Below are 54634 nucleotides of genomic sequence, written 5' to 3'. Positions count from 1 at the left end.
TGAGCGCGGCGAGTCCGTCGGAGGCACGGGGGTCGGCGAGGTGGACCAGGGTCTGGCGGCGTTCCTGCTGAAGGACCCGGACGGTGTCCTCGGTCGGGTAGCCGATCTTCTCGACGACGGACGACGCGCTGAACAACTGGGCTGCCTCGCGTCCCGTGAGGGCCGTGGCGAAGGCCCAGATCGCGCTCAGGGACAGCAACGGCACGAGAAGCAGCGCCACGATCTTCCGGCGGATGGACTTCCCGCGAAAGCGCATGGCCTCCCCCAGCTCGACCCCCCACCGGCAGGGGGTACACATGTGCGTCAACAAACGGCGCGAGCCTACTACCGACGCACCCGTAACTCGAAGGAAGTTCCGGAACATGAGCTTCCACACGCCTGGCGATCGTGGGGAGTTGTCCGGTCATTGCGGGAGATTACCGCCTCGAATCCGGCGGCGCTCGTGAAGCCGGATCCGGTCAGCAAGTCTGGGTGTTTGGCCGGAATTTTGCGCCAGTTGGGAATCTTCGAGGCGTCCCGTTCGTCCTTCTCTACAGGAAATGGGGGCGGAATCGGCCACAGGAGCCGCATCCTGCACCCCGGGGCGTAAATCAGCGCAAGCCGGGCAGCCACTGGGGAGTCAGGTCTTCGGACTGGGGCGGATCGGTCTGCTGGCGGTGGGGAGTGACACGGTGATGGGCACGGCGGAGCGGCATGAGGCGCCCGGCACGGGTGCGGTCGCGCACATGACGGCGCGGCGGGGCGTCAAGGTGCCGGATCGCGACATTCGGGCGGTCGGACTGACGGTGGCGGACGAGGAGCTGGCGACGCGGAAGAGCGAAGGGGCGGCTGAAGCAGGTACCGGAGGGGTGGCGGCATCCGAGGGCGCCGCGCGGCCCGCTGAGCCGGCTGCGTCCCAAGAGCGGCCGTATTACCGGCCGTTGTGGATCGAGGAGCCCGCGAAGCGGCGGCGGTTGCCGGATCCGGTGCGCACTTCGGCGGTGCGGGCGGTGCTCATCATCGCCGTGACGTTGATACAGGCGATGGTGGCGTTCCTGTGCACCCTGGCCGGGTCCTGGCTCGCGTTCCCCATGGTGCTCAGCAGTATCGCCAGCACCGTGGTGGCCACATGGAGTGTGCTCGACGTGTGGGTGACACGTCAGGTGTGGAACCAGCGCAACGGCGTGGTGTCGGTACCGAGCAGCACCGCGCGGGCGCTGCGCCGCGAACGGCGCCGGGCCCGACGGCAGGCACGGGCCGCCGAGCGAGCACAGGAGCGGATACGCGGGCGGGGCGGGGCTGGGCAGTTGTCGCATTCCTGAGCCGGTTGGGCTCGGCCGGTCGCGTTGGGTCGGCCCGCACAGGCGGTACGGGGCATGCGCTCAATCGCTATGCGATGCAGCCCCCCACCCTCCCCTCCCCGCCCCGCGCACGAGTTCGCGTCGTACGCGCATGAACGGCCGTGGACGGTCCACCGCGAGTACGGCGGTCGTGTGCCCCTCCCACTCGTACCGCGCCGCGCGAGGAAGCCGCCCCCGTCCGGTGTGGTGGCGTCCCCCGTTTCTGCTGAGCCATGAGGCGGCGGGCACGATCGAGGCGGTCGGTGAGGGTGTCACCGATCTGCGCCCCGGCGACTGTGTGGTGCTGGCATGGTGGGCGCCGTGCGGTTCCTGTCGTTCCTGTCGGCGGGCCGGCTGGGATGCGCGGCAGCCGATGCCCACCAGGTCCAGCCAGTGGTGGGAGGCGGGCATCTCCTACGACACCGAACCGGGCCTGACCGGACGGATCTGATACTCCAACTACGGGTCGGTGCCGTTCGAAAGACCCACAACACCGTCTACCACCCGTCCTGCACGGTGCGGATGGGCGCCGACGACGACCCCTCGGCCCCGCTCGACGCGCGGCTGCGGGTCAAGGGGGTCAAGGGGGTCGAGGGGCTGCGGGTGGCGGACGGGTCGGTGATGCCGGATCTCGTCACCGTCAATCCGTGCATCACGACGATGACGATCGGCGAGAAGTGCGCCGATCTGATCAAGGCGGACTACTGAGCAGGCCTCTTGAACATCCGGGTCGCCGTGATCTCGCTGTGCACCACCTCACCGGCCTGGGGCTGCTGCGGCAACCCCGGTCGGAGGTGCTCCTCCACGCTGATGTACTTCAGGCCCGCCCGCAGGTCGGCGTCGTTGCGCAGGCGGATGACCAGGGGGAACTCGGCCAGAGCGGTCGTGTCGAACAGGCCTGTGGTGTACAGGAGCTGTACGCCCAGCGCGTCCGACACCGCCCGCTGGAGTTCCAGCAGGTACGTCGCGTTGGCGCGGCCGATGGGGTTGTCGAGGAAGAGGGTGCCGGCGTGCCGGTGCTTGGCGCGGCCCCGGTCGTTGGAGCGGAGCGCGGCCATCGTGCAGTACAGGGCGATGGCCGCGGTGAGCAGCTGGCCGCCGGAGAACACGTCGCCCATCTGCCCGACGGGGACGCGCTCGGCGCGCAGCACGGCGTCCGGCTTGAGGATCTCGACGGCGACGCCCTTGGGCTGGAGGGCGGCGGCCACGCCCCGCAGCAGCAGGGACATACCGTCGCGGCGCAGGTCGGAGTTCTTCTTGACGGCGGCCCGGGTCGCCTCGTCGATGACCTCGCCGAGGCGTTCGGTGAGGGTGGCCTGGTCGGGTTCCTCGAAGCGAATCCGCAGGAACTCCTGCCCGGACCACTCCCCGAGGCCTTCCGGCAGACGGGAGAGCCGCTGGGCGGACCGCAGGGTGGCCAGGGCCGATTCGACGAGCCCTCGGAGCCGGTCCACGATCGAGTCCCGGTTGCGCTCCAGCTGCTCCAACTCGTCGGTGAGGACCCGCAGCCGGGGCGCGAAGGCGTCGGCCCACTTCTGCGCGTGTTCGGGCAGCGCCGACGCGGGCAGTTCGCGGATCTGCTGGCGGGCGGGGGTGCGTACCTGCTCGTAGCGGCTGGAGTTGGCGTGCCGTACGAGGATGTCGCTCGCCTCGCGCACGGCGGCCTCGGCGGCGGACAGGTCGGCGGCGCAGCCGCGCAGCGACCGGCGGGCCTCGGCGGCGGACTGCCGGGCGTCCTCCAGGCTGCCCGGGTACGGCTCCGGGGCCTCCTGCTCCTCCTCCCCGGCGTGCTCGCGCAGCAGGTCGCGCAGCAGCGCGGCGATCTCGTCGAAGCCGCTCGCCGCGTCCTCGGCGGCGCGGTGCGCGTCGAGCAGTTCGGCGTGCGCCTCGCGGGCCTGGGCCAACGCCTCGGTGCGGGAGGCGAGTTCGGCGGTCGCCGTGCGCAGCAGGGCCTGCGCGTGTTCGGCGTCGCGCGGCTGGAGCTCCTCGGGCAGCTCGGTGTGCGCGTCGCCCTCCTCGGGCGCGTGCCGTTCGGCCTCGCCGCGCAGCCGGCCGAGCTGCTCGCTCGCGCTGGACATCCGGGTCTCCAGCAGCTGCACCAGCTCCTCCGCGCGCGCGGCGGCGGCCTGCCGGGACGGCCCGTCGGACCCGTCGGGGGACTGCAACAGCTGCTCCGCGCGCGTACGGACCTTGTTGCTCAGCCGGTCCAGTTCCGCGCGCGCCGCGCTCTCGTCGCTCTCCGCCCGCGCCTGCTCGGCCCGCAGATCGGCACCGACGCCGACCTTCTCGTACACCTGGGAGGCCGCCCGGTACGCCTCCCGCAGGGCGGGCAGGGACGCCTTGGGCGCGTCCGTGTCGTCTTCGGGTACGTCGTCGGGGGCGCCGGCGATCTCGGAGCGCTCGGCGCGCAGCGCACGCGCGGTGCGGCGGGCGTCGTCGGCGGCGCGCTGGGCTGCGCGCCGGTCCTCGTCGGCGGCGCGTGCGCGCTCCAGGCAGGTCTGGGCGCGGGCCTCGGACTCGGTGGCCTCGTCGGCGAGTTCACGCAGCTTGACCTGCCAGCCGGCCCGTTCGCGCAGCCGGAAGGCGAGCCCGGCGAGGGCGTCGGCGGAGCGGCGGGCCTTCTGGGCGGCCTCCTGCCGCTCCTCACGTACCTGCGCGGCCTCGGCGGCGGCCTCCTCGGCCTCGGCTCGCACGGCCCGCGCCTCGGCCAGCTCGGCCTCGGCCTCCTCGGCGAACGCGCGCGCGTCCCGTGCGGCCTGCGCCAGCTCCACCAGGCGCCCGGCCGGACAGCCCGTACGCCACGAGGCGAGTCGCGCGGCCAGCTCACGGTCCTTGCCGAGCCGGGCCGCGAGCGTGCGGATCTCCTCGTCCCGCTCGGTCGCCCGCGCGCGCAGCGCCTGCCGTTCCTCGTCGGCGGCGTGCTCGTCGTGCATGGCGGGGTTCGGCGGTACGAGGAAGACGTCCCCATCGCTTCCGGCGTCCGGAGCCGGGGTGGGTGCGAGCAGGGCGGCGGCCGTACCGACGGCCACGGCGGACCGGGGCAGCAGCGCGGCGTCGCCGAGCGTCTCCCGCGCGCGTGCGTGAGAGGCCGGGTCGGTGATGATGACGCCGTCCACCAGCTCGGGCCGGGCGGCCAGCACGCGCGCGTGGTCGGCGGGGTCGACGGCCTGCGCGAGGTAGCGCCAGCCGGGCAGGGCCGGGATGCCGTGCTCGCCGAGGAACTCCACGGTCGCCAGCACATCCGGGCCGGGCGGCAGCAGGCCACCGTCACCGAGCGCGCCCAGGATCCGGGCGTCGTCGGCGGCGGCGGTGCGCAGGTCGAACAGCTGCCGCTCGGCCGAGGAGACGGCGCCGTCGAGCAGCTCACGCAACTCGTCGGCGAAACGGTCGAGTTCCTCGGGGGTGAGGGGGCCTTCGGCGTGGGGCCGGGGTGCACGTGCGCGGCGCGTGGCACGCGCGCGGGCGTCGGCTGCGCCGTCGGCGGGGGTCGCGTGGTCCGCGGGGGTCGCGTGGTCCGCGGCGCCGTGCTGCTCGGCCCGGCCGTCGGCGGGGGCCGTGAGATTCTCCGCGCCGTGCTGCCCGGCCCGGCCGTCAGCAGACACCGCGAAGCTCTCCACGCCCTGCCGCCCGCCCCGACCGTCAGCGGACACCGCAAAGCTCTCCACGCCCTGCCGCCCGGCCCGGCCGTCGTCGGCAGCGGCCATGAGGTTCTCCACGCCCCGCCGCCCGCTCCGACCGTCGGCGGACGCCGCGAAGTCCTCCACAACCTGCCGCCCAGCCCGGCCGTCGGCGGGGGCCATGACCTGCTCCGTGCCTCGCCGCCCGGCCGTGCCCTTGCTCGCGGCGTCGGCGCCCGCGCGGGGCGCCGGTACACCGGCGGCCGCCCTGCCGCCCGAGCCGGGCAGGCTGAGCAGCTCCGCCAGCCGTTCCTCCGCCGCGAGCGACTCGGCGGTCCGCCGCTCGGCGTCGTACGCCCGTTCCGCCGCGGTCGCCGCGTCCGCCGCGCGGGCCGCCGTCAGCTCGGCCCGGGACTCGGCGGACGCCGCCTCGCGCGCATGCTCGCCCGCCCGGCGGGACGCCTCACGGGCCGTGTCCCAGGCCGCCACCGCCGACTTCTCCGCGTCGCTGGCGGCGAGGGCGGCGCGGGCGGGGTCGGCGTCGGGGGCGCTGTCGTCGAGCCAGCCCGCGCGCACCGCCTCAGCGGTCTCCTGCTCGACCTCGGTGAGGCGCTGCCGCAGGTGCCCGGCCTCGCTGCGGGCCCGCTGCGCCTCGGTGGCGGCGGTGGTGGAGTCCCGGTACGCGGAGTCGCTGACCTCCTGGAGTGCGGCTGACCGCGCCTCCTCCTCGTTGGCGAGCGTCTCGGCGCTCGCCGCGGCCGCGTGCAGGGCCCGTACGAGATCCACGGCGGCCTTGGTCCGCGCGGCGAGCGCGGGAGCAGCGTCCCGTTCGGCCTCCTGGATCGCGGCGGCCACGCGCGTGACCCGGTCGGCGGCGGCGCGGTGGCGCAGTACCGCCTCGGCGGCCTGCCAGGCCGAGTGCAGGGTGCGTGCGTCGGCCAGCTCACGCTTCTGCGCGGCCGCTGACTTCTCGGCCGCCGCGAGGGCCAACGAAGCGTGCCGGTAGGCGAGTTCGGCGGCGATCAGGGCGCTGCGCTCACGCGCGGACTCGGCGTGAGTCACGGCGTAGGCGGCGGCCGTGACCCGCTGGGCGAGGTCGGCGGCCCGCACCCGCTCCTGGGCGCCGCGCGCGGACAGCCGCCGGGCCAGCGTCCGCGTCCGCCGCTCGGCCCCGGCGTGGATGTCACGCGCGCGTGCCCGTGCCTCGGCGGCCTCGACGATCCGCCCGAGCAGGTCGACCGACCCGGCGGTGAAGTCGCGTTCGGCGATCAGCTCGGCGCGCCGCCCCAGCTTGTTCCCGAAGCCGCTGACGAGGTCGGCGAGTCCGTCGGTGTCCCGGGTGTCGGTGACCGCGCGCAGCAGCAGGTCGGTGAAGTCGGAGTCCTTCTTCACCGCGAAGAGTCCGGCCGCCTCACCCTCGTCGGCGTTCATCTCCCGCTGGTAGCGGAACAGTTCGGGGTCGAGGCCGAGGTCGCCGAGGTGCTCGGTCCAGCGCTCGTGAATCTCCTCCCAGTGCACTTCGAGGTGCGGATACGCCTTGCCCGCCTCGGTGAGCGCGTCCCGGAAGCCCTTCATGGTGCGGCGCCGCCCCTGCGCGCCCGACTGGCCCTCCACGGGCGGCCGTACGGCGGTGGACTCGGCGACGGGCAGGTTGTCCAGGGTCAGCCCGGGGCCGGGCCGGAAGGAGTACCAGGCCTCGGCGAACTTCCGCGGGTCGTTGGAGACCTGGCGCCCGCGCCACTCGCTCACCTTGCCGACGACGACACACTCGCCGGTCAGCACGTGCTGCCACTCCAGTGCGACATGCCCGCAGTCGTCCGCGAGCAGGAACTTCCGCAGCACACCGGAGCTGGCGCCGCCGAGCGTGTTCCGGTGTCCCGGCAGCATCACCGAGAAGATCAGCTTGAGCAGCACGGACTTGCCGCCGCCGTTCTCCAGGAAGAGCACCCCGGCCGGCGCGGGCCGGCGCGGCGGGCCGACCGGCTCCTCCTCGAAGAACTCCGCCTGCGTCGGCGCGGGATCGGGCACGGGCTCGCCCACACCGCGCAGGTCAAGCACGGTGTCGGCGTAGCGCGCACCGGCGGGCCCGATGGAGTAGAGGCGGACCCGGGACAGCTCGTACATGGCGGACTCTCGTAAGTCTTCAGCAGATCGGGGAAGTTCAGGCGCGGGGTGGGGCTTCAGGCGGAGTGGAACGGCAGTCCGGCGTCGGCCACCAGCTCCAGGTCGTCGCCGTCCTCCGGGGGCAGCAGCGTCGGCGTGCCGTCGGTCACCGGGACGACCCCCAGCTCCAGCAGTTCGGCCATGGCCGCGCTGCCGGCCATGTCACGCACCTGGAGCTGATAGCGGGCGGTCGTCCGATAGGTGCCGCCGTTGTCGTCCCCCGTCCGCTGCAGGAACCCGGAGTCGGTGAGGAAGGCCACGGCCTTGCCGACGATCCCGGTCGTGGACCCGGCGAGCCGGCGCGCGTCCTTGGTGGCACCGGTGGCGCTGCGTCTGACCCAGATCCGCCAGGCGGCCTCCAGCCCGGGCGCGTCGGTCGCGGGGTCGGTGTTCTCCCCCTGCTCGGCCGCCCGTTCCTCCAGCCGCCGGCAGGCCTGCCGGACGAAGGCGTCGACGCCGTTGACCGTCACACGGCCGATGTACCCGTCGTCGGCGAGGTCCTCGGGGCGCGGGAAGGCCATGGCGGCGACGGCGAGATGCGCGAGCCCGTGCAGGAACCGGTCGCCGGAGTCGGCGGCCGTACGGCGTGCGTAGTCGCCCATCCGCACGGCGAACACGGAGTCCTCGGCGGCGGTCACGGCCATGCCCGCGCGCGGGGACACCTCCAGCACGATCAGGCCCAGCCCGGCGGCCACGGCGTCCGCGAGCCGCGCGAACGCGGGGTCCTCCCGGTAGCGCCGCAGCAGATCGGCGTACTCCTGATCGCGCGCGGGCAGCAGCTTCGGCTGCAACCCGAACGCGACGAGCCGAGCCGCGTCGGCGGCGTCGGCCGGGGTGACGGCGGCGCTCCCCGACGTCCCGGCGCCCTCCGGCTCAACGTGCTCGCTCACGACTGCAACTCCTCAGACATCATCACGCGGTCTCCGTCCGGTCCGCTGTCATTCCCGCCGCGTCCAGCAGGGCCGTGCCGACGATCAGGTCGGCCCCGCCGAACTCGGGATCGTCCAGCTCCGTCCCGTCGTCCACGGAGAACAACAGCTTCTCCTCCCCCTGCCGATAGGCCGTCCCCACCGGTGGACTGGCCGCGTGGACCGCCATCAACGCCACCAGATACGGCAGGTCGGGATCCATCCGGCGCGCATCGGCCAGCAGCCCCGACAATCGCCGCGGCGCGTCCGCCGGCAGGTCCAGCAGGGCGTTCGCCGCGGCCAACTGCTCCTCGCTGAACCGGCTGTCGTCCGGCGTGGCGATCAGATCCGGCTCCGGCATCTCCGCCCCGAGGTGCTCCCGCTCCACCGGTGGGGTCAGCAGTATGTCGACCAGGTCCCCGACCCGGACGGACACCGGCGTGCGCAGTCCGGTCCCCCGGGCGAAGAACGCGTCCGTGACGCGGATCGCCTGATCCAGCGGCAACGGCAGCACCGGCGCGACCAGATGCCCGTACAGGTCTATCCCCGCCGTGGACATCGGCGCCGCGAAGGCCTGCCGGTCCTGCTCGGCGCGGAACAGCGGCCCGGCTTCCAGCAGTCGCGACTGCAACTGTGTGTGCCGCCGGATGCAGTCCTTGACGATGTCGACCAGCTCGGCGGCCCGCCGCTTGTGCTCGGGGTCCTCGGACTCGTCCCGGGCCTTGCGGATGTTGGTGAGGATGGCGTTCTCGTGCCGGTACCGGTCGGCGACGTGGTCGAGCGCCTCGGCGATCATGTCGGGAACGGTGCTGAGCCAGTCCACCGCGCGGACGTTGCGCCGGGTCGCCTCCAGGGCCCTGCGAAGCACTTCCGAGTACTGCACGGTGCGGTAGCGCGCCTGCTCGGCCGCCAGCTGTGCGTCCGCGAGCCGGCCGCGGTTGATCAGCACCTCCAGCTTGACCTCGGCCGCGATCTGGGCGCTGGTGACATCGGTGTCGAGGGCGCCGACGAGGACGTTCACCGCCTCGTCGGTCGTGCGGAGGTAGACGCTGCCGCCGGGTCCCGGCACCTCCTCGATCAGCTTGAAGTCGTAGTCCCGCCGGACATATGTCCCATCCGGTGCGAAGGTGCCGTAAACCGCGCGGAATCCGCGGTCCACGCTGCCGACGTTGATGAGGTTCTCCAGCACCCAGCGCGCGACGCGCTCGTGCTCGGCGGTCGGCCGCTGCGGGGCCTGAGCGGCGATGCGCGGGACGAGCCGGGTCACCACCTGGTCGTGGTCGGCGCCGGTATCGAAGTCCATGTTCAGCGTGACGAGGTCGATGGCCGCGAGGGCGACCTCCGCCATGCCGTAGACCGAGTACTCACCCGCGAGGTTGGCCTTGCGCGCGTCGAGGTCGTGCAGCGGCGCGGTGCAGGCGAGCGCGCGCAGCCGCCGCGCCAGTCCCTCGTCGGCGGCCGGACCCAGGGCGGGGCGCGGCCCCGCGCTGAACTGGGGCGGAACACTGTCCGTCGATGCAGGCGAAGTCACGGTGCACAGATTAGGTCCTCGGTCTGACAACGACCCAAACGACGCAGATGCCGCCCGGCGTCAGGCCGGTCACACCGATCCCGAGGAGGTTCTACGCGTTGTCGCCGACCCGCCGCCGGTAGACCTCCACGACCCGCTTGAGCGAGTCGTCGAGGTACACCTCCAGCAGCCGCTCCGCCTCGCCCCTGTCCCCCGCCTGAAGGGCCTGGAGGATCTGGCGGTTGCGCGTGAGGTACGGCTCGTGCAGCCGCCGCGGGTCGTCCACGACATGGAAGGCGAGCCGCAGTTCGGCGAAGACGCTGCGCATCAGCTCGTCGGTGCGTTCGCTGCCGGCGAGGGCGACCAGCTCGCGGTGGAAGTGGATGTTGGCCGTGCCCAGGCCCTTCCAGTCGTGTTCGACCGCCGCCCGCTGCCCCGCCGTCACGGCCGACGCCAGAGCGTCGAGCGCGTACGGCGGCTCGCCGAGCCCTCGGACGACCGCGCACTCGACCAGGCGCCGGGTGCGGTAGATGTCCTCGACGTCCTCCACGGCCAGGACCCGGACGAAGACACCCCGGTTCAGCTCATGCACCAGCAGACGTTCATGGGTGAGCAGCCGGAACGCCTCGCGCAGGGTGTTGCGGGAGACGCCGAGCGCCCCGCCGATGCTGTCCTCCGACAGCCGGGTGCCGGGCGGGAAGTACCCCTCGGCGATCCGGCTCCTGAGGATGTCCGAGACCCGCTCGGCGGTGCTGGTGCGCCCCAGCAGGGCCCGATCGTCGGCCAGCCCCGTCAGCTGCTCTGCCATGCCCGGAATTCAACCGCAGATACAAGAACGAAACAACATGAGTATTGAGGGATCGTTCAACGATCCTCTACCTTGCTACGAACGGCGCTGCCCTTCCCTCACCGCGGCGCCGCCAAGCTTCCGCACGGCACGGCTCAGTCCCCAGCACCCTCCGTCCTCCCACTGCGAGGTGCACATGAGCACGACCCCTCCACCGCAGGCCCTGACCGCCGACACCCGTCCGGGAAAGGGTGAACAGACCGACGGCGACGGCGCGTTCGGCTGGCTGCGCGCCCTCGGCCCGCGCGGCCGCCGCGCGTTCGCGGGCGCGTTCGGCGGCTATGCGCTGGACTCGTACGACTACTTCACGCTCCCGCTGAGCATGGTTGCGCTGGCCGCCTACTTCGGCCTGGACAGCGGCCAGACCGGCCTGTTCACCACCGTCACGCTCGTCGTGTCCGCGATCGGCGGCGCCCTCGCGGGCGTACTCGCGGACCGGATCGGCCGGGTCAAGGCGCTGATGATCACGGTCATCACGTACGCCGTCTTCACCGTGGCCTGCGGCTTCGCGCCCAACTACGAGACGCTGCTGGTCTTCCGGGCCCTGCAGGGCCTGGGCTTCGGCGGCGAGTGGGCGGTCGGCGCCATCCTGGTCGCCGAGTACGCGAGCGCCAAGCACCGGGGCCGCACTCTCGGGGTGATCCAGAGTTCGTGGGCCGTCGGCTGGGCGCTCGCCGCGATCGTGTACACGCTGGTCTTCTCGTTCCTCGACGAGGATCTGGCCTGGCGTGTGATGTTCTGGACCGGCGCGCTGCCCGCGCTGCTGGTCATCTGGATGCGGCGCCGCGTGCACGACGCCCCCGAGGCGGTCGCGGCACGGGAGAAGAGCCCGCAAAAGGGGTCGTTTGCCGCCATTTTCCAGCCGGGTACGGCGGACACGCCGGGCCTGCTGCGCACCACGTTCTTCGCCGTGCTGCTCTCGACCGGCGTCCAGGGCGGCTACTACACCCTGGCGACCTGGGTCCCGACGTACCTGAAGACGGAGCGTGACCTGTCCGTCGTCGGCACCGGCGGCTATCTGACGTTCCTGATCTCCGGCGCCTTCATCGGCTACCTGACGGGCGGTTACCTCACCGACCGGCTGGGCCGGCGGCGCAACATCTGGCTGTTCGCCCTGCTGTCGGCGGTCTGCATCCTGGCGTACGCGAACATCCCCAGCGGCGCCAACACCCTCGTGCTGGTGCTGGGTTTCCCGCTCGGGTTCTGCATGTCGGCCATCTTCAGCGGCTTCGGGTCGTTCCTGAGCGAGCTGTACCCGACCGCCGTGCGCGGTACGGGGCAGGGCTTCACGTACAACACCGGCCGTGCCGTCGGCGCGGTCTTCCCCACCACCGTCGGCTTCCTGGCGGACAGTTGGGGTGTGGGCGGCGCGCTGGTCTTCGGCGCGATCGGCTACGGTCTCGCGGCGCTGGCGCTGCTGGGGCTGCCCGAGACGCGCGGGAAGGAGCTGGTGTGAACCGCATCGACGACCGCGCCCTGCCCCTTGTCGACCAGCACGCGCACGCGTGGACCCCGGAGACAGCCCGGGCCCGCTTCCGCGCGGGACTGACCGGCCCCACCGCCGGGGTCGCGGCGGGCCACACCCAGGTCAACCTGATCGCGGTGCCCGCCGACTGGGCCTACGAGATGCTGCTGTTCTGCCAGCGCAACCCCAAGCCCTGCCCGGTGCTGGACGTCACGGACGCCGGTTCCTGGACGACCGTGCTCGCCGCCGGGGCGGATCTGCGCACCGATCTGCCGCGCTACCGGGTCTGGCGCGACGGCGAGTTGGTGGACGAGCCGACGGACGTGCTCGGGCACTGGCGGGACGACCTGGTGTCGTTCCTGATCGGCTGCAGCTTCACCTTCGAGTGGGCGCTGGCCGGGGCGGGTGTACCGCTGCGCCATATCGAGCAGGGACGGAACGTGCCGATGTATGTCACGAGCCGTCAGTGCCGTCCGGCGGGGCGGCTGCACGGGCCGATGGTGGTGTCCATGCGCCCGGTGCCGCCCACGCATCTGGCGGCGGCGATCCGGGAGAGCAGTCTGCTCCCGGCAGTGCACGGCAGCCCCGTGCACTGCGGTGATCCGTCCGCGCTCGGCATCGGCGACCTCGCCCGGCCCGACTTCGGCGATCCGGTGGCCACCGAACCGGACGACATCCCGGTGTTCTGGGCCTGCGGAGTGACCCCGCAGGCGGCGGTGATGGCCTCCCGCCCGCCGTTCGCCATCACGCACGCACCGGGCCAGATGTTCCTCACCGACGCCCGCGACGATCAGTACCGCGTGGCCTGAGCAGCGAAGGGGACCCATGACCGCGATCGATCTGAACGCCGACCTCGGCGAGGGCTTCGGCCGCTGGCGGCTGACCGACGACGAGCAGTTGCTGTCCGTCGTCACCAGCGCCAACGTGGCCTGCGGCTTCCACGCCGGGGACGCGGCCACCATGCGGCGGGTGTGCGAGCTGGCCGCCGCGCGCGGGGTGACGATCGGCGCACAGGTCTCCTACCGCGACCTGGCCGGGTTCGGGCGGCGCGCGATGGACGTGCCGCCCGCCGAGCTGGCGGCCGAGGTGGCCTACCAGATCGGCGCCCTGGAGGTCTTCGCCCGCGCGGCCGGCGCCCGGGTGGCGTACGTCAAGCCGCACGGTGCCCTCTACAACCGCGTGGTGCACGACGAGGAGCAGGCCGGTGCGGTCGTCGACGGCGTGCTCCTCGCCGACGGCTCGCTGCCCGTGCTGGGGCTGCCCGGCTCACGGCTGCTGGAGCTGGCCGCCAAGGCGGGGCTGCCGGCCGTGCCGGAGGCGTTCGCGGACCGCGCGTACACCGACGAGGGCACCCTCGTGCCGCGCGGCCGGGGGGGCGCCATCGTGACCGACCCCGAGGCGGTGGTGGAACGGTCGGTGAGCCTGGCCCGCTCCGGGACGGTGGCCTCCCACTCCGGGGCCCGTATCGACGTACGCGCGCGTTCCCTGTGTCTGCACGGGGACACGCCCGGCGCGGTGGAACTGGCCCGGCGGGTCCGGCGGCGGCTCGAAGAGGCCGGTGTCCGGGTGGAGGCCTTCGCATGAGGGTGCTGCCGGTCGGCGACAGCGCCCTGCTCGTCGAGGTGTCGTCCGGCGACGAGGCCCAGGCGCTGCACGCGGAGTTGCTGCGCCGCCGCGCGGAGGGCTCGCTCGCGGTCCGCGAGATCGTGCCCGCGGCCCGTACGGTCCTCCTCGACGGCCTGACCGACCCGGTCCGTCTGGCTTCCGAACTGACCGCCGCCGACGTGCCAACCGCTCCGCCGCGCGCGGGTGAGGTCGTCGAGCTCCCGGTGCGCTACGACGGCCCGGACCTGGCGGACGTCGCCGCCCTGTGGGGCGTGACCGAGCGGGAGGTGGCCCGCATCCACGCGGGCACCGAGTTCCGGGTCGCCTTCTGCGGGTTCGCCCCCGGCTTCGGCTACCTCACCGGTCTGCCGCCGCACTACGACGTCCCGCGCCGCGCCACTCCGCGCACCTCGGTCCCGGCCGGTTCGGTGGCGCTGGCCGGGCCGTACACGGGGGTGTACCCGCACGCGTCTCCGGGCGGCTGGCAGCTGATCGGCAGCACGGACGCGGTGCTGTGGGACCACGCGCGCGTACCGGCCGCTCTGCTGTCACCGGGCACGCGCGTGCGGTTCGTTCCGGCGGGCACCGACGGACCGGGGCTGGTGGACGGCGATGGCCGGGGCCCGGTGGGCGGCGATGGCCGGGGCCCGGTGGGCACCGACCGCCCGGACACCGGGGGCACCGACGGCCGGGACCCGGTAGGCACCGACCGCCCGGACACCGGGGGCACCGACGGCCGGGACCCGGTAGGCACCGACCGCCCGGACACCGGGGGCACCGACGGCCGGGACCCGGTAGGCACCGACCGCCCGGACACCGGGGGCACCGACGGCCGGGACCCGGTAGGCACCGACCGCCCGGACCCGGCAGGCACCGACCGCCCGGACAGCGAGGGCACCGACGGCCGGGACCCGGCAGGCACCGACCACCCGGACACGGCAGGCACCGACGGCCCCAGCCCGGTAGGCACCGACGGCCAAGGCCCGGTGGGGCTCACATGACGGACCGTGCGCTCGCCGTCGTTCGCGCCGGGGCGCTGACCACTGTGCAGGACCAGGGGCGTCCCGGGCACGCACACCTCGGCGTGCCGCGCTCCGGGGCGCTCGACGCGCCCGCGGCGGCGCTCGCCAACCGGCTGGTCGGCAATCCGCCCGAGGCGGCCGTCCTGGAGACCACCCTCAACGGGTGCGCGGTGCGGCCCCGTTCCACCGTCACTGTGGCGGTCACGGGCGCGCCCTGCCAGGTCACGGTCGACGGCCGCCCGGTCGCCTGGAGCGCGTCGGTGCGGGTGCCCGCGGGAGCGGTCCTGGACGTCGGCGCGGCGGTCCGCGGGGTACGAGGCTATGTGGCCGTCTGCGGCGGCATCGCCGTCGAGCCGGTGCTCGGCAGCCGCTCCACCGACCTGCTGTCGGGACTCGGCCCGCCGCAGCTCACGGACGGCGCGGTGCTTCCCTTGGGGCGTGTCGTCGGCCCCCACGCGCGCGTGGACGTCGCCCCGCAGCCGGCGCCGCCGGCCGAGCTGGTCCTGAGGGTGACGCTCGGGCCCCGCGACGACTGGTTCACGCGGGAGGCCGTACGGACGTTCACCTCCCGCACCTATCGCGTGTCCGCCGCCAGCAACCGCATCGGGCTGCGCACGGAGGGACCCGCCCTGGAGCGGGCCCGCCCGGGCGAACTCCCCAGCGAGGGCGTGGTCCTGGGCGCGGTCCAGGTCCCGCCCGACGGCCGGCCGGTCGTCTTCCTCGCCGACCACCCGACCACCGGCGGCTACCCGGTCCTCGCGGTCGTCCGCGCGGCGGACCTCCCGGCGGCCGCTCAGGCGGTACCGGGGACACCGGTCCGCTTCGTGGCGGTACGCCGTCGTTGACACCCGTGGTGGAAACCCCGTCGGTCCGCTCGGCCCTACGCTGCCTCCGGCTCCGGCTGCTGCTCCGCCACCGGGCGCTGCTCCACCACCGAACGGTGCTCCGGCGCCGAGCGCCGGACCGGCACCGACAGCCCGTCCGGCAGGACCAGCCCCTCCGGCAGGACCAGCTTCCCCGCCTCCGGGCGCTGCCCGGGCTTCGGCTCCGAGACCGACAGCGCCGCCAGCGCCGTCGACACGGCGTTCGCCGACCGCAGGTCGAGCCGGGCGCTGGTGCCGCGCGCGCGGTGCCGTATCTCGACGGCGGCGAGGCGCAGCAGCTGGGGCAGCAGGTCGTTGCACCGGCGCAGCACCCAGGCGGTGCCCGCGGTGGCCAGCCACAGCAGGCTCGCCGACCTGGTGGGCGGCGGGAACTCGGGCTCGGCGGCGGGCGCGGTCCCCGTCGCGATCCCGGCGTTCGCCAGCAGCTCGTGGAACCGGATGGCCAGCTGCCGGTGCCCCCGCTCCCCGGGGTGCAGGCGGTCCGCGCTCCACATGGCCCGGTCGTCGACCCAGTCGCCCTCGGCGGCGTGCAGGTGCACCGCCCCGTACCGCTCGGACAGGGCGTGGACCACGGTGTTCACCGCGCGCTGCCGCCGGGCCAGCGGGTTGGCCAGCACGCCGGGCAGCCCGAGCATCGCGCCCGGGTCGGGCAGGCAGGCGGTGAGGACGGCCGTGCCCTGCCGGGTGAAGGCCGCGTAGACCTTGTCGAGGCGTTCGGCGATGTGGTGGATGTCGAACGTGCAGCGCAGCGTGTCGTTGACGCCGACGAGGACGGAGGCGACGTCCGGCCGCAGGGCCAGCGCGGCGGGCAGCTGGGTCTCCAGCACATCGCGGGTCTGGGCCCCGCTGACCGCGAGGTTGGTGAATGCGGCGGGCGGTTCGGACAGGCCGCCGGCGAGCAGCGCGGCCCAGCCGCGCCACCCATTCCCCACGGGATCGCCCACCCCCTCCGTCAGCGAGTCCCCGAGAGCGACGTAACGGACGGCTCTCATGCCGCGCCCTCCGCACGGACGAAGGGCCGCTCGGGCACCGCCGCGTCGTGCGCGGCGAGGAAGGCGTCCACCGCCGTACCCCAGCCGAAGCACTCCGCACGCGCGCGTGCGGTCTCCCGGCGCTCGCGCTCGGGACGGTCGAGGAGCATCTCCACGGCGTCCGCGAAGGCGTCCCCGTTGTCCGCCGCCGTGGCCCCGGCGGATCCGATCACCTCGGGCAGCGCGGAGGACGCGCTCGCCACGACGGGCGTGCCGCAGGCCATGGCCTCCAGCGCGGCGAGCCCGAACGTCTCGGCCGGCCCGGGGGCCAGGCACACGTCGGCGGTGGCCTGGAGCGCGCCGAGCAGGCTGCGGTCGGCGACATGCCCGAGGAAGGTCACCGGCAGGTCGCGCTCCTGCGCCCGCTTCTCCAGGCCCGGGCGCAGCGGCCCGTTTCCGGCCACCACGAGCACCGCTCGCACGCCGCGCTGGCGCAGCGACTCCAGGGCGTCCAGCGCGGTGCCGGGCCGCTTCTCCACGGACAGGCGGGAGCACATCACCAGCAGCTTCTCGTCCGCACGCGCGTGTACGTCGCGCAGCGCCGCGTCGCGCAGGGTGGGCCGCCGGTTCATCAGGTCGACGCCCAGGGGCGCCCGTACGACGTTGCGGGCGCCGATCCGGACGAACTCCCGCTCGGCGAACTCGGTGGTGCACACGACCTTGGAGTAGGTGTGGGCCGTGCGGACGTTGAGGGCGTCGGCGGCGCGCCGGGAGAGGTTCTCGGACAGGCCCCAGGTGCGCAGCACACCGTCGGCGGTCTCGTGGGAGACCATCACGGCGGGCACCCGGGCGCGCCGCGCCCACTTGCCGGTCCACCTGAGGGTCGTACGGTCGGAGACCTCCAGGCGGTCCGGGCCGAGCTCCTCCAGCAGGGCGGCGACGCGGCGTTTGTCGATGAGCACGCGGTAGCCGCCGGTGCCGGGCAGCACCGGTCCGGGCAGGGTGATCACCCGGCCCTGCTCGGTGTCCCGGTCGCTGTACTTCTCGCCCGGCACGATCAGGACGGGGTCGTGGCCCGCGAGCTTGAAGCCCTTGCCCAGCTCGCGCAGCGCGGTGCGCAGGCCGCCGGAGGCAGGGGCGACGAAGTTCGCCAGCCGGACGATGCGCAGGGAGGAGTTCATGCCGCCACCGCCGGCCTGCGCGCGTCGAGGACGGCCTCGTAGTGCGCGATGAGCTGGTCGCCGACGGCGGCCCAGGTGCGGCCCTCGACGGTGGCGCGGGCGGTGGTCCCGAAGGCGGCGCGCAGCGCGGGGTCGGCGGCCAGGGCGGCGACGGCGTCCCGGACGGCGTCCGCGTCGCGCGGCGGTACGAGGAACCCGGTCCGGCCGTGGTCGACCAGGTCCCTGGGGCCGCCGGCGGCGGGCGCGACCACGGGGACACCGCTGGCCATGGCCTCCTGCACGGTCTGGCAGAAGGTCTCGAAGGGGCCGGTGTGCGCGAAGACGTCCAGCGAGGCGAAGATCCGGGCGAGTTCGTCGCCGGTGCGGCGGCCCAGGAAGACCGCGCCGGGCAGCGCCTCGACCAGGCCGGGCTGGCTCGGCCCGTCACCGACGACGACCACGCGCACGCCGGGCAGAGCGCAGACGCCGGAGAGCAGCTCGACGTGCTTCTCGGGCGCGAGCCGCCCGACATAGCCGACGATCAGCTCGCCGTTCGGGGCGAGTTCCCGGCGCAGTGCGTCGTCCCGCAGGTCGGGGCGGAAGCGCACGGTGTCGACACCGCGCCGCCACAGGTGCACCCGGGGCACGCCGTGGGCCTCCAGGTCGCCCTGGGAGGCGCTGGAGGGGGCGAGGGTGCGGTCGGCGGCGGCGTGCACGGAGCGGATGCGCCGCCAGGCCGCGGCTTCACCGGCGCCCACGTAGGTGCGGGCGTATCCGGCCAGGTCGGTCTGGTAGACGGCGACGGCGGGGATGCGGAGCCGGGCGGCGGCGGCCATGCCGCGGACGCCGAGGATGAAGGGGCTGGCCAGGTGCACGATGTCCGGCTGGTGTGTCAGCAGCGCGGCGGCGAGGCGTCGGCTGGGCAGGGCGACACGGACCTGGGGATAGCCCGGGAGCGGAAGGGACGGGATGTGGATCACAGGGCACGGCGCAAGACCGCCTGCCTTGTGGCCGGGAGCGGGAGCCGGTGCGACGACGAGGGGAGCATGACCGCGATCGACGAGGTGTCGGGCGGTCTGGAGCGCGCAGTGGGCCACGCCGTTCACATCGGGGGGAAAGGATTCGGTCACGATGACGACACGCATAGGGCTGTTGTCGCCACGCTGGACGTGGCCGCGTCAACGTCGATCTTTCCGAACGGGGAACGATCCATGAGCGTTGCGCTGCGCACCCGAGCACGTCGGTCCGCGGCCATGTACCGCTGACCACCGGGTCACCCGCTGTTCACCCAACGGGTACTCCGGTCCGCTGCCACCCGGCGGGTGGGTCAGGGCGGCGTTCACATGGCGTCGGGCCCGATCCGGCTGCGGACCGCCGTCTGTACCTCCGCCTCCTCGGCGGGGTCGGAGGCGAGCCGGCGCAGTTGCTCGACGACGCGGGTGTCTCCGGTCTCGGCGTGCCGGGCGGCGAGTTCCCGGGTGGTCTCCTCGCAGTCCCAGAGACACTCGACGGCGAAACCGGACGGGAAGGAGGGGTCGGTGGCGGCGAGGGCACGGGCGGCCCGGCCGCGCAGATGGGACGAGGCGGTCTCGCGGTAGACGTGGCGCAAAACCGGTGCGGCACAGCCGATGCCGAGCCGTCCGGCGCCGTCGGCGAGGGTCCACAGGGTCGGCGCGTCGGGCCCTTCGCCCCGCACCGCCTCCCGTAGCGCGGCGAGGACCAGGTCGCTGTCCTTGGCACCGCCCCGGCAGGCGAGCACGCGCCCGGCGGCGGCGCCGAGCGGATCGGGGCGGCGGGCCCAGCCGCGCGCCCGGTTCACGGCGGCCACACTGCGCATCCGTTCGAAGGCGTCGACGGCGGCCTCCGCGACCGGCGCCGGGCCGGTGACGACGGCCGCCTCGATCAGGTCGAGGGCGACGGGATCGTCGCTGTCGGCGAGATAGCGCAGCGCGGTGCTGCGAGCGCCCTCGGTGCCGTCCTGGGCGGCCCGGACGATCTCGGGCCGGTCCTCGGGTCCGGCGACGGCCGTCAGGCAGCGGGCGGCGGGGATGTGCAGCGCCACACCGCGTTCGACGCCCTGCTGGGCCCACTCGAACACGGCCTGCACGCTCCACCCCGGACGGGGCCCGGTGGGGCGCATCTGCCGCTGCCAGCGGTCGAAGCAGCCGGTTTCCCGGGCGGCACGCACACGCGTGCCGATCGATTCGCGCGGATCCTCGGCCCACAGCCGCCAGGGCCTCGGTTCGAAGGCGTCCCGCACGGCGGCGGCCAGCTCGGCCTCGCCCTCGGCGTCGGCCGGGAAGCGGGCCAGCACGGGCGCGGCCAGGGCGCGCAGCCCGGCGTCGTCGTCGCGCAGGGCGAGTTCGTCCAGGGCCCAGGCCCAGTTGGAGCCGTGGGCGGCGTACCTGCGCAGCAGGGCGAGCGCGTCGCGCCTGCCGTAGGAGGCGAGGTGGCCGAGGACGGCGAGGGCGAGCCCGGTGCGGGACTCGTCGGTGTCGACAATGTCCTCGGGGTCGAAGAGATGCGCCTCGATCGCGTCCAGCTCGCCGTTCAGGTCGAGGTAGAGGCGGGCGTAGTACAGGGAGCGGTTCTCCACCTGCCAGTCGTGGCGGGGGTCGCGCAGCACACAGTGGTTCAGGGCCGCGAGCGCCTCGGCGCGGGGGGCGGTGAGCGCGTGCAGCGTACCGTCGCCGCGGCCCCGCTGAAGCAGGCCGAGCAGCGTACCGCTGGGCGCTATGACCGGATCGAACATGGGAAACAGCCTCACATCAAGCGTCGACGCAACCGGGGAACGTGCTCTACCTGGCCGCGTGACAACACGTCGGTGCGCCCGCCGTCTTCTGCTTGCTGTAGACCATCTTCCTCTGCCTCTCGTCAGTGGCCCATGCGGCCCGCATCACGGCCCGCGCGGTGCGGCAACACCTGCCCAGCCATCGCGTCCGTAAAGCACGACGTCATGATGACCCGGCACTTCTCGATGCCGCGACCGAAATTTCCGGCGGCCCCTCACCGCCTCCCCCGTTTTCCGTGTCGTACCTGATCAGCAAGCCTTTTCTGCCTGATCAGGGCGTTCGGATCAGTGTGCGCCGAACAGTTCCAGCAGTTCGGTCCTGCCGAACATCCGGGCGGTGTCGACGGCCGACGGGGTGCCCGCGGCCGGGTCGGCGCCGCCCTCCAGCAGGGCCTTGATCACTTCTTCCTCCCCCTTGAAGACCGCCCCGGCGAGTGGGGTCTGGCCTCGATCGTTGACCCGGTCGGCCGCGGCGCCGCGGGCGAGCAGCGCCCGCACCGTCCCGGCGTGTCCGTGGTAGGCGGCGAGCATCACGAGGGAGTCGCCGCGGTCGTTGGTGAGGTTGGCCGGAACGCCCGCGTCGACGTACGCCACGAGCGCCTCGGTCTGCCCCTGCCGGGCCAGGTCGAAGATCTTGGTCGCGAGCTCCACGACCTCGGGGTCGGGGGCTTCGGTCATCGGCCGGACCGCCTCTCACTGCGTACGAGTACGAACAACAGCCAACCGCACGGCTGGGCTCTACGGGTGAATCGCCAGCGTACTGGCTGTGCGAGCACATGACGGGCCACGCCCGAGGCAAAGATCACCAATGCGCCCGCCGGACGCAAGCTCCCTGCGCCCCGGCACCGCCACGGCTCGGCCGCCCGGAGGAAAACCACCAGATTTCACCCAGTTGCACCTTTTATCGTATGGATACATCCTGTGATCCTGGAAGTACTCATGGTGACTGTCCCCCTCGACACCAGGAGACCTCATGATTCTGTCCATCTCAGGCGTCGTCCTGCTCGGCGTCGTCCTCTTCATCTTCTGCCGCAAGGACGGACTCAAGTCGTCCCACGCGCTGATCGCAGCCCTGTTCGGCTTCTATCTCGCGAGCACAGCCGTCGCGCCCAGCATCAAGGCGGGCGGCGAAAGCCTGGCGAGCCTGCTGGGCGGTCTCAAGTTCTGACGCCCCGCCCGCCCGGACCCAGCACCCCGCCCACACGCACGTTCAGGAGACACCCGTGGCCCGGCGCCCCCTCCCCCGCATTCTGAGCAACGGCGGCGCGCAACTCGCCCGGAGCCGGGATCTGGCCCGGACGGCGGCCGACAGCGCCACCGACGTCCTCCACCCGCTGATCACGATCTTCCGGGGTCTGCGCCGGCTGGCGGCGGCGGGAGTGCGCAAGTGGAAGGACACGCCCAAGGACAAGCGTGGCCCCCTTCTGTTCCTGGTGGCCCTGGTGATCCTCGGGGTGGCGCTCGCACCGTACGGCCCGCTGCTCGCCGTCATCACGCTCATGGCGGCGGCGGCTTGGCAGGGCCGCGACCGCACCCCGCGGGCCCCCGAGGGGCCCGACGAGATCCAGACGCAGCGCCTGCAGGCACTGTACGAGGCGCTCATCCCGTTCTTCTCCGTCGCCGAGGACCCGGCGCCCCTGTACGCCCACGGCGGGGAGTGGGAGAAGGCCTTCCCGGAGTACGAGTTCGATGCCACGGGGCGGTTCGCGCACCTGGTGATCAAGTACCCGGCGTACTTCCCGGACGGCGAAACGGAGGCACGCGCGCGTGTCGAGCATCTGCTGACGGCCAAGTCGGGCCGCGGCCGCGAGTACCGCTTCGGGTGGGACGAGGAGGGCAACCGGCTCACGGTCTCGGTGCTCGCACCGCTGCCCACCGACATCGCCGCCCAGCGCTTCGTGACGGCACCCGGTGAGACGGTCCTCGGTTTCACCGACGCGAGCGAGGTCCAGCGCACGCTGCCCGTCACCCATGGCGAGGAGCAGCGTGACGTGCCGCCCGTCGTGTGGCGCACCGGCATCCGCTCCACCGAGCCCCACCTGCTGGTCGTCGGCCAGCCGGGCAGCGGCACGTCGACCCTGCTGCGCTGCGTGGCGCTCCAGGCCCTGGAGTACGGCGACGTCCTCATCGTCGAGGGCGGCGGCACCGGTGAGTACGCCTGCCTGACCGGCCGGGACGGTGTCCTGGCCGTCGAGTGCGCGCTGGCCGGGGCGCTGGCGAGCCTGGAGTGGGCCGCGACCGAGACGGAACGACGGCTGATCGCCGTCAACCGCGCACGTCAGGCGGGCCATCCGCCGCCGGACGACACCAAGCGGCCGCTGTGGATCCTGCTGGACCGCCCGACCGCGCTGGCCCACGTGGCCGCCGCCGACGGCCGCACGGACCCGCAGTCCCTGCTCCAGGTACCGCTGCGGCACGGCCGCGCCGCGAACGTCACGGTGGTGGTGGCCGAACAGTTCGACAGCCTGGACGCCCTGAGTGAGCCCGTACGGCAGCACACCCGCGCGCGGGTGGTTCTCGGCCCCGCCACCAGGGAACAGCTCACGACGCTTCTGGGCGCGCCCCCGCACACCGCGCCGGTCGCCCAGGTCCCACCCGGCCGCGGCTACGCCCGCCTGGGCACCGGCCCCGTCCTCCGCCTCCAGGTCCCGGCGACCCCGGACCCGTACGACGATGCCACGAGCGAGGCCCACCGCCAGGCGGTACTGGACCTGCTCCCGCCCCGCACGACCCCGGCGGACGCGGAGCCGGACCGGGTCCCGACGACACCCGAGCCGGAACCGGTCCCGGCGGAGGCCGCAGTGGCGGAAAGCTCCTGAACCGGCGGCGAGAACCCCTGAAGAGAGAACGGCAACGCCAGCAAGGCCCTGGCAGCGCTCACGCCCCGCACCATCCACCGCGCACGCGAAGCCGGAACAGGTCACCGGCGACACCCGAACCGGAACCGGTCCCCGCGGAGGCCACAGTGGCGGAAAGCTCCTGAACCGGCGGCGAGAACCCCTGAAGAGAGAACGGCAACGCCAGCAAGGCCCTGGCAGCGCTCACGCCCCGCACCACCCACGGCGGACGCAGAGCCGGGACCAGGTCCCGGCGGCACCCGAGCCCGAACCGGTCCCGGCGGCAGCCGAGCCGGACCGGGTCCCGGCGGCAGCCGAGCCGGAACCAGGTCCCGGCGACACCCGAGCCGGGACCGCGCCGGTGGAGGCCGTGGTGGTGGAGGGGGCCTGGGCAGCCGGTCCCCAGGCCGCAAGCGGCTGCGGCCCTGCACCGGTGAAACGTCCGCTGCTGCTACGCCACGAACGTCCGCGGTGCCTCCGCGCCCACCGTCCCCCCGCTCCGCACCAACCGAGCCGCCGCGGCCAGCCGTACCGCCGCCTCCTCCGCCACCGCGCCCCCCACGGTGAACGGCAGCCGCACGTACCCCTCGAAGGCGCCGTCGACACCGAAGCGCGGGCCGGACGGGACCCGTACCCCGACCCGCTCCCCCGCCTCCGCGAGCCGCGAGCCCGACAGCCCCCCGGTGCGCACCCACAGCGTGAGCCCGCCGCGCGGGACCTCGAACTCCCAGTCGGGCAACTCCCGGCGCACCGCGGCGACCAGCGCGTCCCGGTTGTCCCGCGCCTGCGCGCGCCGCAGGTCCACGGCCTGCTCCCATCCCCCGGTGCCGAACAGCCAGTGCACGGCCAGCTGTTCCAGCACCGGCGTGCCCAGATCGGCGTACGCGCGCGCGGCGACCAGGCTGCGGACGACGTCCGGCGCGGCCCGCACCCAGCCGATACGCATCCCGGCCCAGAAGGCCTTGCTGGCGGAGCCGACGGTGATAACGGTGGACCCGGCCGGGTCGAAGGCGCTCACCGGTGGCGGCATCTCCACATCCGGGTCCAGCCACAGCTCGTTCATCGTCTCGTCGGCGACGATCACGGTCCCCGCCGACCGGGCCGCCTCGACCAGCCGCCGGCGCTGGTCCCCGTCGGCGAGCGCGCCGGTCGGGTTGTGGAAGTCGGCGACGACGTAGGCGATGCGCGGCGCGGCGTCCCGCAGCACCTGCCGCCAGCGGTCCACATCCCACCCGGCGAGCCCCTCGGCCATCGCCACGGGCACCAGCCGGGCGCCCGCCTCCCGCATCAGCTGCAGGATGTTGGCGTACGACGGCGACTCGACGGCGATGCGCTCACCACGGCCCGCGAAGAGATGGCAGATGGCGTCGATGGCGCCCATCGCGCCGGTCGTCACCATGATCTGTTCCGGCATGGTCGGGATCCCGCGCGCGGTGTAGCGCTCGGCGAGCATCGAGCGCAGCGCGGGCAGCCCGGCCGGATAGTCGCCGTGCGTGTGCGCGTACGGCGGCAGCTCCTCAAGGGCGCCCTGGACGGCGCGGGTGAGCCAGGGTTCGGGAGCGGGCAGCGCGGCGGTGCCGAGGTCGATCATCGAACCGAGCGCCTCGGGCGGCAACGGCTCCAACCCGCGCGCGGGGAGCGGGTTTCCGGCCGGTACGGCGGTCCAACTGCCGGCGCCGCGCCGGGACTCCAGGAATCCCTCGGTGCGCAGCGCCTCGTACGCGGCCGCGACCGTCGTACGGCTGACGGACAGGGCGAGCGCGAGTTCCCGCTCCGCGGGCAGCCGTGCGGCCACCGGCACGCGCCCTTCGAGCACCAGCAGCCGGATGCCGTCGGCGAGCGCGCGGTAGGCGGGCGGACGGCGCGAACCCGGGCCTGCCGGGCGGTCCTGCTGCGACTTGAGCTGCCGGGCCAGCTGCGCCGCACCCACCGCCGAGGTCCACTGCCCCATGACGATCAGTCCACCTTCCCCGAATTGGCCCTTCCGGGGGCTTCCCCCCATGCCACAGCGTGCCACGCTCCAGGCCACCGGCACCAGCAGGGGCAGGCCCCTGCCGCACCGCGCCGACGTGTTCGCCGCCCCCTCGGCATCCGGCGTCAGCACCGTCGTTGCCACCGGTCAACCCCGGCGCGCCATACTGCGTCCGTGAGCACGCGCATACGTCATCCCTATCTCGACCATCCGGGCCCGATCGCCTTCGCCCACCGGGGCGGGGCCGCGGACGGTCTGGAGAACACCGTGCTGCAGTTCCGGCGCGCGGTGGAGATGGGCTACCGGTACATCGAGACCGACGTCCACGCCACGCGGGACGGACGGATCGTCGCCTTCCACGACGCGACGCTGGACCGGGTGACCGACGGGGCGGGCCGGATCGCCGACCTGCCCTGGGACGACGTACGGCACGCGCGCGTGGCGGGCATCGAACCGGTCCCGCTCTTCGAGGAACTGCTGGAGACCTTCCCCGACGTGCGCTGGAACGTCGACCTGAAGACCGAGTCGGCCCTCCACCCCTTCCTGGAGCTGATCGGCCGCACCAACGCCTGGGACCGGATCTGCGTCGGCTCCTTCTCCGAGGCCCGCGTCATCCGCGCCCAGCGCCTGGCCGGGCCGCGCCTGGCGACCTCGTACGGCACGCGGGGCGTGCTCAACCTGCGGCTGCGCTCCTGGGGCGTGCCGGCCGCGCTGCGCCGCTCCGCGGTCGCCGCCCAGGTGCCCGAGACACAGTCCGGCATCCAGGTGGTGGACCAGCGGTTCGTCCGGGCCGCCCACGCGCGCGGGTTGCAGGTGCACGTGTGGACGATCAACGAGGCGGAGCGGATGCACCGGCTCCTGGACCTCGGCGTCGATGGCATCATGACCGATCACATCGACACGTTGCGCAAGGTCATGGAGGACCGGGGCGTCTGGGTCTGACGTCCCGGGCCGCGCCCCGCGCACGGCACTTCACGGGGAAGCGAGGGGGGCACGGGTGGGCACCGAGACCGTGCGGACACCGGCGGCCGACGACGCGGCCGGGCGGCGGCGCGAGCAGCGCGGCTGGTACTTCTATGACTGGGCGTGCTCCGTCTACTCGACGAGCGTGCTCACCGTGTTCCTGGGTCCCTATCTGACGTCGGTCGCCGAGTCGGCCGCGGACGCGGACGGTTTCGTCCATCCGCTGGGGATCCCGGTCCGCGCCGGTTCCTTCTTCGCGTACTCGGTGTCCCTGTCGGTGATCGTGGCCGTGCTGGTCATGCCCCTGGTGGGCGCCGCCGCCGACCGCACCGGCCGCAAGAAGCCCCTCCTGGGCGCCGCCGCCTACCTCGGGGCCGCGGCCACGGCGGGCATGTTCCTGCTGGACGGCGACCGCTATCTGCTCGGCGGTGTGCTGCTGGTCGTGGCGAACGCCGCGCAGTCCGTGGCGATGATGCTCTACAACTCCTACCTGCCGCAGATCGCCGCTCCCGAGGAACGCGACGCGGTCTCCTCGCGCGGGTGGGCCTTCGGCTACGCGGCGGGCGCCCTGGTCCTGGTCGCCAACCTGGTCCTCTACCTCGCCCACGACACCTTCGGCGTCTCCGAGAGCATGGCCGTGCGCATCTGCATCGCCTCGGCCGGTCTGTGGTGGGGTGCCTTCGCGCTGATTCCGCTACGACGCCTGCGCGACCGCCGCTCCCCCGCGCGCGGGACGACGGTCACCGGCTGGCGGCAGCTCGCGGCGACGGTCCGCGACATGCGCCGCCATCCGCTCACGCTGGCCTTCCTGCTGGCGTATCTGGTCTACAACGACGGCATCCAGACGGTGATCACTCAGGCGTCGGTCTACGGCTCGCAGGAGCTGGGCCTCGGCCAGTCCACGCTCATCGGCGCCGTCCTGATGGTGCAGGTCCTCGCGGTGTTCGGCGCGCTGGCACTGGGGCGGCTGGCGCGGCGGTACGGCGCGCAGCGCACGATCCTCGGCTCGCTGGTCGCCTGGACGCTCATCCTGGGCGCCGGGTATTTCCTGCCCGCCGGGGCACCGATGTGGTTCTTCGTGCTGGCGGCCGGGATCGGGCTCGTCCTCGGCGGCAGCCAGGCGCTGTCCCGCTCGCTGTTCTCCCACCTGGTCCCGCCCGGCAAGGAGGCCGAGTACTTCTCGGCGTACGAACTCAGCGACCGCGGGATGAGCTGGCTGGGCCCGCTGCTGTTCGGGCTCACCTACCAGCTGACCGGGAGCTACCGGGACGCGATCATCTCGCTGGTGGCATTCTTCGTACTCGGGTTCGTGCTGCTGGCGCGGGTTCCGGTGCGGCGTGCCGTCGCGGATGCGGGGAACCCGGTCCCGGAACGGATCTAGAACGGATCTGGAACGGATTTAGCACTCACGGCGAAAGGGCTGTAGTGTACGCGTTTGGCCTGCCAGGCGTACCGTTACTGCGCGTCAAAGATGCCGAAACGCTGGGTGACATCTGCTGTCAGATGTGACAAACCGGGCGCTGGTGGGTACAACATGGGCGGCTACGACGGCGACGCATGACCCGGAACGGGACTCCGAACGGGAATCTTTACCGCCGACCGGACGTTGACCGGATGACGACGACAGCGACACCTGTCCTGTGGGCGACAAGCCCGGGAGGCACGATTCATGAGTGAGCGAGCTCTTCGCGGCACGCGCCTCGTGGTGACCAGCTACGAGACGGACCGCGGTATCGACCTGGCCCCGCGCCAGGCCGTGGAGTACGCATGCGAGAAGGGGCACCGATTCGAGATGCCCTTCTCGGTCGAGGCGGAGATCCCGCCGGAGTGGGAGTGCAAGGTCTGCGGGGCCCAGGCACTCCTGGTGGATGGCGACGGTCCGGAGGAGAAGAAGGCTAAGCCGGCGCGTACGCATTGGGACATGCTGATGGAGCGGCGCACGCGCGAGGAGCTCGAAGAGGTCCTCGAGGAGCGGCTCGCCGTTCTGCGTTCCGGCGCCATGAACATTGCGGTGCACCCCCGAGACAGCCGCAAGTCCGCGTAGTTCCCGCGGGGCTTGGGCGGGGTTTCACAGCGCACGCCACATGACCGCGGGCGCCGTACGTGAGTGTGACGTACGGCGCCCGCGGTCATTGGTGTGCGGCGTCATGGGTGTGCGGCGTCATGGGTGTGAGGCGTCATGGGTGTGAGGCGTCATGGGTGTGAGGCAGGCGCCCACGGTCGGTCACCGGGGCGCCTGTAGGCTCAGCGGTTCAGCGGCGGGCGTGGCTCCCGCGGAGCGTCGCCCGGCTCGTCCCGGATGACCTCACCCTGCACGACCTTGCCGTCCGGGCGGTGAATGCGGGCCTGCTGAAAGGCGTCGCCGAGGCTACCGGGGGTGGCGCGGCGGAGCTTGCGGTCCACCGTGCGCTCCGCGTAGCGGCCGACGGCCTTCTGGACCGGCGGGAGCAGCAGGAGCAGGCCGGCCGCGTCCGAGATCAGGCCGGGCAGCATCAGAAGCAGGCCGCCCAGCATCATCAGGCCGCTGCCGCCGCCGCTGGACGGCGCCACGCCGCGCTGCAGCGCCTCGTTGAGGTTCTGGAAGGCACGCCGGCCCGCCCGCTTGATGACCACCGCGCCGAGCGCGAACCCGGCGATCAGCAGCAGGAACACCGTCAAACCGCCCGCCGCGCCCGCGACCACGGTCAGCAGCCAGATCTCCAGCACCAGCCACGCGGCGATGCCCAGCGGCAGAAACGTACGCAGCCGCGACCGCCGGGGCCGCGCGGAGTGCGGAGGGGTGGATGCGCCACTCGTCATGCCCCCAGTGTGCCTGGCGAACGCTCAGCGCGGGATAAGCGCCGATCGACAGCACCACCGGGGCCGCCGGGCGCCATCCGGCAGGCGCCGGCCACCGAGGACGCCCGGCGACCGGCGACCGGCGACCGGCGACCGGCGACCAGCGACCAGCGACCAGCGACCAGCGACCAGCGACCAGCGACCAGCGACCAGCGACCAGCGAGCCTACGGCGGCCTGTGCCCCGTACGCCGGTGTGCCCTACGGCCGCGAAGGTCCGCCCTTGCCCAGCAGCTTTCCGACCCTCTCGCCCACGCCCCACGACGTGACCCGCCACAGGGCCTCGACCAGGATGTCGCGGCTCATCTTGGAGTCGCCGAGTTCGCGCTCGACGAAGGTGATCGGGACCTCGACGACGTGGTAGCCGGCCTTGATGGCGCGGCGGGCGAGGTCGACCTGGAAGCAGTAGCCCTGGGAGGCGACCTCTGTGAGGCCGAGGCCCTCCAGGGTCTCGCGGCGGAAGGCGCGGTAGCCGCCGGTCACGTCACGGATCGGGACGTCCAGCAGCACGCGCGAGTAGAGGCTGCCGCCACGGGAGATGAACTCACGCGACTTGGGCCAGTTCACCACCCGGCCGCCGGGCACCCAGCGGGAGCCGAGCACCAGGTCGGCGCCCTTCAGCGCGGTCAGCAGCCGGGGCAGCTCCTCGGGCTGGTGGGAGCCGTCGGCGTCCATCTCGATCAGCACGCCGAAGTCGTGCTCCATGCCCCACCGGAAGCCCGCGAGATAGGCGGCGCCGAGCCCCTCCTTGCCCTTGCGGTGCAGCACATGGACCTGCTCGTCACCGGCGGCCAGCTCGTCGGCGAGCTTGCCGGTGCCGTCGGGGCTGTTGTCGTCGGCCACGAGCACGTGGGCCTCGGGAACCGCCTTCCGCACCCGGCCGACGATGGTCTTGATGTTCTCCGCCTCGTTGTAGGTCGGAATGATCACCAAGGCCGTGCCGAGCGGGCCGAAGCGCCTCCCCTGGGCCTCTGCCGCGCGGGTCCCCTCGCCGTCGTTCACTGCTGCCCCTTCATGTCCGTACGCAGAGGTCCACCATAGTGGCCGCCGCTTGCGCTGACGCGATAGGACGTTCGTATGACGGTGTTGATCCCGCGAGCGCGGGGTAAGGATGTACGTTTGACCCTCTATGCGGGCCCGCCCCACGCACGGACAAGACCCGCCCGGGCACGGACAACGCCCGCACACACGGACAATAGGGGTGGCTCAACTCGCTGCGAATGGGGGCCCGGTGCCCTTCGGGCCGACCTGGGACCCGCTGGCTGCGGATCGACCTGAAGCCGTTGTCTACTGAGCGCCCGGGCCCCATCCGGGTCACACCGTGCCGACCTGGCCGGAACGTTCCCCCGCCGTGGCGCGGTCGCTGTGCCTGGCTCCCAGTGGCGGTGCCCCGGTGCGGTACACCGTCCCTGACCCAGCGGCGCCGCGACGAGTGTGCGGACGTAGCCCGGTCGAGCGTCCCGTGGTGGACTCGGCCGAACCTACCCGCCCCGGGCCGCCGCCTGTCAACAGCCGTTTCACCTGCGGGTATTCCCGCCGGGCGCAGGTCGGCCCGGTGGATACGCAGGTCCTGGGACACCGTTTCGGACGTCGATCTCTGTCGCGCCACCCCGGGAGATCACTCGCTCGGCCGCACGAACACGGTCCGGCCGCCCACGACGGTGCGCAGGCAGACGGGCAGGTCGGAGCCGGGGGTCAGGTCGGGCAGCCCGGGGGTGCCGGAGCGCGGGTCGGTGGACCAGCGCGCGACCCGGTCGTCGGGCGCCTGCACGACGAGCTCGCCGGTGCGCCACACGGCGTAGTCCGCGGGCGCGCCCGGCACCAGGACGCCCGCGTCGTCCCGTCCGATCGCCCGCCAGCCGCCCCGCGTGTGCGCCGTGAAGGCGGCGCGGACCGAGACCCGGTGCTCGGGCGTGCGGTGGAAGGCGGCGGCACGGACGGTGCCCCACGGGTCGAGGGGCGTGACCGGGCTGTCGGAACCGAGGGCGAGCGGGACGCCGGCGCGCAGCAGCGCCGCGAAGGGGTTCAGCAGGCGGGCGCGCTCGGCGCCGAGGCGCTGGGCGTACATGCCGTCCGTGCCGCCCCACAGCGCGTCGAAGGCGGGCTGGACGGACGCGGTGAGGCCGAGTTCGGCGAAGGCCGCGATGGTGTCGGGAGTGAGCATCTCGGCGTGTTCGACACGGTGGCGGGCGGCACGGATGCGGGCCAGGCCGAGCTTCTCGGCGGCGGCGCGTACGCCCTCGACGACGGTGGTCACGGCGGCGTCGCCGATCGCGTGGAAGCCCGCCTGGAGGCCCGCCTCGGTGCAGGCGACGACGTGCGCGGCGACGGCGTCGGCGTCCAGGTAGGCGGTGCCGGTGTGGCCCGCGTCGGCGTACGGCTCGTGCAGGCAGGCGGTGTGCGAGCCGAGGGCGCCGTCGACGAACAGGTCACCGGCGGCGCCGATCGCGCCCAGCTCGCGCGTCTTGTCGACATCGCGCTCGGCCCAGTAGCCGACGACGCGCGGGCCGGGCTCCTCGGCGGCGAGCCGCAGCAGGCCGGTGAAGTCGTCCTCGGAGGAGATCTCCGGACCCGCGCACTCATGGACGGAGCCGATGCCGAGGGAGGCGGCGTGCGCGAGGGCGGCGCGCTGGGCCTCGGTGCGCTGCTGCGGCGTGACGGCGGCGAACGCGGCGGCGCGTACGGCGTGATGGGCGTCGCGGGTGAGGGGGGCGTCCTGCCGCTCCAGACCGGGCACGAGGTCGAGCAGGGCCGTGCTGACGACCGCCGAGTGGACGTCGATGCGGCTGAGGTAGAGGGGCCGGTCGCCGGTGGCCTCGTCGAGTTCGGCGCGCGTCGGGGGGCGGCCACCGGGCCAGCGTGCGGCGTCCCAGCCGTGGCCCAGCAGCACGCGGTCGTGGGGGCGGGCGGCGGCGAACTCCCGTACGCGGGCCAGTGCCTCGTCCAGCGAGCCGGCGCCGGACAGATCGAGGCCGGTGAGGGCGAGGCCGGTGGAGGTGGTGTGCACGTGCGCGTCGGTGAACGCCGGGGTGACCAGGGCCCCGTCCAGGTCGACCACCTCGTCCACGCCGTCCGCGAAGGCGTCGGCCGCGCCCTCTGAGCCGACCCAGGCGACCTGGCCGCGCTCGACGACCATCGCGGTCGCGAACGGGTCGGCGGGACTGTGGACCTCTCCGCGACGGAGCAGGACGGTCTTGGCCGGGGCGGTGCGCTCACTCATGAGAGACAGTCTCCCGCCTCACGCGGGCCCCGGTGAACGCAGGGCCCCCGGCTCCCCTCCGACCGCAGCCCCTCAGATCCTCGGCGGCCGAGCCTCGTACGGCGTGGACAGCACCACCGTCGTCCGCGTCGACACCCCCGCCAGCGACCGCAGCCGCGCCAGCAGTTCCTCCAGCTCGTGCGGTGTGGCGACCCGCACCTTGAGGATGTAGTTCTCGTCGCCCGCGACACTGTGGCAGGCCTCGATCTCGGGGACTCCGGCGAGGCGTTCCGCGATGTCGTCGGGGGCGCTGGGATCGAACGGTTTCACCGAGATGAACGCGGTCATCGGCAGCCCCACCGCCTCGGGGTCGACGACCGCGGCGTACCCGCGGATGACGCCGCGCTGCTCCAGCCGGCGCACCCGCTGGTGCACGGCCGAGGTGGACAGCCCCGTGGCCTTGCCCAGGTCGGTGTAGCTCATCCGCCCGTCCCTGACGAGCAGCTGCACGATCTGTCGATCCAGCTCCTCCATGGCGCAAGAACCTACAGTGCGCCTGACCTCATGGGATACCTCAGCGGCGCAGGTCATGCCCGGTTCGTGATGTCCCCGAGAGCAGCCTGTGAGCCACCCGGGGGACGCAGGCGCCGCACATGGCACCTGCGAGCGGCATGTGACGAACGCCACAGGCTTCGAACATTCTCCGTAATGAACTCGTGATTACCCCGGAGAGCGGTTGGGAAGTGCTTGCTGTGGTCGAGGCCGCAGCGCCTTCACGGCCCAGCCCGAGGGGGAGAATCCCATGCAGAGTCTTAAGCGCCCTGGTCGTACCGCACCCAAGCGGCAGCAGCCGGTTGTCGAGCCCGCGCCGGAGGGCGTCGAACCCGACGTCTTCGACGCCGAGGATGTCGACGAACTCGACGCGTACGACACCTTCGAGATGTACCGGGTGATCTGCCCGGACTGCGCACAGCCCATCGCCCTGCTCGCGGACGAGGAGTCCCTCCCGGAGCACGCGCTGTGCGCCTCACCGTGGAACCCGTTCGGACTCACGGTCTGCGCCGGTACGGGCCGCCGGGCCGCCGATGCGCAGCCCGCGGACGAGTCCTTCGAGCCCCAGGAGCAGGACACCGCCCTCCTGCTGACGCTCCCTCAGGGGCTGGACTGGCGGATGCAGCCCTTCTCGCACGTCGGCGGCCCGGGCTCGCGCCCCATGAGGGTCCCGGCCATGCGGCGTCACGCCGCCTGAGAGCTCTCGCTCAGCGCCTCAACCCCAGTAGCTGCCCTGCACCATGGCGCGCAGGCTGTCGTGGTGCAGGATCAGTGTGTCCGGGTCCGCCGGGGCGGCGACTTCACCGAAGTACACCTGACGGCAGGCGACGCGCAGCATCACGATCGCGTGCCGCAGGGCGGCGTACAGCGTGTAGAAGTCCATGTCCTGGGGTGCGTGTCCGGTGAGTCGGGCGTACCGCGCCTCGATCCGGTCGCGGCGCAGGAAGTCCGGCAGCCCGCGCTGTCCCGAGGCGACCGTGAGGTCGTGGAAGAAGCGGTGCAGGTAGACGGTCCAGCCGAGGTCCACCTCGCGCGGGGCCACGGCCGCCATCTCCCAGTCGAGGACGGCGACGGGCTGGAAATCCTGGTAGAGGACGTTTCCGATACGGGCGTCACCCCAGTTGAGCACGGGTGTGCCTGGATCGCGTGGCCACAGCTGCGTCAGCCGGTCGAACGCGTCCTCGATGAGCGGTGAGCGGGCGAGACCGTCGACCACCCACTCGTAGTAGGCGCGTTGCGCTCCGACATGGCGGCGCAGCGCGTCACCTTCACCCGGAAGGGCGAGGAACTCCGCCTCACGCAGCGGCACTTGGTCGTGGAGCCGGGCCAGCAGCCCGATCGTGGCGGCCTCCAGTCGCTCGCGTTCGGCGTCGCTCGCGGCGTGCAGCCAGTTGCCCTCGTAGGTGTACGGCATGACGTCCGGCGGCACGCGCCCCGCGACGCGCTCCATCACGAAGAACGGCGCGCCAAGCGGGCCGGGGTCCTCCTCAAGCCACAGCACGCGCGGCACCGGCACGTCCGTGTGCTCGGCCACCAGGCGCAGGGTGCGGTACTGGCGCGCCATGTCGTAGACCGGGAACACGGTGTACGCCGCCGGATCCGCCGCCAGCCGCAACACGCAAAGACACAGGGGCGTTTCGGGATGCTCGATGTCGAAGAGCAGGGTCTCGCTGGACATGCCGTTCGACGCGGGGGCGGTGACGCCGACCGCCTTGGCGCCGGGCAGACGGGCATCCAGCCAGGCCGTGAGACGGCGGGCGAGGCCCTCGGGGTCTCGGGTGGTGGTACGGGGGCGGGCTTTCACAGCCATGTCGCTTTCATTGCCATGCCACTTTCACCGCCAAGCCTCTTGACCGCCATGTCACCTTCACTGCCGTGTCGTTCACCCTCCATCACGGCGCCACCGAGTCGAACCCCGTGAACCCGCTCGGGTCGTGCCGCCCGAACGAGCCGTGCTCGAAGATGCCGTACCCGATCTCGCCGTCCAGCCGGAAGCGGGCCGCGTGGTCGGTGACGCCGTACGCGGCGACGGGGTGCGCGGCCGGGTCGGCGAGGTCGTAGGTGCGGCGGTCGGTCCAGTCGCGGCCGCGCCAGGTGCCGTGCTGCCAGTCACCGGCGGGCGGATAGCCGGCGCCGACGGCGAGCGGGGACGACGTCAGGACCTCCACGTCCAGCTCCAGCGGCTTGCGCGGGTCGCCGAGGTGGATCAGGGCGCGTTCGGGGTGCCGGGTGCCGGAGCGGTAGGCGATCTCCGGCTGGGGCCAGCCGAGTTGGCGGTCGCGGTGGCCCGGGCGTACGAGGGTCGCGTCGTTCAGCGTGCGGTAGCCGTCGGCGTCCTCCTGCACGATCACCATCAGGAACCGGTCGTCGAAGCGGACCGGGCACCACACCCAGTGGAAGCCCTCGGTCGGGCACTCCTCGGCGAACCGCCCGCCGTCCTCACCGGGGATCGGCCGCACTCCCCAGCTGCGGTCCCGGGTGCCGGTCCACTCACCGGCCCTGAGGCGGATCTCCCGGCCGCCGGCCCGGATCCAGCCGACGCACCGGCCCGCCTGCACGAACCGTTTCCCCTCCAGCGTGAGCCGGCTGCCGCGCCGCTGCTGGTGGTGCGGTTCCCACAGCGCCGGGAAGTCCGCCGACCAGTGGATCTCGTACGACAGTGCGTCCGGGTCGCCCGGGTCGGCGGCGCAGCTCAGCACGTACTCCCGCAGCGGGTGCTCGACGTGGGTGCGCAGCGGGCCGACCGTGAGGCGCATCCGGTCCTCGCCGAGGGCGTCGGACGCGCGGACGGCGTGCAGGGTGTCGCCGATGCGCAGGGTGGCGTACGCGTCGATCACCCCGGTGTTGGGGTACACCCCGAGCCCGGTGATCAGCAGGGCGCGGCCCTGGTGGTCGAGGACGTGGAAGATACTGCGGTCGTAGGCGTTCCGGTCCCCGGTCGCGACGTGCTTCATCGACAGGGGCACCTGGTGAACCGGGTAGTCGTCGAGCGGCACCGGACGGTCGTCGAGCACGGCAAACCTCCCTGAGCGCAGTGCAGTTGACGGTACGTCAGGGAAACGTCGACGGCCAGACACGGAACCGGACCGGTCCGAGACACGGGCGGGTCCGGCCACCACGGCACGAACCCAGGACGGTCTACGAACCCACGCTCGATTCCCCGGCCGGGTGACCTGTCCGCATACCGCAGCGTTGCCCAGGTATGACCCCCACCTCTTCCACGACCGGGCGTCAGTTCCGCGTATTCGTTCCCCGGTACGCAGCATCGCTTCCGGGCTCCGAGCGCCCCCCGCGGGCCCCAGCCCCGCCCCCACCCCCGCAACCGCTCCCCGACCCGCCCATCTACCGCGACCTGATGCGCGCCTGGGCCCACCGCGGCCGCACGCTGCCGGGGCGCCACGACCCGGAGTGGATCCGGCTGGCGGCGCCCCTGGTCAGGCGGGGTCAGTTCAGCGGGACTCCGGACCCGCGAGGTGACGGGCGATGACCATCCGCTGGATCTGGTTGGTGCCCTCGACGATCTGGAGGACCTTGGCCTCGCGCATGTAGCGCTCGACCGGGAAGTCGGCGGTGTAGCCGTAGCCGCCGAGGATCTGGACGGCGTCCGTGGTGACCTTCATGGCGGCGTCGGTGCAGTGCAGCTTGGCCATGGCCGCCTGCCGGGCGAAGGGCCGCCCGGCGTCGCGCAGCCGGGCCGCCGCGAGGTACAGCGCGCGGCCCGCCTCGATCTGCGTCGCCATGTCGGCCAGCATGAAGCGCAGCCCCTGGAAGTCGGCGATCGGCCGCCCGAACTGCCGGCGCTCGGTGGCGTACGCGACCGCCTCGTCGAGCGCCGCCTGGGCCAGGCCGATCGCGCAGGCCGCGATGCCGAGCCGTCCGGAGTCGAGCGCGGACAGGGCGATCGCGAAGCCCTGCCCCTCGTCGCCGATACGCCGGGCGTCGGGGACCCGCACGCCGTCGAAGTGGACCTGGGCGGTGGGCGAGCCCTTCATGCCCATCTTCTTCTCCGGCGCCGCCGCGCTCAGCCCCTCGGCGTCGCCGGGCACCAGGAAGGCGGTGATTCCGCGCGGGCCCTCCTCACCGGTGCGGGCCATGACGGTGTAGAAGTCGGCGACGCCGCCGTGCGTGATCCAGGCCTTGGTGCCGGTGATCACCCAGTCGTCGCCGTCCCGGACGGCCTTGGTGCGCAGCGAGGCGGCGTCGGAGCCGGACGCCGGCTCGGACAGGCAGTACGCGCCGAGCAGGCCGCCGCCGAGCATCGCGGGCAGGTGCTCGACCTGCTGTTCCTTGGTGCCGTAGGTGGCGAGGGCGTAGGAGGCGAGGGTGTGGACGCTGACGCCGAGGCTGATCGTCAGCCGGGCCGCGGCGAGCTCTTCGAGGACCTGGAGGTAGACCTCGTACGGCTGGTCACCGCCGCCGTACTCGGCGTCGTACGGCAGGCCGAGCAGCCCCGACCGGGAGAGCAGGGCGAAAACGTCGCGCGGGAAGCGTCCGGCGTCCTCCTCCTCGGCCGCGTGCGGGGCGATCTCGCGCTGCGCGATGTCGCGGACGAGCGAGATCAGGTCCCGGGCCTCGTCCGTGGGCAGTAGTCGGTCCACCGGCTGCGGGGCGCGGTCGGGCATGGCGACGCTCTCCTCCCTTTCGGGCGCGGCGGCGGACCTACGCCATGGGTGGGCGGCTCCGCCGGGGTCTCACTGCTGCGGCCGATGCTCCTGCTTCCGGGTCACGAAAGCTGCTGACCAGCGGCTGCGCGCTGTGAGTATGCCCGATCGGAGGCATCGAGTCACTGGTTAACGACCGCTTACTTCAGGAATTCCCCGCGCCGGGAAATTGGTCCGCACCATTGACCGAACTGGGACCTCCGCCCCTTTTGACCGAACTGGGACCTCCGCCCCTTTGTCATGCCTCCCGACGGGCGGGCTCCGGGGCCGGGTACGAGGGGTCCAGCTCCTCGATCGCCCGCAGGGCGCCGCCCAGGGTCTTCACCAGCAGCTCGCACATGGTGTCGCGGCTGAGTTCGGGGCGGTCGATCCAGTCGAGCGTGGCGCCCTCGACGCCACACACCCAGCCGAGCAGGCCCATGCGGGCGAGCGGGGCGATGTGCCGTCGGCCGTACGCCCCTTCGGCGATGGTCGTGACGATCACCTCGCGCACCTCGTCCCGGATGGCCTGCACCTCGGTGTCGAAGCCGACACCGCCGCTCACGATCGTGCGGTACGCGGCGTGATGGTGCTCGGCGTAGCGCAGATAGCCGTCGATCGTGCGGTGCACCCGGTCCACGGGCGCGAGCTCCAGCCCCCCGGCCGCGAAGGTGACCAGGTCGGCGACGGAGTCCTGCACGATGGCCAGGTAGTAGCCGCGCTTGGACTGGAAGTAGTAGTAGATCAGCCCCTTGGCGACATGGGCCTGCCGGGCGATGTCGTCCATCGAGAGCGCGTCGTAGGACGTGTCGGCGAACAACCTCCGCCCGATGGCGATGAGTTCGGCGCGGCGTGCCGCCGAACGCTCGGTGCCGCGGGCCCGTGGCCGGGCGGCGCCGCGCTGGTGACTGATATTCAATTTCGACCCTGGTTCCAACGGGCGGCGAGACACCCGCAGTATGGCAGGTCGGCCCGCCCGTCAGGTCACAGCAGTCCCATCTGAGTCACCAGCATCGCCAGCACCACGACGAGGGTCCAGCCCATGATGTGTTCAACGATCTTCGGGCCGTCGTCCTTGGGGCCGCCGGTTCGGACACGGGCGGCGGTGGCTGACTGTGCGGTCATGGTCTCTCGCTGGTGTGTCGTGCGTGCAGTGGACTCCCCCCACCGATCTGTCCACCTTGCCACCGGCAGCGGCTTTTATGGCGGAGACGTTGGTCACAGCACGCCCACAGCAGCGAGCGCCAGCCGCTGGCGGGCGGTCGGATGCGCCGGGAAATACAGGTAGCAGACGCCGCCGGTGCCGGAGACGACCTTGCCGGAGGCGTTGTACCGCTTGGTCCTCAGCCAGATGTTCTCCGTATGGCTTCGTCCGAGTGGCCGACTTGGGGCGACGGCCCGACGGGCCCGCTCTGCCCGGTTGAACTGCTGAGATGTGTTGAGACGGATAGAGACGAGCGGAGACGGATTACTGACGGCTGGGTCTCCCCAAATGCTCCCCGCCGCCCCCCACTCCCCAGATTCTCCCCGGCAACCCTCCCGCCCAGCGAGGGTGCGACCTGCGGAATTACCCTACTGGCCGAGCTCGCCGACACGCCCCGGCTGGTACTCGTTCCCCGAACGCCTAGCCTCATCCCGCCTTATGTCTTCCATCGCGATGACGCAGTCGGCACAGGCCCGGACCTCATGCTCGCCGTCGTCGCGCGGGTGGAGCTTCTTGATGACGGTCGTGTCGACGGTGCCGCGCTCAGGGTGCCGAAAGCAGACGCCCGGACTCCACTGGTAGAGGTCGAGGATCTGCTGGCGGTCCATGTCGTTCTCCTGTTGTGTCGGTCGACTCGGTGTGCGGGGGGTGTGGCCCTGATGCCCGGTCTGCCCTGCTGAATGCGTGGGGCCGGCGTAGTTCACCCGATGGTGTGAACACACGTTCGATTTCTGCACACTACAGCTAGCCCTCCGGCATATGCCAGAACGCCGCAGGGGGCAGTGGCGAGCACAGGCCTCACTCGCTCTACGCGGAACGATGGCCCGTCCGTCGCGCGGGTCCGATCAAAAGCGACAGTTTAGGTACTGACACATGATCGACTCGCCTCGACGGTTTGTCGAGTGCCAGCCCGCCGTACACCCCGCCCCGACTGGGTGCTCCTCGAACAGCAATCCCTCGGCCGCCGCATCCGAGACCTCAGACGCGCCGCCGAGCTCTCGCAGGACCAGTTGGCCGAGCGCTTGGGGGTGGAGCGGCGGACCGTCCAGCGATACGAGAATGCGGTCACCGATCCCCGCTACGCCGACCTGCTGCTCATCGCCCGGGCCCTGGGCGTGCACGCCGACGAGCTACTCCCGCCACGCGACTGACCTACCTGCGGTCAGGCCTGCCGCAGTCGCCGAATCGCGTCGGCGTCCTGCTCCTGCCACGCCTTGTACAGCCGCTCGGATTTCCCGCACCGCCCATCGATGCTGCGGCAGGTCGGGCATCCGGTGGTGTGTCCGACGTAAGCGCTCCAGGCTTCCTGTACGGGGCTGAGGCGGCCGACGCCGGGTAAGGCGCGCAGCCTGCTTCCGGCTGCGGGCTCGGGGTCTCTACGCTCGTCCACGTCGACGGCTCCTTGCGGCTGTCGTCCACGCCCCCGGGCCGGTCGCGCGGTCGCGGGGGTCTGCACTGCAAACCGTACTACCCCAGACTACCCCTGGGGGTAGCTATGGCAGGTCAGGGGGCGTGACCTACCGTCGGCTACCATGATCATCGACAGGGAGGGGCCGGTTCCCCCGTACCGCCAGATCGCCGACGACATCCGCCGGAAGATCGAAGACGGAACGATTCCCCCAGGCCGGCGCATCCCCTCGATCGTCGAGATGGAACAGGAGTACGACGTCGCCCGCGACACCCTCCGCAAAGCCACCAAGCTGCTGAAGGAAGAGGGCCTGGTGGAGACGGTGACCGGCATGGGCCTGTTCGTCGTCGACCGTCAGAAGCCATAGTCCGCTGTCAGACCCGGCGGCTACGCTGATCGCCATGTCCGCCACTCCCCCGCCTTCTGGTGCCGCGCGGTCTGCTGCGGTCGTGGATGCGGAGATCCGTGCCCTGCTGCAGGAGACGGGCGGCTGGTTGTGGGGGCCGACGCGGGAGCGGTACGAGCAGCTGCGCGATGAGTGGGTGCGGGCCGTGCACGAGGAGATGACCACCGCGGCGTAGCAGCCTGCCCCGGTGCATCACGCCGGGGCAGGACCAGCAGCAAACCCGACTTGTTCGTCGGATGATGAGCTCAGGCTACTCGCCGCCACCGACAACGCCGGGCCGTCGCGTCGACAGCACTTAGGTGCCCGAGCCGAATCCCTGCTCGGCAGCCTGCTGTAGCCCTGCCTGAATCCGCTGAAAGCCGTCACCGATTGACTGCAAGGCGGACGACATCGGGATCACGGGGGCTGGCGGGTAGTGGCGGTCGAGCTGCTTCAGCGCGCGGTCGACACTCGGGTACGGGCGGTGGGCCATGGTCCCCTCCTTCGTTCCCGCCAGCATGGCAGACGGTCACTCCGCGCCCGGCCACTCCGTCAACGTCTCGCCCGTCTCCTCGTCGACGAGGGTGATGCGGGCGTCGGGCAGGCTGCCGTACTCGCCGACCCAGCTGCTGAACTTCCTGCGCGCGGTGGCCTCGCTGCCCCACCACCCGTGCTGCACCGGGCGGCTGGCGGAGGTGAGCAGCAGGTGGTAGCGCTCCGGGTCAGTCGCCATGCTGCCACCCCGTCTCGTCTGTCCACGCACTCACCGGCAGCTCGCCCGCGGTCTCGCGCAGGTCGGCGAGGATCTTGCTCAGCGGGGCGGGCAGCTTCGGTATGACGGCGAGGCTGTGGTCGCGGCACAGGTCCAGCCAGCGCGGCCCATACCCGGCGGGCGCGATGACTCGGGTGGTGCGGGTGTCGTCGCCGCAGATCGAGCACGGCAGCGGCGGCCAAGCGGAGAGCCGCGCACGCTCGTCCGGCCGCCACTGCACGGCTGGCGCCCGGTCGAGGAGAGCAGGGTCGACGCGGTGCAGCGCGACCAGGTCCGCGACGTCCACGCTTCCTCCCTACCCTGGCGCGCCAGTGTGTGCCACCGATCATAGAATCGAACGCGTGAACGATGCACCATCGCCGTCCCGGCTCGACCTGCTGCGCTTCCTCGAACGCGTCCAGCAGCGCGACCTGGACCGCACCCGGCGGTGGATCGCAGACGAAGAGCGCCGGGAGGCACAGAGGCGTGCGACCGAGGAACGGCGACCCCCGCCGCCTGACTGGCTGATCGAGCAGAGCCTCAGCCGCGACGTGCCACCGGTGTACGTACACGTCGGCGGCTGCCACATGGCGGGCAAGCGGTCGAAGGGCGTGACACGGGATGCCGCGCTGCGGGCGCTCACCGACGGCGTGGATGCCTGCCCGCACTGCCGGCCGGACACCGAGCTCGGGATCCTCGACTAGGCGCTCTTGGCCTTCTTCTTTGCCGCGGTCTTCTTGGCCGGCTGCGTCTTCGCCGCCTTCTTCGCAGGTGCCTTCTTCTTCGGCGCCTGGGCGTCCTCGCCGCGGGCCGCCCGTGCCTGGGCTACGGACTCGTTCAGCGCGGCCATCAGGTCGACCAGCTGGCCGGGCTCGGCCGTAGGCTCGGGCAGCTCTGGCGGCGCGCGGTGCTCCCGCTTCGCCTCGATGATCTGCTCCATGGCTTCCGTGTAGGTGTCGCGGAATTCCGGGTCGTCGAGGTCATCGCGGGTCATGTTGTCCATGAGCGCGAGGGCGCCTTCGATCTCGTCGTCGGACACCTCGACCGGCTCAGGGAGCAGCTCTGTGGGGTCGCGGATTTCGTCGGGCCAGCGCATCGCGTGCAGCACGATGACGTCGTCCCGGATCCGGAGAAGCCCGAGGCGCTCGCGCCCGGACCAGGCGTACTTGGCGACGGCCACCTTCGACGAGCGGCCCAGCGCTTGGACCAACAGCTTGTACGGTTTCGCTGCGACGGGCTGTGCCGGGGCCAGGTAGTAGCCCTCGCCGATGCGGATCGGGTCGACGGAGTCCAGCGGCACGAACGCCACGATCTCGATCGCCTTAGCCGTCGGCAGGGGGAGCTGCTGCAGCTCCTCATCCGAGATCGGGATGACCTGCGTCTTGCTCAGCTCGTAGCCCTTGCCGATCTCGCCCTGGTCGACCTCACGGTCCTCGATCTCGCAGTACTTCCGGATGCGGACGCGGCCCATGTCCTCCAGGTGGTACTGGTGGAAGCGGACCGAGTGGTCCTCGGTGGCCGACTGCACGTTGATCGGCACGGTGACCAGGCCGAAGCTGATGGCGCCTGACCAGATGGTTCGGGGCATGGGACACCTCCGCGACTACCCCGAGCAGCATCAGCCTACGAGCGGCGCGGCGGGCACGCACGCTGCTACCTTGTCGCCCTCACCGCACGCCCTGGGGGGACCGTGAAAATCATCTGGCTACTGCTCGCTGTCCTGCTCGGCTGCCTTGCCCTCGGCGGTGTCGCGCAGCTCACGGAACGCGTCGACCCAATCGAAGTCGCCATCACGCTGCTCCTCGCCTACGGAGCATGGGCCTGCTGGAAGCGCGCAGGCCTCGCACGCAAGCAGCCACCCGACGTCGACGCCAACCGTCGGCCCTGGCAGCGCTGACACGACAGCGCCCGCCTCGACGGGGGAACGAGGCGGGCGCTGCATTCTGTGTGGCACGGGGTGGGTCAGGGTTCCTCGTCGTCAGCTTCGGATGCGGCCTTCTGTTCCGCGATCAGCTCGTCGTAGAGGTCGAGGATGCGCTGGTTGGCTCCCGGAGAGAGGGGCTTCTGCCAGGTGATCTCTCCCGTCTCGTACCAGATCTCCATCCAGTCTTTGGGCGGCTCCCCGATCGGCTCGTTGCTCATGACTTTCCCTGCGGCTGGAGTCGTTCGCCGAGCCGCGCGGCGAGGGCGTAGGCGGGGTGGTTGTCGAGCTGGCGGCGGCGCCGGTTGTACCGCTGGGTGGTGCGCGGGTCGGAGTGCGAGACGGCGTCCTGGACGTCTTGGAGGGGGACGCCGTTGGCGAGGTTGTCGGTGATGAACTGGTGCCGCAGCGTGTGGGGTTTGATCGTGGCGGCTTGCGGGATGTCTGCGCGGCGAGCAAGGACGCGGAGGTGCTTCCACACTTCGGGCTGGGTCCAGCGACGGCCGGAGTCTGTGACGAACAACGGCCCGTCGGTGCGGTTGCCGAGGTAGGCGAGGAGTGCGTCGAGGGCGAGCGGCGGCACGGGCGCGGGCCGCTTCTTCCCGCCCTTCTGGGTGAGCGGCAGGGTGCGGTGTCCTCGGTCGTAGCCGAGCTGGTCGGCGTTGAGGGAGAGGAGTTCGTCGACGCGGGCGCCGGTGAGGTAGAGGAGCATGACGAGGGCGTAGGAGCGGGGCGCCCAGTCGCGCGCGGTCCCGATGAGCCGCATCGTCTCCTCATCCGTCATTCCCTCGGTGGGCGAGTAGTCGGGGTCGATGTCCGGGCGCGGGACCTTGGCGAAGGGGTCGTAGTCGGTGGCCTCGACGTCGATGGCGTAGCCGTAGAAGGAGCTGGCGGCGGACAGGGCCTGGGCGACCGTGGTGTCTTCTGGCGGCTTGCCGAGCCGGGTGGGCGTCTTGGCGACGCGTTTGGCGTAGGCCTCGGCGAGCATCCGCTTCGCGGTGAAGGGGTGCACGCCCGCGCCTCGTGCGTACTCCTCCCACTGCCGGAAGGTGCGGGCGTAGGCCCGCCTTGTGTGGCGGCTCTTCTGGCGGGCGATCCATCCTCCGGCGATGGTGGGTAGCGGGTCGTGGTCGCCATAGATGGTGGTGAGGTGGTCGGCGAGTGCGCGGGCTTCGTCGGGCCAGTCGTCGCGGGGGTCGTGCCGGTCGGTCGACAGCTCCGCCGACGGACGCGGGACTAGGGCGGTCACTCCTCGCACCCCAGGTTCTTGAGGTCAGGGTGATGCAGCCACATCAGGATCGCCTGAGCGTCAAGCACGGCCTGACCGGCGGGTGTCGGCTCGACTGGCTTGAAGCCGGTCGCGTACTCGCAGTCCGCGTCTTGGCAGGCGTGGTCGTCGCCAGCGGGCCAGTAGAGCAAGGGCGTCTTGTGGATCGGGCAACGGCACCGGTCAGTGCATCGGTGCGGGCGCGGGACGCGGGCATTCATTCTTCCAGCTCCCCACGTAGCTGCAGGATGGCGATGGAGATGCCCGTGCAGGCTGCCGCCCACACGCCGCAGGAGCAGTAGGACCAGCCGTTGGTCCATCCTTCGCATCCTTGCGAGTGGCCGGGCTCGTGGTCTGCCGCTTCGCGCGCCTTGTTGTATAGGGCTTGCATCTCGGCATTGCCGCCGTAGGGCGGCACTCGCACTTCCTTCGGGGCGCAGATGGCCGCATGGACGGGCGGTTGGGTCATGGCTACCAGCCCTCTGGTGTCTCGATGTGCGGCGTGCCCGCCCTTGTGTCATTCATCAGAGGTTCCCCTTCGGCTTGCTCGGGTTTGGGATGGCGATGCGTGAGGACAGTTGGTCGCCAGTCATCCACCCTGACTGGATGAGCGCTGGCAGAGCCGTCATGATCCGATCCCATTGGGTGTCCAGGGCTTGGTCTGCGAGGTCGTGCAGCACGCTGTAATCGACCGGTCCGTCACCGAAGGTAGGGCGAGGCTGGGGTGCCATCTCAAAGACGGCAGCCCGGTCGTGCGCTGCGGTCAGCTCCGCCATGGCAGCAAGGCTCGGCGTCCACAGTGCCGTCTCTCGCAACCACCGGTCCACGGCGCGCTCGCCCGCGACCAAGCCGACGAACATCGCTGTGGTCGCCTCGCGGGAGGCGCATGCAACTTCGGCGTGGCCCCTGAAGTCGTCGCCTACGCCTAGGCTCGCTACGTGGAAGCCTCCAGCCATCCAGACAACTGCGTGCCCTAGTTCATGCACCGCAGCGATGGCACGGCTGTCTGCCTCTGACAGGCCGAGCGCCTGGGGGTTGATCTCTCCGTGTAAGGACTCGTCTTCCAAGCGGTTCCTTGTCGGGTAGGGCGTCCCGTCAGCCGTGATGATCTCTCGGTGCCAGATGGTCATTGCCTCCCTCCCTTCCGTTCACGAGTATGGGATAACTGTCATTATCAACCATAGAGTTGGGTGATCGCCAGCACTTCCGGAGACGACAGTGAGCCCCGCTCCTCGGTGGGAGCGGGGCTCGGATACGGCATGTTATCGAGGGTTGCACCGCCCAATGGGGCGCGATGCAGAGGAGGTTCGACCCCCCTGGTTTGACACCATGGCTAGCCTCCGACCATGAGCACATACCAAGGGCGGGCGATTCTCATCACGGACGAGGGCGTAGAGATCGCCGTCGGCGCACAGTTGCGGAGTTGGCGGGACGGGCGCCGCGCATCGTGGGGCGGAAGACTCACGATCGACGGCGAGTACTGGGACATCCTCAAAAACAAGGATGAAGGTCTCAGGCTCCGGCTCACCAACGGGAACGAGGCCACGTTCAACCGTCCGCACAAGCAAGACATCCCAGCCTTCCCCGGCGCCCCGTTCTTCTTTACCGTCATGGGGGACGGCGACGTGCCGTTCTGAGCACGACGAAGCGCCCCACTCCCCCGCCGCGGCGGAAGAGTGGGGCGCTGTCGTTCATGCCGATTCGTCTACGGATACTGGCGGCGGGCGGGATCGAGGCCCGCGGCGACCGGGAGCAGGCCGCCACCGTCGTCTCCGCCGCTGGTGTTGCGGCAGGTGTAGTGCGTGGATCCGTCACCGTCCGGGGTGCACTCGTAGATGGCGCCCCTGTACTCGAACGTCCAGCCGCTGGGTGCGGGGCCCCGTGGTCCTTGCTCGCCGGGCTCGCCCGCCGGGCCCTGTGGCCCAGCTGGCCCAGGCTCGCCCTGCGGCCCGGGAGGTCCGGCCTCGCCGGCCTCGCCGTCTGCCCCGTCGGCGCCGGGCTCGCCGGATGGCCCGGGCGCCCCCGGCGTGCCGTCCTGGCCGTCGCTGCCGCGCGAACCGGACGGGCCAGGCGACCCCGGCTCGCCGGGCTCGCCCTCGGGGCCGGGTGGCCCAGGAATCGGTACAGGTACCTGCTCCCGGGACGGCAAGTCCTCAACCGCCTGGCCCGGGTCGGGGGCCCTCGGTGTCTGACCCGCCGCCTGCACCTGCGCGCGCAGCACCCGCACATCGCTGGCGAGCGTCGACACTGCCTCGCCCCGCCGGTCCGCCTCGGCGGCCAGCCGGTCGACTTGCTGCTGCCCTTGCAGCCACACGACGCCGATAGCGCCGCCGAGGAACAGTAGCGCGGCGGCAATCCACAGGACGTGGCGGCGCCGGTACAGGAGGCTCTCCGTGCGCGTCACGGCTCACCCCCGAGCTGCTGCACCAAAAGCTTCAGGCGGGTGACTTCCGCCTTCTCCGTGGCCAGCTCCAGGCGCACCTGGGCGAGTTCGGCGCGCAACTCTTTGCGCTCTTCCTGGAGCTGGTCGGTCAGCGAGTTGTATCCGGTGATGACTCCGCCCTCCCGCTGCGCGCGGTTGGCACCTCTGGTGCCATACATGGCTGCCAGTGCGGCCACGGGTGCGCCGACGAGAGCGGCTATCGCCGTAACCATGGCGGCGTCCATGAGGCGCCCTTCCGGTCGCGCATAGCTGGCAGGGTCAGACGCTCTTCGTGGTCGGGGCGGTCGGTGTCACCTGTCCGCGGGTGAGCAGTCCGAGCACAGCGAGCACGACGGCGTTCAGGGCGCCGATCTTCTCCGCGCCCAGCTCCAGACCGTAGGCGGCGAGAAGTGCGGCGACCGCGGCGACGAGGCCGGTGAACGCAGACGGTGCGATCGGGCGGGTGACGGCGGCGGTGGCTGCGGCGAACACGGCGGAGATGACGGCGACGATCGCGCCCGCCTGCTCGGCAGAGAGGCCGAAGTTGAAGGTGGCCAGCAGCGACAGCGCGGCGCTGATCGTGGCGATGATGAGAGCCGGCTCGCGACCGAAGATACGCATGGGTGTCCTCACTTCTTGGGGAGCTTGAGCTTCTGGCCGACGCTCAGGTCGTCGGGGTTCTTCAGGCGGTTGAGGCTGGCGATGTCCCGCCAGCGGTCGCCGTCGCCGAGCCGGGATGCGGCGATGGACCAGAGGGTGTCGCCCTTGCGCACGGTGTACGTGGTGACCGTGGCGCCGGTCAGCTTGAGCTTCTGCCCGACGTCGATGTGGCTCGGGTCCTTGAGGTCGTTGGCGTCGACGATCGCGGGCACCGTGGTGCCATGCGCGCGGGCGATCGCCCACAGGGTGTCGCCCTTCCGCACCGTGTACGTCGTCCCGCTGTGCGAGCCGGAGCCGCCGCCGGTGGGCGGCTTGGCGCCGAGCCGCTTTGCGATCCGAGCCCGCATGGACGTCATCGTGAAGCCGCGCGGGTCGACCTTCCCCGGCTGCCACTCCAGGTGGCCGATGACGGACGCGGCCTTCCATCCGTGGTGTCGGCAGATCGCGGCCGACACCTTCTCGATGGCGAGCAGCTGCGCGGCCGGCCACGGGTCCTCGCCGTCGCCGAGGTTCTCGCACTCGAAGCCGTAGAAGTACCGGTTCCCGTCGCGGTTCGTCTCGTTGTCCGGCGGCAGGGCGGCCTCGGCGATGACGGCACGCAGTACGTCGTCGTCACCGCTCCCGGCGTGGTTGGCGCGCCCGTAGCCGACCAGGTGGACGCGGCCGTCCTTGGTGATGACGCCGTGGCACAGCGGGCCGGGTAGTCCTGCGTAGCCCTTCCGGCACAGCTCCACGGTGTGGGCGCTGCCACGGGTGACGGTGTGGTGGATCATCACGCCGTGCACGGGTCCCCACGGGCCGACGTGGTTGCGGTTGTGGGTCTCCCAGTCGCCGACCTCGACGACCGTGAGCCCCTCGGCGCGCAGCAGCGCGGCGAAGTTGGCTGCGCTGGGCGGTGTGGCCATGTGTTGCTCCAGACATGTGGAAAGCCCCGGCCATTGGCGCGGGGCGGCGGGGTGAGGGCGGGTCAGGTGATGCGGGTCAGCTTCAGCGCGCACCCGGCGCGCAGGACCGTGTCTGCCGTGTTCGACGTGTTCTGCGCCCACGACAGCGTGAGATTGCCTGCAGTCGCTCCGGTGACCAGCGTTCCCTTGAGGGTGGTGCCGGTGGCGCTGGCGAAGGTGACGACGCCGGTCGGGCCGACCACGCCGACGCCGTCGTTGTCGGTCCACGTCATCGTCGCCCCGGCCGGAGCGATCCACGTCATCCGCATCCCGCCGCCGCCGTTGGTCCACACAGCCACGCACTCGACGTCATAAGTCGAGTTCGCCTCGACCTCCAGCGTCAGGTCCGGGTCTGCGGCCGGGGTAATGGTGCTCGCGCGTGGGGTGTCCGCGTCCTTGATGGCTTTGGTCGCGATCGTGGCAGTTCCGGCGCCGAGGTTGTGGGTGAAGACGGTGCCCGCGCCATCGATCTCCACAGTGCCGACCGCCAGCGCGCCCTTGGTGATCAGCGTGTTGCCGACGATCAGGTTCGGCCCGGCGTCGCCGGTGGCTTCTTCCCGGATCAGCGAGCGCGTCTTTCCCGCCGTGGTCGAGGAGGCGATGCTGTTGCCGACGATCAGGTTGTCGCGGGTGCCGAATTCGAGGTGGATGCCGGAGACTTGGCCGGTGAGAGAGCCGACTTCGCCGGGGCTGAAGATGGTGCAGCCGGTGATGACGTTCCCGGTCCCGACGATGAAGATGCTGTCGCCTGCGGTGCCATCGAAATTGCAGCCGTTGATCTTCGTGGCTGACGCGTCCTGAATACGGATGCCCTTGGTGTTGTTGTCGGCGCCGCCCACGAAGTTGCAGGCGTCGATGAACTGTGTTCCAGCCCGGTCGAGGATGCACACCGCGGTCTCGAAGGTCGTACCGCCGGAGCCGCCGAGGAACTCGAAGTCGCAGGCCACGATCTGATTCTCATCGTTGCTGTCGCAGTGAATGCCCCGGCCGGGGCCCTCCGATCCCATGGACTGGTCGAAAAGGCAGCCGAAGATCCTGTTGTTGTGGCCGAACGCGCCGCCCGTCTGCGGCCCCAGGTACAGGGCGTCGTCGCGGCAGGCGATGAAGTGCACGTTGTCGATCCTGCACGCCACCGCCCCGGCCCCGTAGATCCCGCCCGACGCTGCAGTCTGCCCGGACTCGTTGCCGTCGATCGTCAGATCCTTGATCGCGACCCGCGTGTCCGCACCCGACATCTCGATCGCGTAGCAGTCAGCGCCGATCGCCAGCTTCAGCACCGACGTCCACCCGGAACCGACGATCGTCGGCGCCTCACCGGCAGGCAGCAGTAGCGGCTGCGACAGCATGTACGTGCCGCGCGGGATGTAGACGGTGCCGCCCGGCACCGTGGTCGCCGCGTCGATCGCGGCCTGGATGGACGCGGTGTCGTCGCGGACGCCGTCACCGGCGGCGCCGAAGACGGGGTCCGTGACCACGAGCCAGTCGAGGCTCGTCAACGCGTTGCTGCTGAGGTCTCGGGTCGCGATCCACGCCCGCGTGCTGCCGCCTGCCGCCTCGGCCCACATGCCGAGGATCCCGTCCGGGCCGGAAAACTCCGGCAGCGCCCCGAACTCGTCCGTCGTCACCTGGGTGATCGGCGTACCGGTGGCGTCCAGCAGGTCGGTGTACTGCATGCCGCCGTCGGCGTCGTCCCAGAAGGTCACCACCGCGCCCGCGGCGACACCCCACAGCCCGTCCGAGGGCTGCACCACAAAGTCCGCCACACCGGCGCCGAATTTCGCACGTGCCATGTCACACCACCCACGAGACGCTGTTCGGCATCACGACGTCGCCCGTCGAGATGCCGGGATGCTGGGTCAGCCACACCTGCCCAGCGCGGCTGTTGGTAGTGGCGTAGACGGTGCAGCGTCCGATCCGTGACCCGGTCAGATACGCCACCGCGTAGATGTGGTGGGTGGGCCGGTACGCCGCCGGGATCAGCACCGGCAGCCGACTGTCCGACGCGGCGCTAAAGCTCGACCCCACCCGATCGAACTCACCCAGCCTGAAGTGGACGTTTCCGTTGCGCTCCCAGATGACCGGCGTAATCCCCACTTCCCATGACGACAAGGCGGAGGAGACGTTGATGACGCCGGAGTCGGAGTAGACGACGATCCACGCGGCGCCGTTCCACAGGATCAGTCGTCCTGTGTCCAGCTCGTAGCCGACCTCGCCGCGGCGCGGCAGGGCCGGGCGGCTGAGCGACGTGCAGGGCCGCAGCCGAGTCCCCACGTACTGCTCAACCCTCGTCACGGACACCACGCTCGCACCGTTGAGGATGGTCACCTGGGCGAGCGGGATCTCGTACACGCCCGTGTCGCCGGTGTCCTGCACCAGCGCCGGGGCACCCGCGCCCGGGGTGCCCTCGCGGAGGGTGGCCCGCAGGTCCCACGTCGCGCGGTCCAGGCGCAGCACCACCCAGTCCACCCGCGTGGAGCCGCTCGCGTTGGCGCTGACGGGCAGGTTCACGGTGGTCGTGCCGGAGTACCAAGCGTGCCCGCGCACGGACGCATACACCCCGGCGCGAACATCCGCCGACAGACCCACCCCAGCGGACACCACCGCGGTGTCGTTCGGGTCGCCGTACACCCCATCGTCGCTGAACCGCGAGGCCAACTTCTCGTACTCGGCGTCCGTGACGTTGCGGGCGTTGTAGTTGGGCGACGGCCACGAGTTCTGGGCCATCGGTTACCTCGCTTCCAGTCGTCCGAGCCGTCGGCCCAGTTCTCGTACCAGCCGCACCATCTGCGGATCGCTCGTAGCCTCAGGCGAGCCCACCAGCGACGTGACGTACTCGCCGCTGGTCGGGGTGGCCTGCAAGTGGATGCTGCGGACCAGGTCGGCCACCTCCAGCCCGGTCGGCAACGCGACCGTCACTCGGTCGCCGAGGGTGTAGTCCCGGCCCGCCTTCAGGTCCTCGGTGTCGACCGTCACGGTCGCGAGCTCCACCGGGGCCGCGCCGCCGGCGAGTGCCTCGTTGCCGTCCTGGGTGAGTTCGCCGTTGGTGTCGGTCTCGGCGGTGCCGCTGACGAGCTGCTCCACCCGCCACCACGCGGACGCCGCGACGGCGTCGGCGACCTCGACGAACTTGCGGTCCGCCGGAGCCTCGACCTCCGACCCCTGCACCAGGGCGTGGGTGACCGTCGGTGCGCTCTGTTTGTAGGTGACGGCGCGCAGGTTGCCGAGCCCTTCGGCGAATCGGGCCGTCGCCGTCCGGTCGACGGGTGCGTACACCTCGAACTCGATCTGAGACGAGGTCTGTCTGGTGCGGAAACCGAGGCCGCCGCCGTCGATCGCCACCCGGCGGCACGCCGCCAGCAGACCCTCGAAGCGGGTATTCACGCTCGTCGTCGTGCCGACGCCGGCCACGGGGGCGAGGGCCAGATTCGCAATCTGCCGCGCCGCGAGCGCGCCCGGCCCGCAGTTGACGTTCACCAGAGTCCGGATGATCGTCTCTGCGTTGGTGCTGGTGATCGAGTACGAGGCGGTGTCGGGCTGGTTCGCCCACGTGACGGCGGGATCGGCCCACGTGATGTGTCCGGCGGCCAAGGCCAGGTCGTCGGAGAAGTTGACCCGCACCTTGCCTGGTGGGGCCTCGCCCTCACTGCCGATGCCCCAGGAATAGTCCTGCGTGATCTCCATGGGGCCGGCCATCCAGATCTCACCGTCACGGATGACGACAAGGCGATGACCTGGCTGGAGTTGCGCCATGACGTAGGGGTGTGCGACCAAGTCCACCGAGCCGCTTCCTGGCTCGTTGAAGCGCAGCGTGGCGTCCAGCGCTGTCCAGTCGGCGAGCGGATCCCCCTGCACGGCGAGGCCCTCGTCAGTGACGAGGAGCTGGATCGCCACGGTCCACCCCCTCGCCGGTCAGGCCGTCTCGTACCTGGGGTTGAAAGACATGTCGACGGCGGAGGTGGGCCCGGAGCCGTCCAGCTGGAAGGTCACGGGATTGTCGCCAGGGTCCAAGCCCCACAGCACAGCGTCCGGCCAGTTCAGGGACCCCACCCAGTTCGAACCGTCCTGGTAGCGGACCTGCACCGGGTCCGTGCGGACCGTGACCTTCTCCCCGGCGAGCAAGTTGCCGTGTCCGACTGCGGTCGGGTCCAGCTCGAACGACTCGCCCGTGCCCTGGTGGGTGAATGTCACCAACGACGCCGGGCCGGTGATCGTCCAGGTCGGCCACACCACCGTGTCGCCGGGATTGGTCACGGTCGTGGCGCCGAGCACCTGTGAGGAGCTGACGGACGGGTACGGCTGCAGGTAATCCTCGCCGGTGCCCTGCTGGCGGTGCACGGTAACGGTCTCTGCGTCCACCCAGTACGGGTCCTCGCACCACAAGGTGACGACCGCGCTGTCCCAGGTGATGCCAGTCGCAGTCCGCCCCTGGCCGTCCCAGCCTTCCTGGTAGTAGACGGCGATCGTGCGTTTGGTGCCGTCCGGGCGGGCCACCTCCAGCGTGCCCGGAGTGCGGGTGCCGTCCGGCCCGCGCCGCAGGGTGCGAGTAAAGGCCCTACTGAGGGCCCGCCAGTTCGCGGTGAACGCCATGTGGTCGGAGCCCTTGACGAGGACCGGCCACACGATCGTGCGAGGCTGCGGCTGCACATGCCGCAGCCGTGCCCCGCCGCGCGGATGCGGATCAGAAGTCAGCACATACGGTGCCGCCCCCAGCCCGGACACGCCCTCCGCGAGCGTGTACCACTCGGCGCTCAGATCGGTCATCGGCCAGCGCGTGCCCACCGGATCGACGTAGGTGACCGACGCATACCCGATCTCCGGCAAGTCGACCGGTGGCGGGGTGTCCGGCTGCGGCGGTGTGACAACCGGCGCTGTAATCAGGGGCATCTACCGGGGCCTCCCCACACGCTGCCGCGCCTCCTCCTGCCGCTGCCACAGCCTGAAGTCGTCGAAGTCGACGACAGACTTCCGGGCATTGAACGTGTAGTTGTTGACTACGCTTGGCCGCTGTTCGCCTGACGATGGCGCCGACGCCGCTGGCATGCCCGGTTGTGGTGCGGCACGGCCGATGGGGATTTCCTTGGCGTTGAGGGCGTCGAAGAATTCCTGCCCGTAGTGGTCGACGGCCGCCTCGCGCACCATGTATTCGCCGGTCGACCCCCATAGCAGGATGCTGTCCGACGTCGGAGTGCCCGGCCCGCGCAGCAGCCCGCCGTCGGGGAATCCCGGGATGAGTCCACCATCGGCGTAGCCGCGGATCAGGCCGCCCTGGGCGTAGCTGCCCGGGCGCAGCCGATCACGGTTGCGTGCCTCGCCGGTGGCCCCCTGGACGATGTACCGGGTGACCACGTAGGTGGTGGCTGTCTTGCCGTCCAGCCCGTTCAGCTGGCGGCGCGCCGCTTCCAGCTGTCGCGTCAACTGGTCGATGTTGGCTCGGACCTTCGCCTTGCGCGAATCGGGCACCCGCTTCAGCTGGGACTTGGCGCTATCCAGCTTCTTTTGCAAATCCTCCATGTTGGCTCGGAGCTTCGCGGTCTTGTCGGGCGTCTTGAGGATCTGGTCGGCGAGGCTCTTTGCCTCACCCCGGGTGAGGCCCATCTGGACGGCGCTCGCGATGAGCTTCTGGCGGCCCTGCTCGTAGATACCGTTCGCCTCCGACCAGGATGCGCCAGACTCACGCGCCGCGGTCGTCGCCTCGTTCGTTTTGGCGGCCAGGTCGGACAGTGCCCGGTATGCGCCCCGCCCCTTCTCTGTGGTCAGGTCCAGCTTTCCGCCGTTCGCGGCCCACACGTTGCCGTACTCGCTGGCGGCTTCGGCTGCCTTGTCGATGGACTCCTCGAACGCGGCCTGCGCGTCGAGTGCCGCTCGGTTGACCTCGTTCAGCGCGATGATGGACTGGCGGAGTCCGTCCGCGCTCTGCTTCTGCGCGTCCAGCTTCGCCTGCACTTCCAGTGCCTGGTCGCCGAAGGCGCCCATGGCTTCGGCCGCGAGCTTCTGCTCAAGGGCGTGGCCGGCGAGCGCGTCGTTGTAGCCGTCCAGCTCGGACCGGAACTGTGCCGCTTCCTCACCCTGTAGACCAAGCTTCTTGACGAACATGTCCGCCGCCGCGGCAGCCTCGGGCAGGCGCCCCTCGGAGACGAGGGAGGCGAGCGCCTGGTCGACACCGTCGATCCGTTCCTTGGCTTGCTCGACGCCGGTGGAGTCCATGCCGAGAAGCTCGGCCCAGCCCTGGAGGAAAGCCTCCATGTTGGACGGCTTGTAGATGGTGTCGAGGGCGGCGGACAGGGCGCTGAGGTCGGCGCCGTACACGCGCAGGGCTTCGCCGGACACCTTCCCGGACCTGCCCAGTTCGATGAGCGACGTGGACAGCTTGTCGATGTCCGGCTGCGGCTCCTCCGCTGCCGACGACAGCGA

General features: G+C 71.8%; 57 protein-coding genes and 5 pseudogenes (2 of these 62 only partly in view). 21 read left to right on the top strand and 41 right to left on the bottom strand.

Going from position 1 to position 54634, the window contains the following annotated elements; genetic code table 11:
* On the bottom strand, positions 1–256 hold the 5' portion of the coding sequence (locus HJD23_RS36300; RefSeq protein WP_171111220.1) for a nitrate- and nitrite sensing domain-containing protein. It extends 2798 nt beyond the left edge of the window; the window shows 256 of its 3054 coding nt (coding positions 1–256); its start codon is at positions 254–256; its stop codon lies beyond the left edge, outside the window.
* Positions 257–674: 418 nt separating this feature from the next.
* Here HJD23_RS36300 and HJD23_RS36295 point away from each other — a divergent pair, with 418 nt between their 5' ends.
* On the top strand, positions 675–1301 hold the full coding sequence (locus HJD23_RS36295) for a hypothetical protein (RefSeq protein ID WP_171111222.1): 627 nt from the start codon (positions 675–677) through the stop codon (positions 1299–1301).
* Positions 1302–1361: 60 nt separating this feature from the next.
* Here the strand turns inward: HJD23_RS36295 and HJD23_RS44360 are convergent.
* A pseudogene (locus HJD23_RS44360) lies at positions 1362–1496 on the bottom strand (NAD(P)/FAD-dependent oxidoreductase); the annotation flags it as partial.
* Here HJD23_RS44360 and HJD23_RS44805 point away from each other — a divergent pair.
* Both HJD23_RS44805 and HJD23_RS43145 read left to right on the top strand, forming a co-directional pair.
* Positions 1432–1668, top strand: a pseudogene (locus HJD23_RS44805) (alcohol dehydrogenase catalytic domain-containing protein); the annotation flags it as partial. The pseudogenes HJD23_RS44360 and HJD23_RS44805 sit on opposite strands and share 65 nt — an antisense overlap.
* Positions 1669–1674: 6 nt before the next feature.
* A pseudogene (locus HJD23_RS43145) lies at positions 1675–2027 on the top strand (GMC family oxidoreductase); the annotation flags it as partial.
* On the opposite strand, the gene HJD23_RS36280 reads toward HJD23_RS43145, so the two are convergent.
* From HJD23_RS36280 to HJD23_RS36265, 4 genes are all read right to left on the bottom strand, one after another.
* Positions 2021–7060 carry a hypothetical protein gene (locus HJD23_RS36280; protein WP_171111224.1) on the bottom strand — a complete coding sequence of 1680 codons (5040 nt, stop codon included), beginning with the start codon at positions 7058–7060 and terminating at the stop codon, positions 2021–2023. The pseudogene HJD23_RS43145 and the gene HJD23_RS36280 sit on opposite strands and share 7 nt — an antisense overlap.
* A 56-nt stretch (positions 7061–7116) precedes the next feature.
* Positions 7117–7989, bottom strand: a complete 873-nt coding sequence (locus HJD23_RS36275) for a hypothetical protein (protein WP_171111226.1) — start codon at positions 7987–7989, stop codon at positions 7117–7119.
* 22 nt (positions 7990–8011) lie between these two features.
* Positions 8012–9538 carry a hypothetical protein gene (locus HJD23_RS36270; RefSeq protein WP_171111228.1) on the bottom strand — a complete coding sequence of 509 codons (1527 nt, stop codon included), beginning with the start codon at positions 9536–9538 and terminating at the stop codon, positions 8012–8014.
* A 91-nt stretch (positions 9539–9629) separates the two neighbouring features.
* A complete protein-coding gene (locus HJD23_RS36265; RefSeq protein WP_171111230.1) occupies positions 9630–10325 on the bottom strand; it encodes a GntR family transcriptional regulator in 696 nt (231 codons plus the stop codon).
* Positions 10326–10500: 175 nt separating this feature from the next.
* Here HJD23_RS36265 and HJD23_RS36260 point away from each other — a divergent pair, with 175 nt between their 5' ends.
* The 5 genes and pseudogenes from HJD23_RS36260 to HJD23_RS36240 all read left to right on the top strand — a co-directional run bounded on the left by HJD23_RS36260 (position 10501) and on the right by HJD23_RS36240 (position 15301).
* A complete protein-coding gene (locus tag HJD23_RS36260; protein ID WP_171111232.1) occupies positions 10501–11820 on the top strand; it encodes an MFS transporter in 1320 nt (439 codons plus the stop codon).
* Complete coding sequence (locus HJD23_RS36255; RefSeq protein WP_171111234.1) at positions 11817–12638, top strand: putative hydro-lyase; 822 nt, start codon at positions 11817–11819, stop codon at positions 12636–12638. The genes HJD23_RS36260 and HJD23_RS36255 overlap by 4 nt, the downstream gene beginning before the upstream one ends.
* A 16-nt stretch (positions 12639–12654) precedes the next feature.
* Positions 12655–13413 (top strand): 5-oxoprolinase subunit PxpA, encoded by a 759-nt coding sequence (locus HJD23_RS36250; protein WP_171111236.1) that lies wholly within the window; start codon positions 12655–12657, stop codon positions 13411–13413.
* A pseudogene (locus tag HJD23_RS36245) lies at positions 13410–14012 on the top strand (allophanate hydrolase subunit 1); the annotation flags it as partial. The gene HJD23_RS36250 and the pseudogene HJD23_RS36245, both read left to right, overlap by 4 nt.
* A 419-nt stretch (positions 14013–14431) precedes the next feature.
* Positions 14432–15301, top strand: a complete 870-nt coding sequence (locus HJD23_RS36240) for a biotin-dependent carboxyltransferase family protein (RefSeq protein ID WP_171111238.1) — start codon at positions 14432–14434, stop codon at positions 15299–15301.
* Between the two features lie 35 nt (positions 15302–15336).
* On the opposite strand, the gene HJD23_RS36235 is transcribed toward HJD23_RS36240, so the two are convergent.
* Genes HJD23_RS36235 through HJD23_RS36225 form a run of 3 tightly spaced genes read right to left on the bottom strand, consistent with a single transcriptional unit; the run spans position 15337 to position 18616 of the window.
* Positions 15337–16332 (bottom strand): SGNH/GDSL hydrolase family protein, encoded by a 996-nt coding sequence (locus HJD23_RS36235; protein WP_171111240.1) that lies wholly within the window; start codon positions 16330–16332, stop codon positions 15337–15339.
* Complete coding sequence (locus HJD23_RS36230) at positions 16329–17492, bottom strand: glycosyltransferase (protein WP_171111242.1); 1164 nt, start codon at positions 17490–17492, stop codon at positions 16329–16331. Before HJD23_RS36230 ends, HJD23_RS36235 begins: the two co-directional genes overlap by 4 nt.
* Entirely contained in the window at positions 17489–18616 is a 1128-nt protein-coding gene (locus tag HJD23_RS36225; protein ID WP_171111244.1) for a glycosyltransferase family 1 protein, read from the bottom strand. The genes HJD23_RS36230 and HJD23_RS36225 overlap by 4 nt, the downstream gene beginning before the upstream one ends.
* Between HJD23_RS36225 and HJD23_RS36220 the strand changes: the two genes are divergently transcribed.
* Positions 18518–18736 (top strand): hypothetical protein, encoded by a 219-nt coding sequence (locus HJD23_RS36220; RefSeq protein WP_171107106.1) that lies wholly within the window; start codon positions 18518–18520, stop codon positions 18734–18736. The two genes, HJD23_RS36225 and HJD23_RS36220, sit on opposite strands and share 99 nt — an antisense overlap.
* A 74-nt stretch (positions 18737–18810) precedes the next feature.
* On the opposite strand, the gene HJD23_RS36215 is transcribed toward HJD23_RS36220, so the two are convergent.
* Both HJD23_RS36215 and HJD23_RS36210 read right to left on the bottom strand, forming a co-directional pair.
* A complete protein-coding gene (locus tag HJD23_RS36215; RefSeq protein WP_171111246.1) occupies positions 18811–20223 on the bottom strand; it encodes a HEAT repeat domain-containing protein in 1413 nt (470 codons plus the stop codon).
* A gap of 324 nt (positions 20224–20547) precedes the next feature.
* Positions 20548–20940 carry an ankyrin repeat domain-containing protein gene (locus HJD23_RS36210; protein ID WP_171111248.1) on the bottom strand — a complete coding sequence of 131 codons (393 nt, stop codon included), beginning with the start codon at positions 20938–20940 and terminating at the stop codon, positions 20548–20550.
* A gap of 295 nt (positions 20941–21235) precedes the next feature.
* Between HJD23_RS36210 and HJD23_RS36205 the strand changes: the two genes are divergently transcribed.
* Together HJD23_RS36205 and HJD23_RS36200 are read left to right on the top strand one after the other, a co-directional pair.
* Positions 21236–21430, top strand: a complete 195-nt coding sequence (locus HJD23_RS36205) for a hypothetical protein (protein WP_141313598.1) — start codon at positions 21236–21238, stop codon at positions 21428–21430.
* A gap of 55 nt (positions 21431–21485) precedes the next feature.
* Positions 21486–23081 carry a hypothetical protein gene (locus tag HJD23_RS36200; RefSeq protein ID WP_171111249.1) on the top strand — a complete coding sequence of 532 codons (1596 nt, stop codon included), beginning with the start codon at positions 21486–21488 and terminating at the stop codon, positions 23079–23081.
* 469 nt (positions 23082–23550) lie between these two features.
* Here HJD23_RS36200 and HJD23_RS36195 read toward each other — a convergent pair whose 3' ends face one another.
* Positions 23551–25050 carry a PLP-dependent aminotransferase family protein gene (locus HJD23_RS36195; protein WP_171109193.1) on the bottom strand — a complete coding sequence of 500 codons (1500 nt, stop codon included), beginning with the start codon at positions 25048–25050 and terminating at the stop codon, positions 23551–23553.
* A 195-nt stretch (positions 25051–25245) separates the two neighbouring features.
* On the opposite strand from HJD23_RS36195, the gene HJD23_RS36190 reads away from it, so the two are divergent.
* From HJD23_RS36190 to HJD23_RS36180, 3 genes are all read left to right on the top strand, one after another.
* Entirely contained in the window at positions 25246–26013 is a 768-nt protein-coding gene (locus tag HJD23_RS36190; RefSeq protein ID WP_171109195.1) for a glycerophosphodiester phosphodiesterase, read from the top strand.
* A gap of 55 nt (positions 26014–26068) precedes the next feature.
* Complete coding sequence (locus tag HJD23_RS36185; RefSeq protein WP_171109197.1) at positions 26069–27415, top strand: MFS transporter; 1347 nt, start codon at positions 26069–26071, stop codon at positions 27413–27415.
* A 288-nt stretch (positions 27416–27703) separates the two neighbouring features.
* Entirely contained in the window at positions 27704–28078 is a 375-nt protein-coding gene (locus HJD23_RS36180; RefSeq protein WP_003977404.1) for an RNA polymerase-binding protein RbpA, read from the top strand.
* A gap of 200 nt (positions 28079–28278) precedes the next feature.
* On the opposite strand, the gene fxsA is transcribed toward HJD23_RS36180, so the two are convergent.
* From fxsA to HJD23_RS36160, 4 genes are all read right to left on the bottom strand, one after another.
* Positions 28279–28833: an FxsA family membrane protein gene (gene fxsA, locus HJD23_RS36175; RefSeq protein WP_171109199.1), complete on the bottom strand. Its 555-nt coding sequence runs from the start codon at positions 28831–28833 to the stop codon at positions 28279–28281.
* Between the two features lie 238 nt (positions 28834–29071).
* The gene (locus HJD23_RS36170; protein WP_171109200.1) at positions 29072–29872 is read right to left on the bottom strand and encodes a polyprenol monophosphomannose synthase; all 801 of its coding nucleotides are present in this window, start codon (positions 29870–29872) and stop codon (positions 29072–29074) included.
* Positions 29873–30488: 616 nt separating this feature from the next.
* Positions 30489–32090: an amidohydrolase gene (locus HJD23_RS36165; protein ID WP_171109202.1), complete on the bottom strand. Its 1602-nt coding sequence runs from the start codon at positions 32088–32090 to the stop codon at positions 30489–30491.
* A 72-nt stretch (positions 32091–32162) separates the two neighbouring features.
* Positions 32163–32603 carry an Lrp/AsnC family transcriptional regulator gene (locus tag HJD23_RS36160; RefSeq protein ID WP_141313606.1) on the bottom strand — a complete coding sequence of 147 codons (441 nt, stop codon included), beginning with the start codon at positions 32601–32603 and terminating at the stop codon, positions 32163–32165.
* A 268-nt stretch (positions 32604–32871) separates the two neighbouring features.
* Between HJD23_RS36160 and HJD23_RS36155 the strand changes: the two genes are divergently transcribed.
* Positions 32872–33318: a hypothetical protein gene (locus HJD23_RS36155; protein WP_171109204.1), complete on the top strand. Its 447-nt coding sequence runs from the start codon at positions 32872–32874 to the stop codon at positions 33316–33318.
* Between the two features lie 18 nt (positions 33319–33336).
* Here HJD23_RS36155 and HJD23_RS36150 read toward each other — a convergent pair whose 3' ends face one another.
* From HJD23_RS36150 to HJD23_RS36125, 7 genes and pseudogenes are all read right to left on the bottom strand, one after another.
* Positions 33337–34431 carry a phosphotransferase family protein gene (locus tag HJD23_RS36150; RefSeq protein WP_171109206.1) on the bottom strand — a complete coding sequence of 365 codons (1095 nt, stop codon included), beginning with the start codon at positions 34429–34431 and terminating at the stop codon, positions 33337–33339.
* Between the two features lie 82 nt (positions 34432–34513).
* Positions 34514–35635, bottom strand: a complete 1122-nt coding sequence (locus HJD23_RS36145) for a hypothetical protein (RefSeq protein ID WP_171109208.1) — start codon at positions 35633–35635, stop codon at positions 34514–34516.
* Positions 35636–36070: 435 nt separating this feature from the next.
* The gene (locus HJD23_RS36140) at positions 36071–37243 is read right to left on the bottom strand and encodes an acyl-CoA dehydrogenase family protein (RefSeq protein ID WP_171109210.1); all 1173 of its coding nucleotides are present in this window, start codon (positions 37241–37243) and stop codon (positions 36071–36073) included.
* 277 nt (positions 37244–37520) lie between these two features.
* Positions 37521–38180, bottom strand: a complete 660-nt coding sequence (locus tag HJD23_RS36135; RefSeq protein ID WP_171109212.1) for a TetR/AcrR family transcriptional regulator — start codon at positions 38178–38180, stop codon at positions 37521–37523.
* 65 nt (positions 38181–38245) lie between these two features.
* Entirely contained in the window at positions 38246–38386 is a 141-nt protein-coding gene (locus tag HJD23_RS36130; RefSeq protein ID WP_171109214.1) for an SCO1431 family membrane protein, read from the bottom strand.
* Between the two features lie 93 nt (positions 38387–38479).
* Positions 38480–38620: pseudogene (locus tag HJD23_RS44350) on the bottom strand (peptidase C39 family protein); the annotation flags it as partial.
* Between the two features lie 213 nt (positions 38621–38833).
* Positions 38834–39073, bottom strand: a complete 240-nt coding sequence (locus HJD23_RS36125) for a hypothetical protein (protein ID WP_171109216.1) — start codon at positions 39071–39073, stop codon at positions 38834–38836.
* Between the two features lie 294 nt (positions 39074–39367).
* On the opposite strand from HJD23_RS36125, the gene HJD23_RS36120 reads away from it, so the two are divergent.
* Positions 39368–39616 carry a helix-turn-helix transcriptional regulator gene (locus tag HJD23_RS36120; protein WP_171109218.1) on the top strand — a complete coding sequence of 83 codons (249 nt, stop codon included), beginning with the start codon at positions 39368–39370 and terminating at the stop codon, positions 39614–39616.
* Between the two features lie 11 nt (positions 39617–39627).
* Here the strand turns inward: HJD23_RS36120 and HJD23_RS36115 are convergent, their stop codons facing one another.
* Positions 39628–39855 (bottom strand): hypothetical protein, encoded by a 228-nt coding sequence (locus HJD23_RS36115; protein WP_171109220.1) that lies wholly within the window; start codon positions 39853–39855, stop codon positions 39628–39630.
* Between the two features lie 142 nt (positions 39856–39997).
* On the opposite strand from HJD23_RS36115, the gene HJD23_RS36110 reads away from it, so the two are divergent.
* Both HJD23_RS36110 and HJD23_RS36105 read left to right on the top strand, forming a co-directional pair.
* Positions 39998–40240 carry a GntR family transcriptional regulator gene (locus tag HJD23_RS36110; protein ID WP_206326007.1) on the top strand — a complete coding sequence of 81 codons (243 nt, stop codon included), beginning with the start codon at positions 39998–40000 and terminating at the stop codon, positions 40238–40240.
* Positions 40241–40274: 34 nt separating this feature from the next.
* Positions 40275–40454 carry a hypothetical protein gene (locus HJD23_RS36105; RefSeq protein WP_171109222.1) on the top strand — a complete coding sequence of 60 codons (180 nt, stop codon included), beginning with the start codon at positions 40275–40277 and terminating at the stop codon, positions 40452–40454.
* 120 nt (positions 40455–40574) lie between these two features.
* On the opposite strand, the gene HJD23_RS36100 is transcribed toward HJD23_RS36105, so the two are convergent.
* From HJD23_RS36100 to HJD23_RS36090, 3 genes are read right to left on the bottom strand one after another with little or no spacing between them, the layout of a single operon-like run.
* A complete protein-coding gene (locus tag HJD23_RS36100) occupies positions 40575–40751 on the bottom strand; it encodes a hypothetical protein (protein WP_171109224.1) in 177 nt (58 codons plus the stop codon).
* 36 nt (positions 40752–40787) lie between these two features.
* A complete protein-coding gene (locus tag HJD23_RS36095) occupies positions 40788–40991 on the bottom strand; it encodes a hypothetical protein (RefSeq protein WP_171109227.1) in 204 nt (67 codons plus the stop codon).
* Positions 40981–41316 (bottom strand): hypothetical protein, encoded by a 336-nt coding sequence (locus HJD23_RS36090; protein WP_171109229.1) that lies wholly within the window; start codon positions 41314–41316, stop codon positions 40981–40983. The genes HJD23_RS36095 and HJD23_RS36090 overlap by 11 nt, the downstream gene beginning before the upstream one ends.
* A 55-nt stretch (positions 41317–41371) precedes the next feature.
* Between HJD23_RS36090 and HJD23_RS36085 the strand changes: the two genes are divergently transcribed.
* A complete protein-coding gene (locus tag HJD23_RS36085) occupies positions 41372–41713 on the top strand; it encodes a DUF6233 domain-containing protein (protein ID WP_171109230.1) in 342 nt (113 codons plus the stop codon).
* Here HJD23_RS36085 and HJD23_RS36080 read toward each other — a convergent pair.
* Positions 41710–42597 (bottom strand): Ku protein, encoded by an 888-nt coding sequence (locus HJD23_RS36080; protein WP_171134107.1) that lies wholly within the window; start codon positions 42595–42597, stop codon positions 41710–41712. The two genes, HJD23_RS36085 and HJD23_RS36080, sit on opposite strands and share 4 nt — an antisense overlap.
* 102 nt (positions 42598–42699) lie before the next feature.
* Here HJD23_RS36080 and HJD23_RS36075 point away from each other — a divergent pair, with 102 nt between their 5' ends.
* Positions 42700–42906 carry a hypothetical protein gene (locus HJD23_RS36075; protein WP_171115510.1) on the top strand — a complete coding sequence of 69 codons (207 nt, stop codon included), beginning with the start codon at positions 42700–42702 and terminating at the stop codon, positions 42904–42906.
* 65 nt (positions 42907–42971) lie between these two features.
* Here HJD23_RS36075 and HJD23_RS36070 read toward each other — a convergent pair whose 3' ends face one another.
* The 4 genes from HJD23_RS36070 to HJD23_RS36055 form a co-directional block, all read right to left on the bottom strand.
* The gene (locus HJD23_RS36070) at positions 42972–43151 is read right to left on the bottom strand and encodes a hypothetical protein (protein ID WP_171115512.1); all 180 of its coding nucleotides are present in this window, start codon (positions 43149–43151) and stop codon (positions 42972–42974) included.
* Positions 43148–44179: a tyrosine-type recombinase/integrase gene (locus HJD23_RS36065; RefSeq protein ID WP_171115515.1), complete on the bottom strand. Its 1032-nt coding sequence runs from the start codon at positions 44177–44179 to the stop codon at positions 43148–43150. Before HJD23_RS36065 ends, HJD23_RS36070 begins: the two co-directional genes overlap by 4 nt.
* Before the next feature lie 235 nt (positions 44180–44414).
* Positions 44415–44666: a hypothetical protein gene (locus tag HJD23_RS36060; RefSeq protein ID WP_171115517.1), complete on the bottom strand. Its 252-nt coding sequence runs from the start codon at positions 44664–44666 to the stop codon at positions 44415–44417.
* 55 nt (positions 44667–44721) lie between these two features.
* Entirely contained in the window at positions 44722–45327 is a 606-nt protein-coding gene (locus HJD23_RS36055; RefSeq protein WP_171115519.1) for a hypothetical protein, read from the bottom strand.
* Positions 45328–45543: 216 nt separating this feature from the next.
* On the opposite strand from HJD23_RS36055, the gene HJD23_RS36050 reads away from it, so the two are divergent.
* A complete protein-coding gene (locus tag HJD23_RS36050) occupies positions 45544–45834 on the top strand; it encodes a hypothetical protein (RefSeq protein ID WP_171115521.1) in 291 nt (96 codons plus the stop codon).
* A gap of 68 nt (positions 45835–45902) precedes the next feature.
* On the opposite strand, the gene HJD23_RS36045 is transcribed toward HJD23_RS36050, so the two are convergent.
* The 9 genes from HJD23_RS36045 to HJD23_RS36005 all read right to left on the bottom strand — a co-directional run.
* Positions 45903–46601, bottom strand: coding sequence for a collagen-like protein (locus tag HJD23_RS36045; RefSeq protein WP_171115522.1), 699 nt, complete (start codon positions 46599–46601; stop codon positions 45903–45905).
* A complete protein-coding gene (locus tag HJD23_RS36040; RefSeq protein WP_171115524.1) occupies positions 46598–46864 on the bottom strand; it encodes a hypothetical protein in 267 nt (88 codons plus the stop codon). The genes HJD23_RS36045 and HJD23_RS36040 overlap by 4 nt, the downstream gene beginning before the upstream one ends.
* A 34-nt stretch (positions 46865–46898) precedes the next feature.
* Positions 46899–47240, bottom strand: a complete 342-nt coding sequence (locus tag HJD23_RS36035) for a hypothetical protein (RefSeq protein WP_171115525.1) — start codon at positions 47238–47240, stop codon at positions 46899–46901.
* 8 nt (positions 47241–47248) lie between these two features.
* On the bottom strand, positions 47249–48184 hold the full coding sequence (locus tag HJD23_RS36030; protein WP_171115527.1) for a LysM peptidoglycan-binding domain-containing protein: 936 nt from the start codon (positions 48182–48184) through the stop codon (positions 47249–47251).
* Positions 48185–48246: 62 nt separating this feature from the next.
* The gene (locus HJD23_RS36025; RefSeq protein ID WP_171134106.1) at positions 48247–50013 is read right to left on the bottom strand and encodes a right-handed parallel beta-helix repeat-containing protein; all 1767 of its coding nucleotides are present in this window, start codon (positions 50011–50013) and stop codon (positions 48247–48249) included.
* Position 50014: 1 nt separating this feature from the next.
* On the bottom strand, positions 50015–50947 hold the full coding sequence (locus tag HJD23_RS36020; protein ID WP_171110408.1) for a hypothetical protein: 933 nt from the start codon (positions 50945–50947) through the stop codon (positions 50015–50017).
* 3 nt (positions 50948–50950) lie between these two features.
* Positions 50951–52114, bottom strand: a complete 1164-nt coding sequence (locus HJD23_RS36015; protein ID WP_171117775.1) for a siphovirus ReqiPepy6 Gp37-like family protein — start codon at positions 52112–52114, stop codon at positions 50951–50953.
* Positions 52115–52132: 18 nt separating this feature from the next.
* A complete protein-coding gene (locus HJD23_RS36010) occupies positions 52133–53107 on the bottom strand; it encodes a phage tail domain-containing protein (RefSeq protein ID WP_171117777.1) in 975 nt (324 codons plus the stop codon).
* Positions 53108–54634 carry the 3' portion of a hypothetical protein gene (locus tag HJD23_RS36005; protein ID WP_171117779.1) on the bottom strand. 1272 nt of this gene lie beyond the right edge of the window, so the window shows 1527 of its 2799 coding nt (coding positions 1273–2799); its start codon lies beyond the right edge, outside the window — the gene reads right to left on this strand; its stop codon occupies positions 53108–53110.

Source organism: Streptomyces sp. Z423-1, assembly GCF_013009255.1.
Taxonomy (GTDB): domain Bacteria; phylum Actinomycetota; class Actinomycetes; order Streptomycetales; family Streptomycetaceae; genus Streptomyces; species Streptomyces gossypiisoli.
Note: the sequence above shows the minus strand (reverse complement) of the source record. Positions and strands in the feature narration are given on the sequence as shown.

What these genes read in the sequence shown, in the direction of transcription:
- HJD23_RS36125 (WP_171109216.1), bottom strand. Translation starts at nt 39,073, where the DNA reads ATGGACCGCCAGCAGATCCTCGACCTCTACCAGTGGAGTCCGGGCGTC.
- HJD23_RS36010 (WP_171117777.1), bottom strand. Translation starts at nt 53,107, where the DNA reads ATGCCCCTGATTACAGCGCCGGTTGTCACACCGCCGCAGCCGGACACC.
- HJD23_RS36220 (WP_171107106.1), top strand. Translation starts at nt 18,518, where the DNA reads ATGACCGCGATCGACGAGGTGTCGGGCGGTCTGGAGCGCGCAGTGGGC.
- HJD23_RS36050 (WP_171115521.1), top strand. Translation starts at nt 45,544, where the DNA reads ATGAGCACATACCAAGGGCGGGCGATTCTCATCACGGACGAGGGCGTA.
- HJD23_RS36280 (WP_171111224.1), bottom strand. Translation starts at nt 7,060, where the DNA reads ATGTACGAGCTGTCCCGGGTCCGCCTCTACTCCATCGGGCCCGCCGGT.
- HJD23_RS36295 (WP_171111222.1), top strand. Translation starts at nt 675, where the DNA reads ATGGGCACGGCGGAGCGGCATGAGGCGCCCGGCACGGGTGCGGTCGCG.
- HJD23_RS36165 (WP_171109202.1), bottom strand. Translation starts at nt 32,090, where the DNA reads ATGAGTGAGCGCACCGCCCCGGCCAAGACCGTCCTGCTCCGTCGCGGA.
- HJD23_RS36055 (WP_171115519.1), bottom strand. Translation starts at nt 45,327, where the DNA reads ATGACCATCTGGCACCGAGAGATCATCACGGCTGACGGGACGCCCTAC.
- HJD23_RS36250 (WP_171111236.1), top strand. Translation starts at nt 12,655, where the DNA reads ATGACCGCGATCGATCTGAACGCCGACCTCGGCGAGGGCTTCGGCCGC.
- HJD23_RS36110 (WP_206326007.1), top strand. Translation starts at nt 39,998, where the DNA reads ATGATCATCGACAGGGAGGGGCCGGTTCCCCCGTACCGCCAGATCGCC.
- HJD23_RS36035 (WP_171115525.1), bottom strand. Translation starts at nt 47,240, where the DNA reads ATGCGTATCTTCGGTCGCGAGCCGGCTCTCATCATCGCCACGATCAGC.
- HJD23_RS36130 (WP_171109214.1), bottom strand. Translation starts at nt 38,386, where the DNA reads ATGACCGCACAGTCAGCCACCGCCGCCCGTGTCCGAACCGGCGGCCCC.
- HJD23_RS36180 (WP_003977404.1), top strand. Translation starts at nt 27,704, where the DNA reads ATGAGTGAGCGAGCTCTTCGCGGCACGCGCCTCGTGGTGACCAGCTAC.
- HJD23_RS36025 (WP_171134106.1), bottom strand. Translation starts at nt 50,013, where the DNA reads ATGGCACGTGCGAAATTCGGCGCCGGTGTGGCGGACTTTGTGGTGCAG.
- HJD23_RS36030 (WP_171115527.1), bottom strand. Translation starts at nt 48,184, where the DNA reads ATGGCCACACCGCCCAGCGCAGCCAACTTCGCCGCGCTGCTGCGCGCC.
- HJD23_RS36020 (WP_171110408.1), bottom strand. Translation starts at nt 50,947, where the DNA reads ATGGCCCAGAACTCGTGGCCGTCGCCCAACTACAACGCCCGCAACGTC.
- HJD23_RS36100 (WP_171109224.1), bottom strand. Translation starts at nt 40,751, where the DNA reads ATGGCCCACCGCCCGTACCCGAGTGTCGACCGCGCGCTGAAGCAGCTC.
- HJD23_RS36225 (WP_171111244.1), bottom strand. Translation starts at nt 18,616, where the DNA reads ATGCGTGTCGTCATCGTGACCGAATCCTTTCCCCCCGATGTGAACGGC.
- fxsA (WP_171109199.1), bottom strand. Translation starts at nt 28,833, where the DNA reads ATGACGAGTGGCGCATCCACCCCTCCGCACTCCGCGCGGCCCCGGCGG.
- HJD23_RS36260 (WP_171111232.1), top strand. Translation starts at nt 10,501, where the DNA reads ATGAGCACGACCCCTCCACCGCAGGCCCTGACCGCCGACACCCGTCCG.
- HJD23_RS36240 (WP_171111238.1), top strand. Translation starts at nt 14,432, where the DNA reads ATGACGGACCGTGCGCTCGCCGTCGTTCGCGCCGGGGCGCTGACCACT.
- HJD23_RS36235 (WP_171111240.1), bottom strand. Translation starts at nt 16,332, where the DNA reads ATGAGAGCCGTCCGTTACGTCGCTCTCGGGGACTCGCTGACGGAGGGG.
- HJD23_RS36215 (WP_171111246.1), bottom strand. Translation starts at nt 20,223, where the DNA reads ATGTTCGATCCGGTCATAGCGCCCAGCGGTACGCTGCTCGGCCTGCTT.
- HJD23_RS36105 (WP_171109222.1), top strand. Translation starts at nt 40,275, where the DNA reads ATGTCCGCCACTCCCCCGCCTTCTGGTGCCGCGCGGTCTGCTGCGGTC.
- HJD23_RS36210 (WP_171111248.1), bottom strand. Translation starts at nt 20,940, where the DNA reads ATGACCGAAGCCCCCGACCCCGAGGTCGTGGAGCTCGCGACCAAGATC.
- HJD23_RS36070 (WP_171115512.1), bottom strand. Translation starts at nt 43,151, where the DNA reads ATGAGCAACGAGCCGATCGGGGAGCCGCCCAAAGACTGGATGGAGATC.
- HJD23_RS36060 (WP_171115517.1), bottom strand. Translation starts at nt 44,666, where the DNA reads ATGACCCAACCGCCCGTCCATGCGGCCATCTGCGCCCCGAAGGAAGTG.
- HJD23_RS36155 (WP_171109204.1), top strand. Translation starts at nt 32,872, where the DNA reads ATGCAGAGTCTTAAGCGCCCTGGTCGTACCGCACCCAAGCGGCAGCAG.
- HJD23_RS36080 (WP_171134107.1), bottom strand. Translation starts at nt 42,597, where the DNA reads ATGCCCCGAACCATCTGGTCAGGCGCCATCAGCTTCGGCCTGGTCACC.
- HJD23_RS36140 (WP_171109210.1), bottom strand. Translation starts at nt 37,243, where the DNA reads ATGCCCGACCGCGCCCCGCAGCCGGTGGACCGACTACTGCCCACGGAC.
- HJD23_RS36150 (WP_171109206.1), bottom strand. Translation starts at nt 34,431, where the DNA reads ATGGCTGTGAAAGCCCGCCCCCGTACCACCACCCGAGACCCCGAGGGC.
- HJD23_RS36160 (WP_141313606.1), bottom strand. Translation starts at nt 32,603, where the DNA reads ATGGAGGAGCTGGATCGACAGATCGTGCAGCTGCTCGTCAGGGACGGG.
- HJD23_RS36265 (WP_171111230.1), bottom strand. Translation starts at nt 10,325, where the DNA reads ATGGCAGAGCAGCTGACGGGGCTGGCCGACGATCGGGCCCTGCTGGGG.
- HJD23_RS36195 (WP_171109193.1), bottom strand. Translation starts at nt 25,050, where the DNA reads ATGGGGCAGTGGACCTCGGCGGTGGGTGCGGCGCAGCTGGCCCGGCAG.
- HJD23_RS36040 (WP_171115524.1), bottom strand. Translation starts at nt 46,864, where the DNA reads ATGGACGCCGCCATGGTTACGGCGATAGCCGCTCTCGTCGGCGCACCC.
- HJD23_RS36205 (WP_141313598.1), top strand. Translation starts at nt 21,236, where the DNA reads ATGATTCTGTCCATCTCAGGCGTCGTCCTGCTCGGCGTCGTCCTCTTC.
- HJD23_RS36230 (WP_171111242.1), bottom strand. Translation starts at nt 17,492, where the DNA reads ATGAACTCCTCCCTGCGCATCGTCCGGCTGGCGAACTTCGTCGCCCCT.
- HJD23_RS36095 (WP_171109227.1), bottom strand. Translation starts at nt 40,991, where the DNA reads ATGGCGACTGACCCGGAGCGCTACCACCTGCTGCTCACCTCCGCCAGC.